Raw genomic sequence first — 44253 nt, 5'->3', positions numbered from 1 at the left:
TGCCAGCTGTTAGACAAGCCATTCTCGACCTCTTCACGCGATCGCCACCCCGCAGATGTCCTCACTGTCAGAAGCTGCCCGCACACGCCCTCAAACCTAAACTGCCAAAGTAGTGCTAGGGTCTGGACTCCACGATCAACGCCATGCGCACCAGATGTGACAGGCTGCTCGCCCCCATTTTGCTCATGACATTGGCCCGGTGGATTTCGACCGTACGCGGGCTGATTCCCAGATCGTACGCGATCGTCTTGTTGGGCAAACCGGAAACAAGTCCGTCCAGCACCTGGCGCTCCCGTTCTGATAAGGTGGACAGACGTGTGCGAATATCTAAAGACTGGGGATGCGCCGCGTTCGCTTGGTTCCTGTTGGCCAGTGCGGAGCGGATCGCTCCGATCAGCATCTCGTCGTCGAACGGCTTTTCGATGAAGTCGGCAGCGCCTTCCTTCATGGCCTGAACGGCGAGCGCCACGTCGGCGTGGCCTGTCATGACAATGACCGGAATCGTATGGCCGCGCGTTCTGAGTTGCCGCAGCAGTTCGATACCGTCTATCCCCGGCATGCGCACGTCGGTAACAATACACCCGTCGAGATGGCCAGTCGCCGTCGAGAGAAAAGCGGTGGCCGATTCGTGCAGGCGTACAGCGAAATCGGCTGTCGCCAGCAGAAAGCCGAGAGATTTGCGAACATCGACATCGTCGTCGACGACGTGCACTAGGTCATTGCCGGCCATTTGTGATCTCGTCTTTCTCAACTATGCGCAAGGTAAACCGAAAAGCGGTGCCGCCCATAGGCATTGCCTCGGCCCAGATGTGACCGCCATGCGATTCGACAATGGTGCGACAAATGGAGAGGCCGACTCCCATGCCCTGCTTCTTTGTGGTCACAAATGGCTGGAAAAGCTGTGCCGAAACCTCCGGGGCAAGACCCGGGCCCGTATCGATTACGCTCACCTCGGCCATGCCATCGTCCCGGGCGACCGTTCTGATTGTCAATTCGCGGCGCGGCGCGTCTTGCATCGCCTCGACGGCGTTGCGCATCAGATTGAGAAGAACCTGCTGAATCTGAATGCGGTCGGTCAAGACCAGTTCCGCGGCCGGATCGAGCGTGTAGCTGACCTGGACATTGATCTCCCTTGCACCGACCAGCGCGAGCGACGACGCTTCCTCGATCAGCGCCGGCAGTCGTTCGACCTGACGCTCGCTTTCGCCTCTGGCGACAAAATCGCGCAGATGACGAATGACATCTCCTGCCCGCAGGGCCTGCTCGGCCGCCTTTTCCACGGCATCCCGCAGCATCGGCGCGTTCTTTTCCTCGCTATTCTCGAGGAGTCGGCGGCTGCCTTTCAGATAATTCGTGATGGCTGACAGTGGTTGGTTGATTTCATGGGCAAGCGTCGAAGCCATCTCGCCAAGTGCGGTAAACCGCGCCATGTGCAGGAGTTCCTGTTGCTGTTCCTGTATTCGTGCTTCCGCGCGGTGCCGTTCGGTCAGGTCGCGGCAAAAGCCGGTAAAGAAACGACCGGTTCCCGGATTCATTTCTCCAACGGAAAGCTCCATCGGAAAGGTTGAGCCATCCTTGCGGATCCCGGTCACGATGCGTCCGAGCCCTATGATCCGCCGCTCCCCTGTCGCCAGATAACGATGAAGATAGGCGTCATGCTCGCCACGATACGGCGCCGGCATCAGCATTTTGACGTTCTGCCCGACGACTTCGCCTGACTGGTAACCGAACAGCGTTTCGGCGGCGGTGCTGAAGGATTGGATACTGCCTTGCTCGTCGATGACCACCATTGCATCGGGCACGGTCGCCAGGATCGAACGCAGATGGTCTTCGCGCAACAGAAGAGCCGCATTCGCGAAAGAGAGATCGCTGACATCCGCGCCTTCAATGAAGATGGCAGTTATTCGGCCGTCATCGGCCCTGATCGGCTGATAGACATAATCCAGGATACGCTCTTCAATTGGCCCATCGCGGTTGTTGCGAAGACCGATCTTCACGCCCTTGCCGCTGTATGGTTCGCCGGTCGAGTACACACTGTCCAAACGCTCGAGGAATTGGTGTCCCTCGAGTTCGGGAAAGGCCTCGCGGGCCGACTTCCCAATAACTTGCCGGTCGCCGACAAGTCGCTGGTAGGCGGCATTGGTCAGCACGAATACATGGTCGGGCTCGCGTATGAGCGCCATGAATCCCGGAGCCTGATCAAACATTTGCGACAACAGTGATTTCAGTGTCGTGCCGCCAGGCGACAAACTGAGTGCTTCGTCTTGGATCACCTGCGGTTCCTAGGCTCGAGACACATCAAAGAAAACCTAACTATCACTTCCCCGTTCAGAGGCAAAACGGAACGAGACCAATGGATTTGCCTGAATGCAATTGGACGGTTGTTTGACGCGCATCAAGGAAGCCAGCGCCCGTGAATGCAATTCATGGCGCATTCGAATCGCTTCAGTGAAAGGTGCGTCCAATGTCCTACAAGTCAATAATCGTGAACCTTGCCGTCGATGCGCCTCCTGCTGCCATAGTGAAGGTGGGTATCGAGCTCGCGCAACGTTTTGGAGCCCATCTCATCGGTCTGGCGGCGGCGGATGTTCCGCCTTTGGTCGCCACCGGCGACGGCATGGTCTACGAAGGCGAGGTCATGCAAATCCAGCGAACCGAAATCGAAAAGCGGCTTGCCGAATTGCGTGCCGAGTTCGAAGGCCTGGTTCCGGCTTCGATCACAAGCGAATGGGGACAAGCCGTCTGCAGTCCGACCCGGTTCCTCAGCGTTTTCGCCCGCGCAGCCGACCTTGTCGTGACCGGCGAGTCGGGAGACAACGTGTTTCGTGCCGTGGATCTTGGCAGCCTGGCGCTCGGCATCGGCCGGCCAGTCCTGGTCACGGGCACCAAACTAGAACACGTCCGCGCCAAAACGGTCCTGGTTGCCTGGAAGGATACCAGGGAGGCGCGGCGGGCGATGGCAGATGCCTTGCCCTTCTTGGCCAACGCCAATGAGGTTGTCGTCGCCACGATCGCAGCCAAAGGCGACGACAGCGTTCGCGACAGCCTCGCCCATGTGGCCGTCTATCTCGAGCGCCATGGCATTATGGCCCGGACGGAACTGATAACCGGTGAAGTCGATGGCGAGCAGTTGGTGACATTCGCACGCTCGATCCATGCCGACATGATCGTCTCGGGCGCCTATGGCCATAGCCGCCTGCGCGAATGGGCGTTTGGCGGCGTCACCCGCACGCTGATCGAAGAGAGCAGCATCAACCGCTTCCTGTCATACTGATGCCATCGAATATCGTGCCCTCTGGCGTGGACCAACAATCCGCCACCGCGGTCGCAGAACCCTATTGGTCGATCAGCAGCGAGGAGCTCGTGCGACGTCTGGCTACGTCCGCCACGTCGGGGCTGGCAGGGCCCGAGGCCGCCTCGCGGCTCGCCAGATACGGCGCAAATACTCCGGCGTCGAAGTCAAGCACGTCGGCGCTTGCCGTGTTCGTTCGCCAGTTCCGGAGCCCCCTTGTCCTGATCCTGATCTTCGCAGCCAGCGTTTCGGCCTTCGTCGGCGAAGGTCAGGAGGCCACAATCATCGTCGCGATCGTACTGGCGAGTTGCGTTCTCAGCTTCACCCAGGAATATGGGGCGTCGCGAGCGACAGAGGCACTCAAACAGCGTATCTCGCGCAAGGCTATCGTGCTGCGCGATGGCGTCGAATCCTCCGTTTCTGCTGAAGAAATCGTGCCGGGGGATCTCATCCGGTTGTCGGCCGGAAACCTCATACCTGCCGACGGCATCATCCTTGACGCGCGCGACTTCAACGTCAGCGAGGCCGTGCTGACCGGCGAAACCTTCCCCGTCTTGAAGATGGCGGGGCATTCAGCCCCTGATGCCTCCGTCGCCGAACGCAACAATGCGGTGTTTACCGGCACATCCGTGCGCAGCGGCACTGCAACCGTGCTTGCGGCAGCGACCGGCGCCCGCACAGAATTCGCTTCCATCGCCGCGGCACTGGAGCGGCAAATCCCGGAAACGGGTTTTGCCCGAGGGATCAGGTTGTTTGGCTATCTGATGACAGAGATCATGCTGGCGATTGTCATCATGGTGTTTTTTGCCAACCTGATGCTGCATCGTCCGCTGATTGAATCGCTGTTGTTTTCGCTGGCACTCGCGGTCGGCCTTACACCGGAACTGCTCCCGGCCATTATCAGTGTAACGCTTGCTCGAGGCGCGCGCGCCATGGCTGCCAATGGCGTTATCGTGCGGCGGCTCGATGCCATCGAGAATCTCGGCAGCATGGATCTTTTGTGCACCGACAAGACAGGAACGCTGACGGAAGGTGTGATCCGCCTCGACGGATGGTTCGATGTCGATGGCAATCGGTCAGAGGAGATCCTTCTTTGGGCCCGGCTCAACGCCAGCCTGCAGACCGGACTGAAGAACCCGCTGGATGAAGCGGTTGCCGGGACCCCGGGCGGGAACGCGTCATTGGGTGCTTTCACGAAGGTGGACGAAGTGCCCTACGATTTCATTCGCAAGCGCCTCTCCGTCGTTGTGCGGAGCGAGGACACCGGCGATCTCCTGATCACCAAGGGCGCGGTACAAAATGTTCTCGAAACCTGCAGCGTTGTCCTCACAGCGAAAGGCCTGGAACCTCTCGAAGACGCGCACCGTGCGGCGATCGACAAGAAGTTTCGGCTCTGGAGTTCGGACGGCTATCGGGTTCTGGGGCTAGCGACGCGTCGGTTTGAAAGCCGAAGTGCCTATGGCAGGAAGGACGAGGTCGATCTCGCCTTCGCCGGCTTCCTGCTTTTCCTCGACCCGCCCAAGGAAGGCGTAAAGAACACGCTTGCCGAACTCGCCCGTCGCGGCATCGCGGTGAAGGTCATTACGGGCGACAACCGCTACGTTGCTGCCCATCTTGCCCAAGCGGTCGGCTTGCGCATCGCTCGGATCATGACCGGGGAGGATCTGTCGAAGCTGACTAAGAGCGCGCTGTTTGCGGGCGTTCAGGACACCGATCTCTTCGTCGAGATCGACCCCAACCAGAAAGAACGCATCGTCCAGGCCCTGCGGAGCAGGGGCCATGTCGTTGGCTATCTTGGCGACGGCATCAATGATGCCCCCGCGCTTCATGAGGCCGATATCGGGGTGTCCGTCGACACCGCATGCGATGTCGCGCGCGAGGCCGCCGATATCATCCTCCTCAAGCAGGACCTCGCCGTGCTGGTGCGCGGCGTCGACGACGGCCGGAAAACCTTCGCCAACACCATGAAATACATCTCGATCACCACCAGCGCCAACTTCGGCAACATGATCAGCATGGCCGTCGCCTCGCTGTTCCTGCCTTTCCTGCCGCTTCTGGCAAAGCAGATCCTGCTCAACAATTTCCTTTCCGACGTTCCCTCACTCGCCATAGCCAGTGACAACGTCGATCAAGACCAACTGCGACGGCCTCGCCACTGGGACATCGGCTTCGTGCGGCGGTTCATGATCAGCTTTGGCCTTGTGAGCTCGCTGTTCGACTTCGCAACCTTCGCCTTCCTGCTTCTGTTCGCGCACGCCACGGCGGCCACGTTCCAGACCGCCTGGTTTGTCGAATCGTTGCTGACGGAGCTCGCCATAGTGCTCATAGTGCGCACGCATGGGGCTTTTTGGGCGAGCCGGCCAAGCCCCTTGCTTGCCTGGCTGACGCTGGCCGTCGGATTTGTCGCGGTCGCGATCCCCTATCTGCCGTTCGCGCCATGGTTCGGCTTTGTACCGCTGCCGCTACCGGTCCTGGCCGGACTTGCCGTCATCACTGCACTCTATCTGTTGGCGTCGGAGGCGACCAAGCGCTGGTTCTTTGATCGTGGCCGGCCCGGAGGATACAAGTCGATTTTTGCGAAGCTTCGCAAAAGCAGGAAAATCCTCGGCTCTGAATACTGAATTGCCTTGCGGGACCAAGCTCAGTGAAGGCGCCAATGAAATCGTCTGGAGAGGAGGTGATCTCGGCGATGGCGAATATGACGAATTCGTCTTTCGCGGCTACCTGCCCTCGGAGCTCAAGGTCGGCGGCATGCTCTATTTTCCGGTTATCCAGGGATGTCCGGAAGGCAAAGTTGAGCGACGGATCGAAATCCCCGCTGCTGGCCAGACAGACGATGATCTCGAACTGCCTGCGCCCACCCTCGAACTGGTGAAGGCGTCATATTGGAAAAAGGAAGAGAGTCAAAAAATGGACAACGTCCGGAGCAAAGAGGTGATCGAAGTGTGGCCAGGCCTGGTTTACGGCGCTGAGGCGGCCAGCGCCGCGAAGGCCGGCAATTCATTGTTGCCGATGCTGATCCTTGGCGTGGCTCTGATTGTCACAGGCGGGACCGTGGTGATGGCCTTCGTCTAGGAGAACATCCCGAGACCATCAGGATAGATAGCAAGAGGCAGCGCGCATGAATGGTATCCAACGAAGCAAGCCAACGGTCATTGTCGACGGCGTCGAGCTTTCCCCGCTTCTCGACGAGACGATGGTCCGAAAGGTCGTCCACGGTTTTTACGATGAAATCCGCCGCGACCCGCTTCTTGGCCCCGTTTTCAATGCAGCCATCAGAGCGGAGGCGTGGCCGTCGCATCTGGCGAAGATGTGTGATTTCTGGTCGGCCACACTACTGCGGACCTCTCGTTACGCGGGGCGGCCGTTGCCGCCGCATCTGGTTGTTCCCGGTCTTGGCGAGGAGCACTTCCGGCGCTGGCTTACGCTGTTTCGGGCGGTGGTGAGGCGCATCTGTCCGCCCGACGTCGCAGCAATTTTCATGGCACGGGCGCTCCGCATTGCCCACAGCTTTCGCCTGGCTGTCGCCTTCAACAGAGGCGAGAACACAGTCCAGATCGAACCGATCATCGAGGACAGCCTTTGATCGCGATTGTGGCTGCGACTCCTGTCCGGCTCTGACGACCTGCAGTCTTGCGTGGACCTTCAGCTCGGCTCAGATCACCAAGAAATTCGAGAGCCTCGGCGTCACCGCAATGGCGACGCCGACGCAGCGTGTGTTGACCGAGATCAATGTCATGTGGCTGCCGGAAGCGCAAAGATTGGCGACACGTGCGGGGAGAAGCCACATGACCTTTCTCGACTATCTGATTTCAGTTGATGCCAGGACGGCGCTGATGGATCGCATGATGCGGACTCTGGGCGTCGACCGGCAATTGACGGTCGTCGCGGATCACGCAGCTGTCACCAATCGGGCCGTTAATCGCTGCCGCTCCTGCGGCCATCAAGACGACTGCTCGGCCTGGCTTGACAATCATCACCACGCCGACGAGCCGCCAGCCTATTGCCGCAACAGCGACCTGATCGCGCGGCTGCAACACGTGTCTGGCAAAGGCTAGGTCGTCGCGCTCGCCTTTGGATCAGCGAGAGAACGCAGGTGATCCGAGTCATTGAAGACAGGCGGCTCATCCCGAATGTGTGGTAGTTCATTGGCGGGGCAGGGCTCTGCTCCTGTCGGAAGAACCATGATGTTCTGGGTTATAACCCCACTGCTCACACTGGCAGCCCGCTAACAGCACTTGTGCCGCTGGCCGGTGGCATTGAGCCCGTTGCAGTGGCAGGCGATCACGACCTCGAAGTTTATCGCGATCAGCTTTCTGAACTCGATCGCGACGTGGCGGGTATTCAAGGATTTATTGCGCTTGTCGGTCCACGCGGACCTTTGATTCAGCCCTACTCCGGCGCGGTGGTGGAATGGCTATGATACGAGGATGACGGACAGCGGATCGGCGCAAAACAGACTATCCTGGACAAACCTGACGCCTGCGACGTTTTCAGCGGCGACGATGGCTGCCTGACGCTCGCGTTCGTCGAAAATGGCGCCGTTGAGTTTCACCACGCCCTTCTCCACCGCCACGTTGATCAGCGCTTTGCTGGCCCATTTCTGCGTCGCAAGCTCGGCAATGATGTTCTGTCGTATCCGTAGATCATCGACCGCTGCATGCTCGGCGTCCGGAAGGGCGCCGAACAATGCCCGCAGAATGTCAGAGCGGGTAATGATGCCGACGACTTTTCCATTGTCCACGATTGGAATGCGTTTGACATGGTGGTGCATCATAAGATCCACGATCTCGGCGAGCCACGCGGCCGGAGATGCTGTGACGACGTTGTCGGACATCACCTCTGCGATCTGTCGACCATTGGCTCGGACATATTCGTCGGCGGCTTTTCCAGGGCTGACCAGCAGCTCCAGCCAGCGCGAGCGCTTCTGTTGAGTGCCTAGTTCTGCTCGCCGCAGGAAATCGCCTTCGCTGACAATCCCCGCCAACGTGCCGTCGCCACGAATGACAGGGAGGCCGCTGATCTCTTTGGACAGCATCAGCCCGGCCACCTCGGCGATGGACGCCGACGGATATGTGCAGATGACTGGCTTGCTCATTATGGCTTCGGCTTGCATGTACGCTCTCCGGAGATATTCCCATTCCCCGGCTTCTTAGATGCCTAATGAGCAGTTGAGCCTTGATCTGAATCATTTTGCCGTCGAGAAAAATGGCCCAAAGCTGGGGCTTCAGATTGCCGCGCGCGTGCTCGTCAACCGGCGACCGCGGCCTTGGCGACATTTACGCCAAGTTCGTAGACAAGCAGTCCACCATAATAGGCCGTCGCAGTGACCAGAATAGCGCCGCCAATTTCGACCAGAGGAATGGCGATCGCGAGCACGCGAGACTCTCGATTTCGCATCCAAAACGCGAGCCTCGCAAGCCCCCAGATCAGGAAGGTGAACCCAGTGACACCCCCCAGGCTTTCATGGATCTCTGCTATGTCACTGCTGAAGCCGGCCGCTTCGGCATGATCGAGGGCAAGTCCGCCATAGAACCAGGTTCCGATGGCGAAAACTCCGGCTGCCAGCGCGACAAAAGCGGAAATCGTCCCCGCGCCAGAACGCTTGGTCACCGCGTTGCGGTGAGCGAGCAACACAATGTCGATTATCACCAGTGTGTAGATGAGAACGATGGGAAAATGCACAAGCATGGGATGGATGTGCTGGGCTGGTATCATAGCGGGAGAATCTCCGGAGGTCAGACGAGAGCTGCGCGGCCTTGCAGGACGCCAGCTGAACGGTGGGCGGGGGGTCATCTGGGGCGCGGCGACAATGACAGATGTCGCGGACAGCCATCGGAAGGTTTAGTCGTCGTCTCCGAGAGCATCGCCTTCGTCCTCGCCGACGAGAGCGGTTCTTTCGCGGAGGTGGTTGCCATCGCATTCGACATCGCCAATACCTTTGATGGCTTTCGTGGCGGTCGTGTCCTGCATCGGTATGGCCTGGAGGTCGATCGGCCCGGGCGGCGTCCCAGAGGATTGCACGCCGCATGTCTCTTCGTCGGATGCAGCGGCCGCAGGCAGGGCAAAGCCCGCCAGGCCCGCGAACACCGCCAGCAGAAGCGTGGAATTGCGCATGGTTTCGATATCCTTCTCGACGCGGCCATGTTTGGACGCGACGATGCCGATAGACAGCCTTTGCTTGCTGCCGGCTGAGGACGATTGACAGCAGATTGTAAGCTTCGACATGCGACATGCACCGTTCATGAGAGCCATTCTGAAGCGCCTGGCGATAGCAGGGCTGGCCGGGCTTGTCCTGGCCCAGCCGCTCGCCGCTCGCGCCGACGAGGACGACGATGGCGATCATGACCGCGCGAGAGACCTGTACGAGCGTGGTGAAATAAAGGGCTTGGCCAGTATCCTGGATGTCGTTCGCGCGCGGGCTCCAGGCGATATCGTGGCAGTCGATCTGATCCGCAAGGCAAACAAATGGGTCTACCGATTTCAGGTCGTCGACGTCGATGGCCGGCGAAAGGCAGTCGACGTCGACGCCGGTGCCGGTGTGATTATGCGGGACGGAGAAGGTGACTGATGAAGATCCTGCTGGCCGAGGACGAGCCCCGCATAGCAGTCGATATCGAGACTGCCCTCAAGGCGTCCGGAATGGTGGTCGATATCGTGCGGGATGGTGAAGCTGCCTGGTTTGCCGGCGACGTGGAGAACTATGATGCCGCCATTCTGGATCTCGGCCTACCCAAACTCGATGGCCTGACGGTGTTGAAGCGCTGGCGGGCCAACGCGCGCCGGTTTCCGGTTCTCATCCTGACCGCAAGGGGCATGTGGACAGAACGCGTGGATGGTATCAATTCCGGTGCAGACGACTATCTCCCCAAGCCCTTCGAGATGGAAGAACTGCTCGCCAGGTTGCGGGCTATCCTGCGGCGTTCGGCGGGCCAGTCTGCACCCGTGTTGAAGTCTGGGCCGCTGGTCTTGGACACGCGCCAGATGCGCATTTCGCTACGCGGCATTCCCATTGCGCTTTCGCCGCTGGAATACCGGTTACTGGCGTTTTTAATGCACCACGCCGGCCGGGTGGTGGCGCCGACCGAACTTGCCGAGCATCTTTACGATTCAGGGAATGATCGCGATCCGAACACAATCGAGGTCATCGTTGCGCGGCTGCGACGAAAACTCGGCAGCGATGTCATCGAAACGCGGCGCGGGTTCGGCTATCTGATGCCCGATGATGCCGCCTGATGGGCAACTCGATCCGCCTCAGGCTGTGGCTGGCTGCCACGATTTCGGTTCTTGTCGCGCTTGCCATAGCCGGCGCCGGCCTGCGCTATTTGTTCGAACTTCACGTCGAGCGGCGCGTGGTGGGCGAATTGACGGTCGACCTCAACGAACTGATCGGTGCAACGAGCTTCACAAGCGATGGTCGCCTTGTCGTGAGCCCCGTGCTCACCGACCCGCGTTTCGCCAATCCGCTGTCCGGTTATTACTGGCAGGTCGAGAATGTCGCCACCGGCGGCCTCGAGCGCTCGCGGTCTTTGTGGGACGCCAAGCTGACGTTGCCTGCCCGGAGCGCAAGCGGTGAGCTGCGAACGGTCGAAGAGTTCCTCGGCCCTGGCGGAGAACTCAGTATTGCGGTCGAGCGTACAATAATCGACGCCTCGGGCCGGTCCTTTCGCGCAATCGTGGCGGAAGATCATCGCACCGTTGCCGTGTCTGTCAGTGAATATGTTCGCGATCTCGCTCCGGCCCTCCTGATGCTCGCGGCAGTTCTGATGGTTGCGTTCTTTATCCAGATCACCATCGGTCTTGCACCGCTGGAAACTTTGCGGGTCGCCGTAAGGAACGTGATCGCGCAAAGAACCGCGAGGCTCGATGTGGCGGCGCCAAGCGAGGTGCAGCCGCTCGCTGACGAGATCAATCGCCTGCTCGATGCCCAGGAAAAGGCGCTTGTGCGAGCCCGCTCGCGCGCCACCGATCTGGCGCATGGTCTCAAGACACCGCTGCAAGTGCTGTCGGCCGACATCCGGGCCTTGCGCAAGAAAGGCGAGACGGATCTGGCTGACGAGATCGAAAAGAGCGCCGGAGCGATCCGGCGCCATGTCGAGCGGGAGCTCGCGCGCGCGCGCCTTGCACCCGGCGTTTCCGGCAAGGCGTCCTGCCTGGTGTCCGACGTCGCGGCTGGCGTCATTGCCGTCGTCAAACGGACACCAAGCGCCAAACAGCTTTCGTTCAACCTGGATGTCACGGACGATCTTACGGCGCCAATCGACGAAGGCGACTTGTCAGAAATTCTCGGCAATCTGGTCGAGAATGCCGCGCGCTATGCAAAATCGTCAGTTCGTGTGGGTGCATCCACCGCCCGGGACGAGGTGACCGTCAGTGTTGCTGATGATGGCCCAGGTATACCGGATGCCGATCTGGGGTCCGCGCTGTCGCGCGGCGTCCAACTCGACAGCAAGGGCGGCAGCAGCGGTCTTGGCTTGGCCATCGTTTTCGACATCGTCGAAGCCTATGGCGGAAGCCTTGCCATGGCCAACGCCGATCCGGGTCTGGTCGTGACCATTTCCTTGCCACGACACAATTGAGTGTCCTTCAGGCAAAACCCGGGAAATAGTCGACCTTTATCTTCGAGCGGCGAACACCCATGGCCAACAGCTTCTGGCGCAGCGTCTTGACCATCGCCTGCGGGCCGGAAATGTAGAAAGTGCGCTCAAGGTAGTCGGGTATGGCCAGACGTATCAGGCGCTCGTCGATATATCCGGGATATTGCCCGCGCTCGCCACCGTGCGCCACAGCGTGGATCGTCTTGATACCAAGTTCCTGCCTGGCCGCGTCAAGCACGTCGCGATAAGCGATGTCCTGCTGGCCTTCGGTTCCGTAGAGCATGACGATCGGTCGCCGCTCCTGACGGTCGATGAGATATTGCAGCATTGAGCGGAACGGGGTGATGCCGATGCCTCCGGCCAGGAAAGCGATCTTGGTTTCACGCCGGGCGGGCAGCGTAAAGTTGCCGGCCAGTTGCGCGGCGTGAATCGTGCTGCCTGGCTTCATGGTCATCAACTCGCGCTTGAAGGCACTTGATTGCGGATAGAACTTGACGCCGAGACGAACCGTTTCCTCCGTCGGCGCCGAAGCGACCGTGAAATAGCGGCGGTTGCCGCGATTGTCGGCGCGATCGAGACCAAGCGTCCATTCGAGATACTGGCCGGCCTCGAAGGCGAGCTTGCTTGGCGACCGGAAAACGAAGTCAAAGCTGTCGACGGCCGATCGCTCGATGCGTTCCAAGGTCAGCACCAAGCGTCCCTTGGGGCCAGCCGCATAGGCAAACAGGTTGCCGGCAAGCAACGCCAGTTCCGGCGTGAAATAGAACGAACCGATATGGATATTGGGAGCAAACAGAAAGCCGACGATGGCGGCAAAGGCGATACGCGGCCAAAGCATCGTCGGTGCGGTCAGCGGCTCGGTCAGCATCACGAAGGCAAAGAACAGCAAAGGCGACGAACCCAGTGTCTCAGCAAGCGCGGTCCAGTATTGCGATGGGTCCGTGGTTGCCAGAATGGTCGCCAGCGCCACGACAACGAAGGTCGAGACGAGGTCAAGCCGGCGCAGTTTGCGGACAACAAGCATGCCGCCGACGAGCACGAGTGGAAGTAATGGCAGATTGCCACCAACCCACCAGCTGGCCGGCTGGTCGAGCAGCATCGCGGACAGCGCCACGCCCAGCGCAGCCGGGTTGAAAAGGTGCTTCCGGCCGATGGCGAGAATGAATTTGGATGAAATCGCCCAGACGGCTGCGAATGCCACCGCCGCAATCCCCTTTATGTCCGTAATCGCTACCGGATCGAGGATGAGCGCCAGGATGAGTGCGGTGATGTAGACGGACTCGTTGTTGGCCGGGACTGCGAAGACATGCGCAAAGACCTTGTTGGTGATCCAGCAGGCGGCTAGCGCAAGCGCTGTCGTAAAGGCAAGCGCAATCGGATCATGTGGCACCAGCTTGACGAAGCCGAGCACGAACGCTGCGCCGACCAGCGCCATCAGATAGTAGAGGACCAGCCTGTACATGGTCAGGTGGTCGAGAAATCGGTCGATGGTCTTGATCATGGCAGGCAAAAGGCTCCGAACCCGGTTGTCGGCGTGGCGCGGCCATCGGCGTCGACGAGATAGCCCTCCAGGCTAGGCGTCTGCTCGATGAAGAGAATGCCGTCCCGCCCCATGGCGAAGGCCGCGGTGGCGAAACGATCGGCTTCGAGCACATCGGCGCCGATCACGGTCAGGCTGACGATGTCCTGGATCGGACTGCCAACTCCATGCGGATTGTAGATATGCTGACCGCGGACATAGGTGCCGGAGGTTGCGACACCGCGACCGCGGGGATAGACGATCTTTACGATCTCGTCCGCATTGAAGGGATTGCGGATGCCGACGCTCCAGTCATGGCCCAATGCATTCTTGCCGCAGGACTGGATATCGCCGCCGGCCTCGATGAAGAAATCACTGACGCCGGCCCGTTGAACAATCCCGGCCGCATTGCGGATGGCCCAGCCCTTGACGATGCCGGAAGGGTCGAGCGAACCGTCGGGCTTGCAAATATCGAAGTATCCGTCCGTTTCATTCTTCGTCTGCTTGGCAATGGCCAGCACTTCCATCATCTCGCTGCTCCAGTCGACGACCGGAACGTCGCCGCGGTTGATGGCCGCGATCTCGCTGTCGGCCCGGTACGTGCTGAAGCGCCGGTCGATATGCTCGAAATAGCCGAAGACCGTATCGACCAGCTCACCGGCCGAAGTGCCACCGATGTCGACCGTGATCGGCATGCCCATCAAAATTCGCGTGTCGCGCATGGGCTTACGACGACGCTTTCTTCAGCGCGCCGCGCAGGGACTGGATGAAAGCCCTGCTGGTTAGCGTCGCACCCGAAATAATATCGACATTGGCGCTCTGGGCGCTGATCGCTTCGTCGCGCAGCATGGGCAGCGCCTGCCTGTTGATATTCACGGAGGTGCGGCGGTCGGATGGATATTTCAGCACTTTCAGCGCCGTGAGCTGTCCGTTCTGCACGACGGCCTGAATCTGGATGATGCCGTAATAGGCATCGGCCGTGGGGCCGGTGTAGACGCCATCGGCATAGCCCTTTGCGGCGAGCTTCATGTCTACCCGGACGACCCGTGCTGGTGCATCCCGATATGCCGGCCTCGGCTGCGGGACTGGTATGTAGACGGCGGGCGTAACGGCGAAGGAAGGCGTTGGCGATGCAGGATCGGCGACAGACGGTGCCACTGGCGTTGGCGACGGGTGTGGTGCCACCGGAACCACTGTCCGCTTGACTGGATCATTTGGCCGTTCGGCAGGCGCTCCTATGCCAGCTGTCGTTTCCCCGGAGATCGGCAACCTTGTTCCAAACCGGAGATCGAGGGGTGCCGGCGAAGTGCGAAGCACCGGCAAAGCCGCAGCGGATCGGGGCTCTTTTGGCTGCACGGAAGGCGCTTCGGCTGCGTCGGCCGGCAGCGCCTCGCCGAGCATATCGTTTGCCGGATGCCTTCCGGCCTGATCCCAGACATAGGCGCCGGAGGCAGCGACCACGAAAAGCGACAGCGCAAACTTCTTCATCGAAATTATGTTTCCACATTGAACCTTTGCAGTGGCGATCCATCCGGTTCGCCTCGGATGCACTATCGCACGACCAAGCTGACAACTGGCTGTCAGCCAAGATCGAGTCGCGGCAGGTGGAAAGCTCAACGGGATGGCGAGAAGATTTGTCCTAGATCAAGATTGTCGCATAAGCAGCGAGGTAGGAAGGGTCTCTTTTAGCGAGGTAGCTGCCGATGCGTGTTGACAACGAGCCGGCCGGATACACCGGACCCCAGATACTGCTGCATTGGACCATCGCGGCGCTGATCGTCGTCCAGCTTGTGATAGGTGAGGACATCAAGCCGGCTTACCGGGCGTTCTCGCGCGCTGCCGAGGCGGCAGCCGGCGCCGCGGCTGCCCATTTCCTGCTGTATCTCTTCATTTTCGGGATGCCTATCACTGGGGCGCTGGCCTGGTATTTCAGCTTTCGAGCGATGGGTGAGATTCACGAACTCGCCAAGCCCATGATCATCGTCGTCGTCGGCCTCCATGCGGTGGGAGCCTCGTGGCAGCATTTCATCGTGAAATCGGACGTGCTCGTCAGGATGCTGCGACCAGCTGGACGACGCCTGAGGTGATGTCATGAGCCGCCTTCACAGTGAAAACCATCTTGTATCCCGCGTCGGCTGGCTGCGCGCCGCCGTGCTCGGCGCCAATGACGGCATTGTCTCGACGGCCAGCCTCATCGTTGGCGTGGCGGCAGCCAATGCCGCGGCCTCCAACGTTCTGATTGCCGGCGTCGCCGGACTGGTCGCCGGTGCGATGTCGATGGCGGCAGGCGAGTATGTCTCGGTCAGTTCGCAGTCCGACACCGAACAAGCCGACCTTGCGCGTGAGAAAGGGGAACTGGCGACACAGCCAGATTTCGAGCTGCAGGAACTTGCGGAGATCTATGTCAGACGAGGCGTCGAGCCGAGCCTTGCCTTGCAGGTCGCCCACCAATTGATGGCGAAGGATGCGCTCGGCGCCCACGCTCGCGACGAACTCGGCATTTCCGAAGTCACCACGGCCAGACCGATCCAGGCCGCGCTGACCTCGGCGGCAGCATTTTCGGTTGGCGCGGCCATGCCTTTGGCGATGGTGCTTGTTTCGCCGGCCGCTTGGCTTGCCGCAACGGTGTCTGTTGCCTCACTCCTATTCCTGGCGGTTCTGGGCGCCATCGGGGCCAAAGCCGGCGGCGCCAATGTGCTGAAAGCAACGGTTCGCGTCACCTTTTGGGGCGCGGCGGCAATGGCGCTGACCGCAGGCATCGGTGCGATCGTTGGTACTGCCATCTGACGGTGCGGTAACCTTTATCCGCTCCGATGCCTGCAGTCCTTCTGCCTCAAGAAGTCTCAGCGCTTGGCCAATAGTTGCGAAATCGCAACGAAGCGGTCCTGAGCGCGATGTAGGACGAGGGCTTCGCAAATCGCGGAGGACTGCGTCGTGAAGGAACCCAGCTCCATCACTCCCGATATGGTGGTTGACGAAATCATGAGGAAATGGCCGGCAAGCGTGGCTGTGCTGCTGGGCTACAGGATGCTTTGTGTCGGCTGTCCGATCGGCACGTTTCACACCGTGGCCGAGGCGTGCCATGAGCACTGCGTGGACGAGGCGCGTTTCCTCGCCGATCTGGAAGCGACTATCCGGGGCGAACGGTAACGTCAGTGCTTGCCCGGGTTCTCTGCGAGAACCACAAGGCGATGCGCATCCTTGACCGTGACTTTCTGGCGGCCGCTGACGATTATTCCGATGTCTTCCCACCTGCTGAGCAGCCGGCTGACTGTGTGCAGCGTCGTGCCTGTCATCTCCGCGATGTCCTGCCTTGAAATCGGGAAGTCGATTTCGATGCCGCTTTCGGTCTTTCGGCCGGTCTGGTTTGCCAACCGCAGCAAGGCATGCGCGACCCTTTGCTCGACCTGCTCCGTGGACATCTCTACGACCCGCGCCTGGGTCTCCTGCAGTCGGGTGCCAACGGTTCTGTAGGTGGTTGCCCCAAATATCGGGAATCGTCGCGCCATCTCCGCCCACAGAGCGTTGGGCCACGCCAGTACCACGCAGTCGACGGCCGCGAGAGCGCTGGCGGGATAGGCCGTTCGGCCGAGCGCCGCGGCGACACCAAAGATTTCGCCTTCGCTGATGTACCTGGCAATAACCTGTTGTCCATCCGGCGTGGTGCGGACGACGCGGATATGACCAGAGATCAGCACAAAAAACGAATGGGCTTCCGTTTCCTGCTCGAAGATCGCGGATTCCTTGGCATAGCGTGACGACCGTGCGCTTCGCAGGATTTCGCTTTGTTCTTCCGCAGTCATCCCTTGGAAGAGCGGCAGCTGCGATATCAGCGATCGGTCGAGCGCAACCAAAATGTGTTTCCTCACGACCCCAAGACACCGCGCCAGCGCGCGGCAACCATTCTTATCGCGAGTTTGCGCCAGCGCAAATTGTTCGCAGGGGCATCAGGCTAAATGACATTGAACGGCGCAATGCCGCGAACATGAGACAAAGGACAAATCGATGAAACGCACCATCCTCGCCGCCGCAATCTCCCTTCTCGCGCTCGCCGGCGGCGCAAGCGCGGAAGAGCATGTGGTGCAAATGCTCAACAAGGGCGAAAAGGGCGCCATGGTTTTCCAGCCGGCCTTCGTCAAGGCCGTACCCGGCGACACCGTGAAGTTCGTGCCGACCGACAAGACGCACGATGCCGAGTCGATCAAGGACATGATTCCGGACGGCGCCGAGCCGTTCAAGGGGAAACCGAGCGAAGAAATCACCGTTACGCTGACCAAGGAGGGCGTCTATGGCGTCAAATGCGCGCCGCACTATGGCATGGGCATGGTCGCACTGATCGTCGTCGGCAAGCCGGTCAATCTCGATACCGCGAAAGCGGTCAAGCATCCTGGCAAGGCAAAGACGGTATTCGCGGATCTGTTCACCCAGATTCCGGCCAACTGACCGGCATGAGATAGCTTGCCCGCCACAACTGGGCGGGCACGAGCCGGACGGACCGAGGGCGGCGGTCCACCCGGCCTTTCATTTCAGGATACAAGCCATGGCTATTCCACGTCTGCGGCGCTACTCCGGCCCCGCCTTTCTATCCTATGGGTTCAGACCCTTTTTCTTCCTCGGCTCGCTTTATGCCGCGCTCTCCATTCTGCTCTGGCTGCCGATGTATGCGGGGGAACTTCAAACCCACAGCCTGTTCGTTCCGGTCGACTGGCATATACATGAGATGCTGTTCGGCTATCTGCCGGCGATCGTGACCGGGTTCCTTTTGACGGCGATCCCCAACTGGACCGGTCGGCTGCCCGTGCAGGGCCTGCCGCTGCTGGCGCTGGTTGTCCTGTGGCTTGCCGGCCGCGCCGCTGTCTTCTTCTCGGCAGACATTGGCTGGGAAGCAGCAGCTGTGATCGATGGCTCATTCTTGCTTGCAGCGGCTGCCGCGGCCGCACGCGAAATCGTCGTGGGACGCAACTGGCGAAACCTCAAGGTGCTGCTGCCGCTCGTCGTGCTGGCGTCCGCGAACGGCGCGTTCCACATCGAGGCTCATGTCCTGGGAATGTCGGACATCAGCCGAAGGCTCGGCATGGCAGCCGCGATCCTGCTCATATCCTTGATCGGCGGGCGAATTATTCCGAGCTTCACACGCAATTGGCTCGTGCGCGAAAATCCCGGCAGGCTGCCGGCGCCATTCGACCGATTTGACATCGCTTCGATAGCCATCTCTACCGTTGCGCTGGGAGCATGGACAATTGCCCCAGACAACAGCGCCTCAGGTCTTCTTATGGCCGTCGCCGCCATTGCTCAGGCGTCACGGCTGTCGCGCTGGGCTGGCGAACGCACATTGCGGGATCCGCTTGTACTGATCCTCCACCTTGCATACGCCTTCGTGCCCGTTGGTCTTGCCCTGGTTTCGGCATCGATCTTTTTGCCTGCAATCCCGGTCGCCGCCGGGCTGCATGCGTTCGGTGCCGGTGCGGTCGGGTCGATGACGATCGCAGTGATGACCCGCGCTACGCTTGGCCATACCGGCCGGCTACTGCGGGCTGGACGACAAACGATCATTATCTTCGCAGCGATTTTGATTGCGGCGTCGTTACGCATTGTTGCGGCTTTTGTCCCTTATGACGGGATCGTTGAAGTCGCGGGCGTTGCGTGGGCTATGGCATACGCCGGCTTTCTCCTGACCCATGGAGTGGCCTTGACGACGGCGAAGCGCCGGTAACGATGTTTGCAAGAGGATCGTGGCGCCAGTCGTGTGCCTCTTCGGTTCCGGGATAACGTCATAAAATCAGAAGCTTACAGCAGGTCGGGCGAATCCTATTCGCCGCGACATGCTGTAAGTCCGAGGCGGACCTGGCGACCCAGAGGGGGCGACCTCAATTTGCTCGGCAAGTCCAGCGCTTGTCGTTCTCAAGGCGGATTGTGTCGCCATACTCTGATGGCGCTTGCTCGTCAGAGTATACCCAAATGAGACAGCAGATCGCTCGCCCAGCCAGCGTGGTTTCGCACCAGCCTGAACCCCAGATTGTCGGGAGGCAAGCCAACGGCGCAACCTCCGCTTTTCCCGTCGCTGATGAAATTCGACATATAGGCTCTATGCAGGCCTTCCAGGACGTGGACCCCACAATTGTCGACCGAGCTCGCAACGCCGCTGCCGTCTTTGGCGAGCGTCGTGCGGACATAGCACGTCGAAGTCCACTCCCAGACGTTGCCGGAAAAGTCGGCAAGCCCGCGCGAATTCACTCCAAAGGAGCCGCGACTCCTGGGCAACGGGTCCGGTTTGCGATTGAGTTCGACCTCCGCCTGATAGCTGGTCAGCCAACGCCTGGCGGGGTTGTTGGCATCGTTTTCGACACCCTCGAATTCTCCCGCGAACCGCTCGGCTGCGGCAAGGGCCCACTCTTCGTCGGATGGCAGCCTCCATTGGCTGCCGGTCACCTCAGAATACCATCGGGCGTAGGCAACGGCGTCGAGGTAGCTCACGCCGGTAGCGGGTGCGTCACGCGGGACTGAGCGGGTCTCCTCCGCCGGCCGACAGCTGCCGGCCGACACACAATCCGCGTAGTCGGTCGCACTGACCTGATAGGCCATGATCTCGAGCGGACCGTCGAATTGCCGCGCGACCTTGGGATTGGCTTGCGGGCGTCCATCTCGCAGGAACTCTCCCGGCATCGGATATCTGATCGAACCGGGAGGCAGGCTGACCGTCATGGCAATGGCGTGGGACTGCCTATGACCACCGGCAGCCTGTATCGAAAGTCCTACCGGCACAGCCGCGGCCACGGCCACCATGGCGATCGGCATGAGCTTCAGGATGAAAGCCGACATGTCTTTTGTCCATGCCCGGACAGGGTCGCTGTCCGGGCAAACTGGAGTGGCGTTCAGTTGGTGGCGATGGGTTTGGGCGCTTCGACCTGTGTCATCAGGTCGTCATTCCACTCGCCCTCGACCTTGAAGTGAGCGGTCGCTCCGAGTTCGACGGCCTCGATCAGATTGTGATTGACGTAGGCGTAGACGCCAGGCTGCAGGAAAGTATAGAGCGCCGAGCCGGCGGAGCCGCCACGGATGAACCACGTCTCCAGATCCTTGGCCGGCGGGTTGGCGAATTTGCCCTGTTCCCAGACGTAGTCGCCATGACCGCCGATCAGGTGCGGCCGCGTATCGCGGTTGGCCTGCGAATGGACGATCAGCACCGTTTCGCCGACCTTGGACTTCATGGCGTTGTCGCCAGTCAGGGATCCGACCTTGCCATTGAACACCACATGGGTCGGAATGAGACCGCGCATGACCTTGACGATGTCGTCGTAGCCGTCGCCGGCGGATTCGTAGCTCTTGAAGTTGCCCTTCTCGTCGCGCGGAATGTAGAAGTCACTCTCGCCGATGTAGAAGACCTTGTCGTACTTGACCGGTTGGCCCTTGTCGTTCCTGAGCCCGTCGCGCGGCAGCACCATGATGGCACCGTTCATGCCGGAAACGACATGCCATGGGATCATCGCGCCGCCAGGGGCGCAGTGATAGACAAACGTTCCCGTCCGCGTCGCCTTGAAGCGCAGGGTCACCTGTTCGCCGGGATTGATCAAGGTCAGGCCGCCGCCTCCCAGCGCGCCGGTAGCAGCGTGGAAATCGATGTTGTGGGCAAGCGAGTTGGTATCGGGGTTGATGAGCGTCAGTTCGACATAGTCGTCCTGATGCACGACCATCAGCGGGCCGGGGATCGAGCCGTTGTAGGTCATCGCATTGAGCTTCGTGCCGTCGGCATCGATGACGAGAGGCTTCTCCTCGATCTTCATGGTGAACTCGACGATCTTCGGCCCGTGCTTGGCGACCTGATCGTGCGGATGAACAAAAGGCGGTGCCACGAGCGTGATCTTTTCGCGCGGCAGCCCGCGAATCTCTGCCTTTGTAACCGTGGCCGACAATGCGGGCATTGCCGCAACGGCGGCAGCGCCAATAGCTGCTCCAAAGAGGGCTTCGCGTCGTGTAATCATGTCAATCTCCTGTCTCTCGACCGTTGCGGACGAGCAGAAGGTACCTGACCTGACGCCAGCCTTCTTTGCGCTGGCGCAAACTGTGTTGTCAATCGCAGGAACAACAGCTCGGGATGCAGAGGTTTTGTAGGGGCACGATTGGAAATGCGAAGGTTTGGTGTCGCGTTTTTCTGCGACGATGCGCTGCCACCAGCGGCTTTCTGAATATCAGTGGTCGCTTTTGTCTTCCAGATCGATCAGGATTCGCTCAGCGGCTCCGTCGAGATCTTCGTACTGGCCACTCTTCAATGCCCAAAGGAAGCCCCCAAGGCCAAGCGCTCCAAGGAACAGAGCGACGGGTATGAGGTAGGTGAGAGTGGTCATGACGATCGGACCAGTTTGTCGAAGTTGGACACCCTGTTGCGGCGAACTTCCTTGGCTGGTGAAAACGGCTGCGACGATCGCAGGCGTAGCGCATTGCCAACGACAAGCAGCGATGAGGCGGACATGGCGATCGCCGCGATCAGGGGCGTAACGTGCCCGAGGATCGCTATCGGTACGGCGACCGCATTGTAGACGATCGCGACGACGATGTTCTGCCGGATCAGGCGTCCTGCCTGGCGCGAGACGTCCAACGCCAGCGGGACGGCCAGAAGGCTCTCGCGCAGGAAGACGAAGTCCGCAGCGTTGCGACCAATATCGGCGGCGGTCGCCGGTGCCATCGAGACATGCGCAGCGCGCAGTGCCGGCGTGTCATTGAGGCCGTCGCCAACCATCAGAACCCTCTGTCCGTCTTTCGCCAGCGTCTCGATGCGTTCGACCTTGCCGGACGGCAGCAGGCAGGCAACAAAGTCATCGACACCAAGCACCTTCGCAACCTCGGCGCAGGCTGCCGCGGTATCGCCCGACAGCATTTCGACTGACACCCCGGCACCGCGCAATTGATCGATGGCCGGTGTAGCATCGGCGCGCAGCACATCCTCGAAAGCGAAGGATGCGACAATCATCCCGTTTTTTGTCAGAACCGTTCCACCGTACCCGTGTTTGCCTTCGCCGCCGGTTCGAGCCTTCCAGCCGGCCCATCCGCGTCGACCCAGCCGCCAGATGGTTCCGGTGTCGGTGGCTTCGATCCCTAAACCTGGGTGTTCCGTCACTGCATCGAATCTGTGCTGGCTGCCGCCAACGGCAAAGCCAGCAATGGCTTTTGAAAATGGATGACGCGAATGCGCGGCCAGGTCGGCTGCGATGGCAAGCATGGCTGGATCGATCGAGGCCGCGTTGACGAGCCCGGGCTGGCCAAGCGTGAGCGTACCGGTCTTGTCGAATACCGCCGTGTCGATTGTCGCCAGGCGCTCCATGGCCGAGCCGTCCTTGACCATGATGCCGTTCTCGAACAGGCGCCGTGCGGCGACCACCTGAACGATCGGGACGGCCAGGCCAAGCGCGCAGGGGCACGTGATGATGAGAACAGCGATAGCGATCGTCATGGCCCGGTGCCAGTCGCCGGTCGCCGCCATCCAGCCCAGGAATGTCGCCAAAGCGGCGAGATGAACAACGGGCGCGTAGAGCGCCGAAACGCGGTCGGCGATGCGGCGATAGCGGGCGCGACCGCCTTCGGCGGCCTCCATCAGCCGCACCATCTCCGCCAGGAACGAATCCTTTGCGGCGGCAATCGCTTCGATGGTCAGCGGGCCGGTAAGATTGAGCACGCCGGCCTGCACGGTTTCGCCTGGTGCCACGTTTTTCGGCGTGCTTTCGCCTGAAGCCAGCGAGCAGTCGAGATCCGACGCTCCCTGGATGATCTTGCCGTCGACGGGGATTCTCTCGCCGGCTGCGATCAACAACCGCATGCCCGGTTCGATCTCGCCGACTGGCAAATAGTCGCGCGCGCCGTTGCCGCGAACCACCATGGCGCCACGCGCGGCCAGCTGCGACAGGCCTTTTACTGCCGTGCGGGCACGTTCCCGCATCACGTGATCGAGCGTGCGGCCGATCAAAAGGAAGAACAGCAGTGATACCGAGGCGTCGAAATAGGCGTGGTCGCCATGGTTGATCGTCTCATAGAGGCTCATGGCATAGGCGAGTGAAACACCGACCGCGATCGGAACGTCCATGTTCATGCGGCCGTGGCGCAGTGCATTCCAGGCCGACCGGAAGAAGATTCCGCCGGCGAAGGCGAGCGCCGGAATGGCGATCAGCGCCGAGACCCAGTGAAACAGGTCGCGGGTAGCCCCTTCGGCACCCGACCAGACCGACACCGAGAGCAACATGATGTTTCCCGCCGCAAATCCAGCGACCGCGACGGCGCGGATCAATTCCGAAAGCGTCTTGTCCTTCTCGTCGATCTCGGGGGCGAAGAGATGCGCCTGGTAGCCGAGCCGCCCAAGCGCGGCGACAAACGGTGGAACTTCATCTCCACGCCACCGGACCGAGACCCGTTTCGTCGACAGGTTGACGCGGGCGCTCTCGACGCGGTCGAGCTTCGCTAACGCCGTCTCGATCGTCTGGATGCAAGCTGCGCAATGAACGCTCGGCACCGAAAGATCGGTCTGGCGATGGCCATCGCCGAGCGATCGGCTCGCCAGCCTGATTTCCTGGCTGGATGGCAGGACGGATTGGCCGCTGCCCATGTCCAGCCCCATTTCAGCGCCCGGCGCACAACAGCTCATTTCAGCGCCCCATGGGAAATCATGACCCGGCGGACGTCGCGGTAGGGTTTGTCCAGACCGGCATCGGCATCGACTTCGATAATCCAGACGCCGTCTTTCGGCGTGTGCCGGGCGGCGAATTCCTCGCCTGAAGCGAGGGCGAGCGTGACTGACTTGTCCTCTTTCTCGTACGCGGGATGACGAAACAGCATCTTCACGCCGTGCAGAGGAACCGGCTTGCCGGCTGCGTCGGAGAGGCTGTAGCGGACTTCGCCCCATGCGATGGTAAGCTTGCCTGTCCAGCCGAGTGCCGCTTGGGCGCGACCCTCCTGCGCCTGCTTGTTGAATTGCTGGCTCGCAACGTAGGTGTTCTCGACGACGAGGCCGGTCCAACTGGTGTTGGCAAGCGTCGCCATGGTCAGGTTGACCGCGATCACCACTCCGAAGAAGGCGAGGATGATGGCCAGCATGTGCCGGCCGGTGAATTCGCGAGGTTTGTGAGCATTGGCGGTCATCTGGCGGCCTCTGGCGCGTTGAAGGCGGCGGTGTATTCATTGGACTCGAGGCTGGCCTTGTCCTCGACGCGGAACGTGAAGGTCTGCGCCGGGGCGCGGATTTGGTCCGCCGGCTGGCGAACAAAGACCTTCAGCATTTTCAGGCGGTCGGGCTCGACCGGAACGGCGAAAGAGCGGCCCGCCGGGATGTCGTCGCCGACGACAGTCATGTCGGCGCCTTCAAGCCCCCGCATGCTGACGACGATCGTTCTCGGCTCCGGGATCATGTTGAGCAGCTTGACCGTATAGCCATTGCGGATGGACCCGTCGGATAACGTGACGAACTGGGGATTGCGGTCATGCAATACGTTCAGTTCCAGCCGGTCACGCGTCAGCAACGAATAGAGCAGGCCAAGGCCGATCAACGACCAAAAACCCATGTAGACGTAGGTGCGCGGTCGAAAGATCTTGCGGACGTGAAAATGCGCTACCTGATCGGAGAAGGCGCCGCCAGCAGTCCTGACCAGCGGTGGACTGACCGGGCCGGAGCCGCCTGCGGTCGCCAGCATCATGTTGGCGTTGTAGTCGGACAGCGTAGCATAGGCGATCAGCCCGCGCTCCTTGCCGAGCTTGTCCATGACACCGTCGCAGGCGTCGATGCAAAGCGCGCAGGTGATGCATTCGAGCTGCTGGCCATCGCGAATGTCGATCCCCATCGGGCAGACCGCGACGCAGGCGTTGCAGTCGACGCAGTCGCCTACGGGCTGGCCTGCGGCCAGCATTTTCTTGGCGTGACGCGAACGCGGTTCGCCGCGCCAGTCGTTGTAGGTGACGGTGAGAGAATTTTCGTCGAGCATGGCCGCCTGGATGCGCGGCCATGGGCACATATAGGTGCAGACCTGCTCACGCATCAGGCCGCCGAACGTGTAGGTGGTTGCCGTCAGGACGGCGACGGTGATGTAGGCGACAGGCGCGGCAGTGCCGGTGAAAAGCTCGCCGAGCAGCGTCGGTGCATCGGCGAAATAGAAAATCCAGGCGCCGCCTGTCGCCGCGCCGATGACCAGCCAGATCACGTGCTTCGATACCCGCAGCATCAGCTTGCGCGCGGTCCAGGGTCCCGCATCGAGCTTCATGCGAGCGTTGCGGTCGCCCTCTATCGCGCGCTCGACGACCAGGAACAGATCGACCCAGACGGTCTGCGGGCATGTATAGCCGCACCAGGCACGTCCGACAGTCGACGTGATCAGGAAAAGACCGACGCCCGCCATGACCAGGAGGCCAGCCACGTAAAAGAATTCCTGTGGCCAGATCTCGATGAAAAAGAAGTAGAAACGCCGGTTGGCGACATCGAGCAGCACCGCCTGGTCGGGCGCAAACGGGCCGCGGTCCCAACGCAGCCATGGCGTCAGGTAGTAGATCCCAAGCGTGATCGCCATCACCAGCCATTTGAAGCGGCGGAATTTCCCCGCAGCGCGTTTGGGAAAGATCTTCTTTCGCGCGGCATAAAGGGGCTGACGGGTCTTGGCGGAATTGACCGCTTCGGCTTCCAGCCGTTCTACCTGCGTATTGTCCAGCACCAGGATCTCCACTTGCGCGCAGACTGTGATTTTGATTGCGCTTGGCAAGAATGCCGCCGGGGGGATCGCTCCGCGTTGATGCAAGTCAATCTCGTCATGGCAGAAAGAAATCGAGGCCCGGCAAAGCCGGGCCTCGTCACTCGAGCGGTGAGGGCCGGAGAATAGTCCTCGCTTCCTATTCTCCACCGCCGAGCGAATGCACGTAAACCGCCAGTTCCTTGACCTTGGTCTCGCCCAGGCGCGAGCCCCAGGCTGGCATGACGCCCTGCTTGGGTGCGCGAACCTGGTCGGCGATTGCCGTCTCGCCTGAGCCATAAAGCCAGATCGCGTCGGTCAGGTCGGGGGCGCCGAACTCCTTGTTGCCTTTCGCGTTGTCACCATGACAGGCAACGCAGTTGTCGGCGAAGACCTTGGCGCCAGGCTGGATCAGACTTGCATCGTGGACCTTACCGGACAGGCTGGCGACGTAGGCACTGACCTGTGCAATCTGGTCGGCAGTGATGATGTCGCCAAAGGCCGGCATTTCCGACAGACGCGTTTCCGCATCGGTCGCAAAGCGGATGCCGTGCATGATCGTCTGCTGGATCTGCTCTGCCTTGCCACCCCACAGCCAGTCGTCGTCATTGAGGTTGGGAAAGCCGGCGGACCCCTGAGCACCAGAGCCGTGGCACTGCGTGCAATTGACCTTGAACGCGGCGCCGCCAGCGGCGACCGCGAATTCGCGCAAGGCATCGTCCGCGGTGATCTCCGAGACTGTTTTCGATTCAACGGCCGCGACATATTTGCCCTTCGCCAGGTCCGCCGCCGCCAGCTCGTTCTTGACGTCCTTGCGGCTCGAATAGCCGAGCGCCCCGGTTGTCGCGGAGTGCAGCAGTGGCCATGCCGGATAGGCGACCGTGTAGCCGATCGCCCAGACGATGGTCACGTAGAAGGTTATGACCCACCAGCGCGGAAGCGGATTGTTCAGCTCCCTGATGCCGTCCCATTCGTGGCCCGTGGTTGAGACGCCAGAGATTTCATCGATGTGCTCGTCGCTCATGATCACTCGTCCTCAAGAGGAATCCGGGCAGCCTCGTCGGCCAGCTTGCGGCTGCCAGGGCGCAGCGCAAAGACAATTGCCCCGACAAAGAAAAGCGCCATGGCGACCAAACCCCAGCTGTCAGCAAATTCCCGCATTAGATTGTAATCCACGGATAAAACTCCTTAGCGGTAACCGGCGGCTTCGTCGTAGTTCTTGAAATCGACCAGCGTGCCGAGCATCTGCAGATAGGCCACGAGGGCATCCATTTCGGTGACCTGTCGCGGATTGCCGTCGAAGTCGCCGACCTTGGCTTTGGGATAACGCGCCTCCAGCCCGGATGTGTCGGCGTTGGGATCAGCCTGCGCCATCAGATCGGCGTTGGCGTGCGCGATCATGTCATCGTCGTAGGGGACGCCGACACGCCGGTTGGCAACGAGGTGCGTCGAGAAGTCTTTCACCTCGATCGGCGTGTCTTTCAGGAATGCGTAGCTGGGCATAATCGATTCCGGCACCACCGAACGCGGAGCCGAGAGATGCGCGACATGCCAGGCATTCGAGTAACGGTCACCGACCCGGGCGAGATCCGGTCCGGTGCGCTTCGATCCCCACTGGAAGGGATGATCGTACATGGATTCAGCAGCCAGGCTGTAGTGGCCGTAGCGCTCGACTTCGTCGCGGAACGGCCTGATCATCTGGCTGTGGCAGAGGTAGCAGCCCTCGCGCACGTAGATGTTGCGCCCGACAAGTTCGAGCGGCGAGTAAGGGCGCATGCCTTCCACCTTCTCGATCGTGTTGTCGAGATAGAAGAGCGGAGCGATCTCGACAATGCCGCCGACGGTCACCACCAGAAGAGAGCCAACGAGAAGAAGCGTGGCGTTCTTCTCGATGATCGCGTGTCTATCCATCAAGCCCATTTCTGGCTCCTTACTGTGCAGGCTGAAGGGCGGGTACAGAGCCCGGCATCGGTTGCTCCTCACGCTGGCGGCCGAGGATGGTCATCGCGATGTTCCACGCCATGATCAGGGCACCCGAGAGAAACATCGCGCCCCCCATGGCCCGCATGACATAGTAGGGGTGCATGGCTGCGACCGTTTCGGCGAAGGAGTAGACCAGGAAGCCCTGCTCGTCGTATTCGCGCCACATCAGGCCCTGCATGATGCCGGACACCCACATGACCGCGGCGTAGACGACGATCCCGAGTGTCGCCAGCCAGAAGTGCCAGGTGACGAGCCTCAGCGAGTAGAGCCGCTCGCGGTTCCAGAGCTTGGGCACCATGTAGTAGATCGCGCCGAACGAGATCATGCCGACCCAGCCGAGCGCACCCGAATGGACGTGCCCGATGGTCCAATCGGTATAGTGCGACAGCGAGTTGACCGTCTTGATCGACATCATCGGACCTTCGAAGGTCGACATGCCGTAGAAGGCGATGGCCATCACCATCATGCGGATGATCGGATCGGTGCGTAGCTTGTCCCAGGCGCCTGACAACGTCATCAGGCCGTTGATCATGCCGCCCCATGAGGGCATCCACAACATGATCGAGAACACCATGCCCAGCGTCTGCGCCCAGTCGGGCAGGGCGGTGTAGTGCAGGTGGTGCGGTCCGGCCCAGATGTAGAGGAAGATGAGCGCCCAGAAATGGATGATCGACAGTCGATAGGAATAGACCGGCCGGTTCGCCTGCTTGGGAACGAAATAATACATCATGCCGAGGAAGCCGGCAGTGAGGAAGAAGCCGACGGCGTTGTGTCCGTACCACCATTGCGTCAGGGCGTCCTGGACTCCAGAAAAAGCGGAGTAGCTCTTGGATCCGAGGAAGGAAGCGGGCATCGACAGGTTGTTGACCACATGCAGTATCGCGATGGTCACGATGAAGGAGAGGTAGAACCAGTTAGCGACATAGATGTGCGGTTCCTTGCGCTTCAGGATCGTGCCAAGGAACAGGATGAGATAGGCGACCCAGACGATGGTCAGCCAGATGTCGACATACCATTCAGGTTCGGCGTATTCGCGGCTCTCGGTAATGCCGAGCAGGTAGCCGGTCGCGGCCATGACGATGAAAAGCTGGTATCCCCAGAAGACGAACCAAGCGAGATCGCCGCCGAACAGGCGCGCCCGGCAGGTGCGCTGCACGACGTAAAATGACGTGCAAAGCAATGCGTTGCCGGCAAAGGCGAAGACGACGCCCGACGTATGCACTGGCCGCAAGCGGCCGAAATTGAACCAGGGCTGGATGTTGAGATCGGGGTAGGCAAGCTGCAGCGCGATGACCACGCCGACCAGCATGCCGACGACACCCCAGAACATAGTGGCGATGGCGCCGTAGCGGATCGGACCGTCCATGTATGCGGATGGGTCGATTGGGGCGGCGGCCTCGAAGCTCGTGTTGCGCAGCAGAATGGCGATGAAGCCGAGTAGAACGAAAAACAGCACCCACATATGTTGCCGGAATGGCTCGTCGACGCCGAAGCCGGCAGCCACCAAAGCCGCGAATGTAAAAAGGCTCAACGCGAAGATTTGTGTGCCGAACTTCATGACATATCCCCGACCTCGGATTTCCGATGCGCGGACGTCAATCCGCATGGACACCAATTCCGCAGTCGCTCCGTTGCCGCCTTGATCCATGTCAAAGTCATTTGCTTTTGGATTGGGCAGCCTTGGTCCTGCAAACGACCGGGAGGCTGCCGTTGAGTTCGCAGACACGAGGCGGATCGTTCCCGCTGCAAACAAGCGGCACCAATTCGATGCCGGGGATTCGATCCGGCACAAAAGCGGCCTCAGCTGCGGTAATTAGACGTGCGCATCTTGAAAAATTGCAGCTCTGCGACGCCTTGGAACGGATCGCGGACTGCCTGCCCAAGGTGGATCTTTTGGCATGCCTAAGTGCGGCAAACACAATCGTCCCGCTGTTGCGCGACAGTCATCGATACGAAGAGACGGTCATCTTTCCAGCCTATGAGACTGCTTTGGCCAGCAGCGGTGCGGACATTGATTCAGTCCGACGATTGCGCGCCGAACACGTCGAGGACGAATCCTTTGCCGGCGAGGTGACCGAGATTCTGCTGGGGATCGGCCACGGCAAGTCGATCGACAATGTGGAGGTCGTTGGCTTCATGCTGCGTGGCTTCTTCGAAGGCTTGCGCCGGCATATCGCCTTTGAGCGGGAGCACGTCTTGCCGATGATCGGGATCGTCGATCGATCCTAAGCGCCGGAGCGGCGCTGCAGCCGGTTCAAGCTATCGACGATAATATGCCGATTGTTCTCGATGCGGATCACGCCATCGGATCTTAGTCTGGTCAGCTGGCGGCTGACGGTTTCGATAGTCAGGCCGAGGAAATCGGCGATGTCGGCGCGGGTCAACGGCAGATCGAAACGTGTCGACTGGGCGGCCGGGTCAAGCGCGGGGTCGATGTTTCTGGCGATCATCAGAAGAAAGCTTGCCACCTTTTCCGACGCACTCTTGCGGCCCAGCGTCACCATCCAATCGCGTGCGTCATCGAGTTCATTCAGCGTCTGCTTAAACAGACGATGCTCCAGTCCTGGCGATTCCCTCATCATCCGTTCAATGGCGGCCTTTGGAAACGAGCACAAAGAGACTGCTGTTGCTGCTTCGGCGTTGATCGCGCTTTCGGCCTTGAAGGGCCGGCCCAGAAAATCGGGAGCAAATTGAAGCCCGACGATCTGCTGGCGCCCGTCCGAAAGGCTCTTCGTGAGCTTGACCACGCCGGAGAGCACGTTCGAGTAACTGTCGACCGTCTCGGCGTCGCCAATCAATTCCACGCCCGGTTCAACCGTTTGCTTCGACGAGGTCTTGGCGAGGCCCACCAGCTGTTCGGGATCGAGCGCGCCGCAAATGCCATGGTGTCGCGCTTCGCACGATTGGCAAAGCACGGGAATGCCGGCGCTGTGTACATCCTGGCGCACTGTCATGGTGATCTTCCGAGGAACGAAAGCTGCTGTAGGGGTATAGCATCGACCCTGGAAAAAACCTTGCGGCAGTTTGTCCGTAACCGATGAGCATTGACCGAGATCAAGGTGCTTGTCGCCCCTTGTGCCCAGTATCGTCGGACACAGCGCGGAGCACATCGCGAAATGCGGCCAGATTTAGTTGCCAGACTTGGTGAGAACGTGCCGCGTTACACCAGCTATCCGACGGCCCCGCATTTTCATCCAGCTGTTGACGCTGCCGTCTGTCGCAGCTGGCTGCAGGCGCTCGGTGATGACGAAGAGATCTCGCTCTATTTGCACATCCCTTACTGTGACAAGCTTTGCTGGTTCTGTGCGTGCCACACAAAGCAGACACGCCACTACGAGCCGGTGGCCAAATATCTGCGCTCACTGCATGCCGAGATCGCGACCGTTGCCGGTCTTGTCGCAGGCAAAGGTCACGTTCGTGCCGTCCATTTCGGTGGCGGTTCGCCAACCATGCTCAAGCCGCAGGATATAGTCGCACTGGCGGAAGTCTTGCGCGACAGGTTCACCTCTCTTGCCGGCGCCAAGATCAGTGTCGAAATCGAACCCAACGACATGGACGAAGCCCGCCTCGACGCACTTGCCGAAATCGGCATGACGAGAGCGAGCCTCGGCGTCCAGGATTTCGATCCGAAAGTGCAGAAGGCAATCAATCGCGAGCAGACCTTTTTGCAGACCAAAGCGGTCGTCGATGGCGTTCGTTCGCGCGGCGTCGAGTCCGTCAACCTGGATCTGCTCTACGGCCTGCCGCACCAGACCAGGCAGAGTGTCCTGTCCACGGTCGTGCAGGCGCTGTCGCTGGAGCCAGACCGGATCGCTCTTTTTGGTTACGCCCACGTGCCGTGGTTCAAGAAACACCAGACAATGATCGATGACGCCTGGTTGCCAGGCCCGGAGGAGAGGTTCGCCCAATCGCAACTGGCAGCGCGCGCCATCCTCGACCAGGGATACGAAGCAATCGGGCTCGACCATTTCGCAAAACCAGGCGATGCGCTGGCGCTGGCTGCGCGTTCAGGGACGTTGCATCGCAACTTCCAGGGCTACACCGAGGATCGCTGCGAAACTTTGATCGGCCTCGGTCCGTCGTCCATCAGCCAGTACCGGCAAGGCTATGCACAGAATATGCCGTCAACCACGGAGTATGAACGCATGGTCACCAATGGCGGACTGGCGTCAGTGCGCGGTGTCGCACTTTCCGACGACGACCGCGCTCGCGGCTGGATCATCGAACGGCTGATGTGCGATTTCGGCTTCTCGGCAATCGACTTGGTTGAACGCTTTGGCGAAGCCGGCCGAAGACTTCTTTGCAAAGCGAGTTCCACCGCCCTTCTTGATCCTGCGCGGATGCTGGAACTTGACGGCGATCACTTCGTCGTGCCTGTGGAAAGCCGCCCCTTTGTCAGAAGCGTCGCGGCGAAGTTCGACAGATATTTCGAAGCCGGCAAGGCGAGGCATTCCGTAGCGGTCTGAGCATCGGCTCCAGTCGGATGGGAAGGGTTACATCCCGATCCGAACAGCGCAAATGGTTGAGCGGGTCAGGAATCGCTTTTCCCGCCCATTGTCGAGCGAGAACATGCCGCCACGACCAGGCACAACGTCGATGATGAGATCGGTGTGCTTCCAGGCCTCGAATTGCGAGGCCCCGATGTAGAAGGGCGTGTCACCGATGTGACCAAGCAGCATATCATGGTCACTGATGATGAAGCCGGCCAACGGATAGCACATCGGCGAAGAGCCATCACAGCAGCCGCCGGACTGATGGAACAGCACTGGGCCGTGCTCGGCAACGATCTCCGCGATCAGTCCAAGCGCTGCCGGGGTCGCCGTGACCTTCGCATGCATGAATTTTCGATTTCCAGTTGGAGGCGCGGCACTGTGCGGAGCCGCGCCCGTAAGCCAAACCGATGATCAGAAGAAGCCGAGCTTCTTCGGGCTGTAGCTGACCAGCATGTTCTTGGTCTGCTGGTAATGGTCGAGCATCATCTTGTGCGTCTCGCGGCCGATGCCGGACTGCTTATAGCCGCCGAAGGCGGCATGAGCGGGATAAGCATGGTAGCAATTGGTCCAGACGCGGCCAGCCTGGATTGCCCGGCCGAAGCGGTAGGCCCGGTTGCCGTCGCGTGTCCAGATGCCGGCGCCAAGGCCGTAGAGCGTGTCGTTAGCAATCGAGAGCGCTTCGTCGTCGTCCTTGAAGGTCGTGACCGAGACCACGGGTCCGAAGATCTCCTCCTGGAAGATGCGCATCTTGTTGTGGCCCTTGAATACCGTGGGCTGGACATAGTAGCCACCCGCCAGATCTCCGGGCAGAAGATTGCGCGCGCCGCCGGTCAGCACCTCGGCGCCTTCCTGGCGGCCGATGTCGATGTAGGACAGGATCTTTTCCAACTGCTCGGATGAGGCCTGTGCCCCGATCATCGTTGCCGGATCGAGCGGGTCGCCCTGCACGATCGCCTCGACGCGTTTCAGGGCGCGTTCCATGAAGGTGTCGTAGATCGATTCATGGATGAGCGCGCGGCTTGGGCAGGTGCAAACCTCGCCCTGATTCAGTGCGAACATGACGAAGCCTTCGATTGCCTTGTCGAAGAAATCGTCGTCCTCGGCGACCACGTCCTTGAAGAAGATGTTTGGCGATTTGCCACCCAGTTCCAGCGTGACGGGAATGAGGTTCTGGCTGGCATATTGCATGATCAGCCGGCCCGTCGTGGTCTCGCCGGTAAAGGCAATCTTGGCAATGCGCGGCGAGGAAGCCAGCGGCTTGCCGGCCTCGAGGCCAAAGCCGTTGACGATGTTGAGCACGCCCGGCGGCAGCAGATCGCCGATGAGATCGGCCCACAGCATGATGGCGGCGGGCGTCTGCTCGGCAGGCTTCAGCACCACGCAGTTGCCGGCGGCAAGTGCGGGAGCAAGCTTCCAGCACGCCATCAGCAGCGGAAAGTTCCAGGGGATGATCTGGCCGACCACGCCGAGCGGCTCATGGAAATGGTAGGCGACGGTGTCGTCGTCGATCTGGGAGAGGCTGCCTTCCTGGCCACGCACCGCGCCGGCGAAATAGCGGAAGTGATCGATGGCCAGGGGCAGGTCGGCCGCGGTCGTTTCGCGGATCGGCTTGCCGTTGTCCCAGGTTTCGGCGCAAGCGAGGAGATCGAGGTTTTCCTCCATGCGGTCGGCGATGCGGTTGAGGATGAGCGAGCGCTCGGCCACGCTGGTGCGCGCCCAGGCGTCCTTGGCGGCATGCGCAGCTTCAAGGGCCGCGTCGATGTCCTGGGCATCCGAACGTGCCACCTCGCACAGCAGTTGACCGTTCACCGGCGAAAAGTTCTCGAAGTAGCGGCCGGACCGCGGCTCGGCCCATTTGCCGCCGATGAAATTGCCATAGCGCTTGTCGAAGGGCGCCTTGACCGAGCGTGAAAATTCAACCTTGTTCATGTGTCTTCCTCCCAAAGCTGACGTCGCGGGATGCGACGCTTCGGAAGAGACTTGCGATTTCCGCCTGTGGTTGTCACCGCGCCGGTCACGGCGGTCGGGTACGATGTGTCGCAGAATTGCGACAGTCATGAGAGCTCGGGCGTTCAGTGTGACCGGTGGACATCCAGGCGATTGAGTTTGCGGTGAAGCGTCGCGCGGCTGATCCCAAGCGCCTGAGCCGCGGCCGAGACATTTCCGTCAGCGCGAGCTAGCGCACGCTGCAGTGCTCCGCGCTCTGCCTCGGCGATATCTTTGGAGCTGCTCTCAGCCCAGCCGAGGAGATCGCCGGCGGGCATCGGTTTGTCGAGACACTGCTGCGTAATTCCAAGCGCCAAGCGGGCCGACCGGGTCGCGCCGACCACCAGATCGTCCGCATCAACGGCGATCAGCGCGCCGGAGCCTTTGTCGGCCACCGGCGCCAGCAGAATGCGCGCCTTTGGGAATACCATCTTGAAGTTTTCACTTTCGATCCGACGCACCGCGTCGACCACAGCCATCGAAATGAGATTGGAGAATGCTTCGGTCAGATCTGCCCGGCAGGACGACACGTCCAGCGCGGCGACAAGATTGCCCTCGTGGTCATGGATCGGAGCGGTGGTGCAACTGAGCAGTGTGTTTCTCGTATGGAAATGCTGGTCACGGTGGATTGTCAGTGCGCGCCGCTCGACCAGACAGGTGCCGATCCCGTTGGTGCCCTGGCTTTCCTCATTCCAGACGGAGCCGGTCCATAAACCCCAGGAGTGAAACGTCTCGTCGTCGACGGGAGCGCCCCGCCGTTCGACCGGGACGCCGTCACGATCGGCGAGCAGGACACAGCATCCGACGCCGCCAACCGCAATATAGAGACGGTCGAGGCTCGATTGGGCTGCCCTGACGAGCGGTTCGATGCTTTGCCGGGCCTGCGCCAATTCGGCTTCAGTCAGATAATGTGGAGGACTGCAGTCAGCTGGATCGAGCCGATGCAGATTGGAAGACCGTCGCCATGAGGCAACCAGCGCGGACTTCGCTGCAGCGTCCGAGGCGATCGCCGCCTGGATGCGGTCAGCATGACGGCCGTGTGGATTCTCTCCCATACCTATCCTCCCACCGGATCTCTTTCCTCCTGATCCGACCGGTCTGCGGTTCGATCAGCACATAGTCAATTCGTCGAAAGAAGTAGGAAGGCAGATCTCTCCTCCAGCCGATCACCGGCCAATCATGGCTGCCCCCGTCGAGATAGATACCAACAAAATACCTGCCTCTTTTTGATCGGGAGCAATTTTGAGCATCAACCGGTCAGAAATGCTCGCCGGCCTCGAACGGCCCGATGCGGGTGCCTGCTGCGATCAGATAGGGTGTCGACCAGCCAATAAGAGCGGCCGATGGCTGACACGGTATCCCCGGGCAATCTCGGCCTTGTCACCGCTTTTTCCTAGGTATTGGCGGCGCGCGGGGCTAACGTGGTCAAGGGGAGGTCGGCGATGACAAAGATTTCGATCCGCCGGGCGGACTTCATGATGGTCCTCGCCTACGCGTCGGATCTCGCCACCGGCCATTCGCGCGATTTCGCGCTGAAATCCTGCGTGCTTGCGATGCGGATCGCCGAGCTTGCCGGCCTTTCGGAGGAAGTCCGGCGCAATGCCTACCACCAGTCGATGCTGCGTTACGTCGGCTGCAATGCCGACACCGACCTTCTGTCGGCCACTTTCGGCGACGAAATCGCGCTACGCCAGGACCTTGTCGGTCTGGACATGGGCAACCGCGCCGAACTGGGCCGGGTCTTCGTTCAGGCCTTCAAGCGGCTCTATTATGATCTTGACCCCGACGCGCAGGCCAAGGCGATCGAGGCCGCGATGTCGCAAGCGCTCGCGGTGGCCCGCCCGGTGCTCACTGCGCATTGCGAGGTCGCGCAGCGGATCGGCGAGCGGCTCGGCCTGTCCGACGAGATACGGCGCAACCTTGGACAGATATACGAACGCTGGGACGGCAAGGGCCTGCCGCGTGGGCTGGGCGGCGAAGATGTCTTGCCCGCCGTGCGCCTGATTACATTGGCACAGGACGTCATTGCGCTCAGCGACGCCGTCGGCATCGACGCGATGGCCGAAACCATCGCCAGTCGTGGCGATGGCCCCTACGAAGCGGAGCTGGCCCGCCTCGTCTCCGCCAACGCGCTCGCGCTGATGGAGGGCATCGGGGCGACGGTTGATCGCGAGACGATTTTGGCACTGGAGCCCGATCCGCCGGTGACGCTGGACGAGGCGGCTTGCGACGAGGCTTTCCTTGCCATCGCCGACATGATCGACATGCGCATGCCGTTCACGCAGGGCCATTCGCGGATGGTGGCGGAACTGGCCGAGGGCGGAGCACGACGGCTCGGGCTGCCCGAGCCCGATGTCCGCGCTCTGCGCTGGTCTGGCTGCATCCATGACATCGGCGAACTGGTGGTGCCGGTGGCAACCTGGATGCGCAACGGTCCGCTGTCGGTCCGCGAGCGCGACGCTGCGCAACTGCACGCTTATTACGGCGAGCGCGCGCTGGCCTCGTTCGGCCGCGACGGCGATACCATGGCCAACGTGGTGCTGCGCCATCACGAACGCCTGGACGGCTCGGGCTATCACCGCAAAGTCGGCGGGTCCGACCTGTCCCCGGCGGCGAGGATCCTGGCCGCGGCCGAGGCGTTCCAAACTTCGCGGGAGGAGCGTCCCCACCGCAAGGCGCTGTCCAGCGAGGCTGCGGCGGCGCAGTTGCGTGCCGCCGTTCGCGATGGCTGTATCTGTCCCGACGCCGCCGAGGCTGTGTTGTCCTTCGCCGGACAGCCGTCGCGACGGCCGCCCCCGCGGTCGCTGGCCGGCATGACGCCGCGCGAGATCGAGGTGCTGCGCCTGATCGCCGCCGGCCTGACCGCGAAGGAAACGGCCCGCAGGCTCGACATCTCGCCGAAGACCGCGGACCATCATGTCCAGAGCGTCTATTCCAAGATCGGCGTGGCCACCCGTGCGGCCGCGGCGCTCTACGCGGTCGAGCACGGCCTGGTCAGGCCAGGCGAAACGCAGCCATAGGGAATTCACCCCATGTGCGCCGGCCGCGAGACGCGCATCGTGATCCTGTCGACGGACCAATGGTGGCCGCGACCGACAGGAGGAATTCAGATGCTTCTCGCAACGACCAAAGTGGCGGACCTCGACCGCTTCATCCACATCTTTTCGACCAAGGGCGCCGACAAGCGGCGGCTGCACGGGTCGAGCGGCGCCACTGTGTTCCGCGACCCCAGCGAGGCCGACCGCATCTGGGCGATCTTCGACTGGGACGCCGAGGGCTGGAAGAATTTCGTCTCCGACCCCGAGGTGCCCGGGATCATGCAGGAAGCCGGCCATGTCGGGAAGCCGCAGGCCGCACTTCTGCTCGGCCACTACGAGGCTTGAATCCGTTCTGTGCGCCGCCTGCCATCGGCGGCGGCGCGCCCAACGAACCCCAAGAGTTGGAGAGATCAGATGAACCAGAATCCCATCAAGATCGGCCTTATCGCCGAACTCACTGGCCCCTTGTCCTTCATGGGCATTGCCAATGCCAATCTCACGACCATGCTTGTCGACGATATCAACGCCGGCGGCGGCCTCCTCGGTCGGCCGGTCAAGTTGATCATCGAGGACGGCGAGACCACCGACAGCGCCGCCAAGGCAAGGGCCGCCAAACTCGTGGATGTCGACAAGGTCGACCTTGTCGTCGGCGGCATCTACAGCTCGACCCGACTGGCCATCAAGAGCGAGGCCGTCACACGCGGCAAGACGCTCTACATCTACACCGAGCAGTATGAGGGACAGGAGAACGACGGCCTGATATTCTGCACGGGTCCGGTACCCGCGCAGCAGGTTGAGCCGCTGATACCGTGGCTGATGGAGACCACAGGGGCGAAAAGCTTCTATCTGCCGTCGGCCGACTACATCTGGCCCCATATTCTGAACAAGGCGGCAAGCCGGGTCGTGCGCGCCAATGGCGGCGAGATCGTCGGCGAGGAGTATTTCCCGCTCGATACCGTAGATTTCCGACGGACGGTGCAGCAGATCATGGCCAGCGGCGCCGATGTCGTGTTCAACACCATCGTTCCGCCGGGGCTGACGCCGTTCCTCGATGAGCTGGACAAGGCCGGATTCGGCAAGCGCGGCGGCAGGATCGTCTGCACCTATTTTGATGAGAACTTCCTCAACCTCGTCCCGTCCGAGCAGATCGAGGGACTCTACAGCTGCCTCGATTACTACCAGGAACTCGACGATCCATATGGCCGCGCGCTTTTGAACCGCTACACAGCGCGTTTCCCAGGTAGCGCCATGTTGACCGCAGGCAGCGGCTGCACCGGGCATTACCGGGCGATCAAGATGTGGGAAGCAGCAGTGAACGAAGCCGCTACGCTCGACCAGGGCGCCGTGATCCGGGCGCTCGATCATGCCCGGATCAGCGAGGGACCAGGTGGACCGGCCGAAATGGTTCCCGGCCAGCACCATGTTCGCATGAACATGTACATCGCGCAGGCGGAGCGCGGTCGCTTCCGGGTCGTCCGGAAGCTCGGTCCGATCGATCCGAACGAGCGTGTGCTGGCCGGCGAACTCCAACTCACCATTGCGGACTGATTAGCGGCATTCCGGTGTGTGCAAGCGGCGGGGCGGCTAGATACGGCCCGCCGCCTATCCCGGCGATAGTGGCTGTACCGGCCAAGCGCCTGGAAATGGCAGTTTTGCTCCGCCGACGTTCCCTTGACGCACTGCTGAGCAGGTATCCCTATGCTATTAGTCCTGGCTCCACTTGCTCAAAACAGGGCAGTCCGCAAAGTCTGAGGTCAGTTGCCACTTCGTCCAATAGAATGTCGAGAACCTTTGCCACACCCGGCTCCCCCACCACGGCACCGAATAGGGCGGCCCTGCGACACCGGCGTTGTTGACCAGTATGTCGAGTGCGCCAAAGGTTGAGCGGGCCAGGTCGGCGGCCGCTTCAAAACTCTCCAGTTTGGAGATGTCGCCGGTGATCGGCCGAACGTTTGCACCGACCTCGCTGGCAACCCGGGAAGCAGCCGCCTCCTCACGGTCCATCAGCAGGACCAGCGCGCCCTCGGCGACGAACTTCCTGACGATACCTTCGCCAAATCCCGACCCGCCACCTGTGACGATGGCAACCTTGCCAGCAAGTCTCATATCCGTTCCTCCGTTGCTGGAACCATCGGGGAAGACACGCGCGCTGCACAAGTCCGATTATCTGAACGCTCTTTCAGCTTTCCTTGTTTGAGGTCGCTCGCGCCGGGAGTAATAGTCGCCACGGAATTCGTAAGGAGGAGACGATGACGCTGAGCTTCGACCCGAGGGCGAAGGCCACCACGCTTTATCATGGCGAGTTCCGGCCGATGTTCATCGGTGGCAAGTGGGTCGCGGCGCAGTCCGGCCAGGAGATGCAGGCGCTGAACCCGGCGACGGGCGAAGTGCTGGCAACGGTGCCGCGCGGCTCGGCCGCCGATGTCGACGCGGCGGTGGCGGCGGCGCGCGCGGCGTTCGAAGGCACCTGGTCGAAATTCTCGCCCTATGAGCGGCAATGCGTGCTGCTCAGGATCGCCGACCTGTTCGAGACACATTGGGAAGAGCTCAGCGTCTCCGACACGCTCGACATGGGGCTGCCGATCACGCGCACCCTGGCCAACCGGCGCCGCGTCATCGGCATGCTGCGCTTCTACGGCGGCATGGCGACCGTGCTGCATGGCGAGGCCATCGACAATTCCATTCCCGGCGAGATCCTCACCTTCACAAGGCGCGAACCGGTCGGCGTCGTCGGCGCGATCATTCCCTGGAACGCGCCGACCGCTGCCTCGATCTGGAAGATCGCGCCGGCGCTCGCCACGGGCTGCACAATCGTGCTGAAACCCTCGGAGGATGCATCGCTGACGCCGCTGCTGATCGCCCGGCTGATGCAGGAAGCCGGCGTACCCGACGGTGTCGTCAACATCGTCACCGGAACCGGCGCAGAAGCGGGCGCGCGGCTCGCCGAACACCCCGACGTCAACAAGGTCGTCTTCACCGGCTCGACGCTTACCGGTCAAGCGATCGCACGGGCTGGTGTCGCCAACCTCAAGCGCATCTCGCTGGAGCTCGGCGGCAAGTCACCAATCATTGTCTGCCGTGACGCCGATATCGACAAGGCCGTGCCGATCGCCGCCATGGCGGTGTTCGTGCATTCGGGCCAGATCTGCATTGCCGGCTCGCGCCTGTTCGTGGCGCGCGAAATCCATGACGAATTCGTGCGCCGGGTCGCCGACTTCGCCGGCAGGTTGCGCATCGGCCACGGCATCGAGGCGGAGACCGAAATCGGGCCGCTCATCAATGCCAGGCAGGCCGGCAAGGTGGAGGGCTACATCAAGGCCGGCAGCGACGAAGGCGCCGAACTGGTCGCGGGCGGCTCGCGGCTGACGGGCGCGCTCTATGATGGCGGCAACTTCATCGCGCCGACCGTCTTCGGCGCGGTGTCGGACACCATGACCATCGCACGCGAAGAGATTTTCGGGCCGGTCATTTCGGCGATGCCGTTCGACACGCTGGACGAGGCCGTCACGCGCGCCAATGCGACGCCCTATGGGCTGGCGGCCGGTATCTTCACCACCAATCTCGGCACCGCGCACAAGCTGGCGCGCCGCATCAAGGCCGGCTCGGTCTGGGTCAACATGTACCACGCCATCGACCCGGCCGTGCCATTCGGCGGCATGAAGATGTCCGGCTATGGCCGCGAGGGCGGCGTCGAGCATCTGCATGAGTATCTCGAGACGAAGTCGATCTGGATCCAGACCGACTAGTTTAGGGCAGGCTTCCAGGGGAATCAGGGATTGCGCATTTGTCGCGCATCTCCAGCCATTCAGTCAGCGCAATCCGAATGAGATCCAGGCGCCCCAGGTTCATCTCGGCCGAAATGGTCGCCAACGCGCTTTCGGTTGTCGCATCAAAAGACATGAAGCCGGCGTCGCGCAACATTGCCGCCGCGCGAAGATCGGCAATGCGTGGATCTTGTGCCGGGCTCGTGGTTTCGGGGCTCTCGTCGATTGACATGGTGATCACATAGCCGGTTCTTTTAGCGCGGATGCCGTCTAATAATCCCGAAGTGCGACAAGCATGTCGCCCTTTATGGTGGCTAATACCAAACGGCTTCCATCAGGATAGTATCTAGGAAGATTAGCCGCTTGATCGGCCAAGGATGCACCATCGAGTTCACACAGATCACCTCCCAGTATCCAGTCATATTCTCTTCTGCTGTCAACCACGGCCAGGTATTCTCCGTCATAGGGGTAGCCGATTAGCCCTATCTCTTCGTGCTTTTCCAATTTTCGCATCAACGCTCGCCTCAACTCAAAACCATGGATGCCGGTTCGCCATTTACTCAACAGGCAGTGCCGCGCTGGTCACACCGGGAGAGCGGCCCGGCGCCAACCCCGCCGGACGCCGGGCCGTAAGGAAGTGCCCGCGCGGACGCACTTCCTCGAACTGCATCGCGTGCTTCACGAGAAGCGGTCCGTCTGAAGGCGCAACGTCTCATTCGCGCAGGCCACGAGCGGAACTTGCCGCGCACTCGCAGCCTGTTGCCGGGTCTGCGAGAGCCACAATTCTCGATGCTCCCGCGATAGGCCCTTCATTGCGGAACGAGCAGCGGCAGTGATCTCATATGCGCCGCAGGAGGCACATTGGAATTCTACCCTTCGCGGCGTGATATCGGCTTCGAGTGCCGTGCCCGTACAGATCGGGCAGGTTGATGGGTAGTACCTTGGGCTTTTGTCAAACGAAAAGGCATTCATCGGTCAACCTTCCTTGTGTGCTACCATGGCGTGGAACCTGTGCGAGTGTTCATCACCGTGTACGCAACTAGGGAAACATGGTTCGGCGAGGAAACGAGCTGAACCGGTCGGATCCAAACTCGGTTCTCATTTTCTTGCCATCGTCATGTCGGCCCCAATCAGCCCCTTGTCTTGGGCGCAACGTTCCTCCTTGTGGCGACTTCCATTTGCTTTGCTTCTTTCTCGAGCCGATCCGGGGCGGCGGACCCCATCAAGGCGTAGGCTGTGCCTCCCGATTGCCAGTAAACAGTCGGCACGCGGCCGTCAGTGGCTGGGGTCGGAGGGACGGCATCTTCGCCATTCATCGGAGCCGCCACCAAGGTGATCCTACCAACGCTCGGCGTATCCGCCGTCAAAACCAGACTCTGCTTCCCGTTCCAGGGTTGCACCTGAACATCCGTCACCACCCATACCGAGGGAAGGGTCGGCATACTTATATTCGCGGCGCCCACCAGTCGTTCGATCTTGTCCTGCTTCGGCTCACTGCCCTTCCCGGGACCGGCGTTCAATTGCGCAACGCGCAAGGCATCACGCGCCGCCAGAATGAAACTCGCATCCGCCGTTTGACCGCCTTGGCGAAGCGACATGGTCAACGAGTTGGCCGACCACCCGAGCGCAATCAGTACGACGGCGGCGATTTGAAATCTCAGCGCGGCAAAGAATCTCCTCCGGCGAAACGCTCCCTCCAACCGCTTTGCTCCTTGCAGGCTCGCAGAAGGCGGAAACAACCGCTGGGGCTGGACGTCGCGCAGTGACCCCATGCGCTGCGCATGAGCAAACACTTCCGCCGCCAGTTCCGGTTCCAGGGCAAGACGTGCCTGCAGGTCGGATCTCTGCGACGGCGACAGTTCGCCATCGAGGAGGCGGTTGATTTCTTCCTCGGAAACGCGATCACTTGGCCACATCACGGCCTCCCACTACCTTAAACTGAGCCGGTGCGAAGCCGCTCATTTTTTCCATGTTGCGCTTCAAGGCGGCTCGTGCGCGGCTCAGGCGCGACATGACGGTTCCTGTTGGCACCCCCAGCAATTCGGCGGCCTCGGAATAGGTGAAGCCCAGCACGCCGACCAGATGGAGAACTTCCGCTTGCTCGGTTGGCAATCCGACCAGTGCCTTCCTTACGTTGGACAGTTCAGCACTATGCTCCTGTGATGGGAGCAACGCCGTGTCAGACGTTTCAGCGTAAGACTCAAGGCGCCGCTTGTCGGCGTTCGCATGGGCCGCGCCGGTCAGAAACGTATTGCGAACAATTCTGATCAGCCAAGGCAGCAGCGGACGAGAAGCATCATAGGTGCCGGCCAGTGAAAGTGCGCGAGCGAGCGCCTCCTGAACCAGGTCATCGGCGTCAGCATCATCCCGCGTGAGCACGCGCCCATAGCGCCAAAGATCCTCCAGGTAAGGTGTGACGTCGAACTTCGCTCTCATTTCGCCTTGTTCCGAGCCACCCTTGACGCCGTCCCCAGCCGATCGCTGCCTACGGCAAGAGTGATTCGTGCCCCAAATTCAGAGGCCCTGCGCCTCACAATCTTCATGGATAGAATTCGCCTCATGGATAGAATTCGAAGTCGTTCAAGTGTGCTTTGGACATGTGGATCGGCCCAGCGGTCAGGGAAATAACCGCTGGGCCTGATGGGAGCGCGCTCCTCCCGAACGCAAAGCGCTGAGCTGTCGAAAAACATCGTTACCCGCGCTGTCGCTCCCTTTGTCCGACCTTGGCCTGCCAGTTGCCGCCACGCCGAAAGCTCACCCTCATTGCCCTACTTACTGAGCCAGGGGCGAAACTATTCCAGCCCGATAGACATTTTTCGAAAGCCTGGCGCCCACAACCGTTGAGGCGTTGTATCCCAAAGGCAGGGCTTTGCGGTGGTCAATTCACGG

50 protein-coding genes and 1 pseudogene (1 of these 51 running past the window's edge) are annotated in these 44253 nt (G+C 61.1%); 20 read left to right on the top strand and 31 right to left on the bottom strand.

The window, feature by feature from the left end:
- Nucleotides 1–115: 115 nt before the first annotated feature.
- Nucleotides 116–730: a response regulator FixJ gene (fixJ, locus tag LB536_RS24420; RefSeq protein WP_224597107.1), complete on the bottom strand. Its 615-nt coding sequence runs from the start codon at nt 728–730 to the stop codon at nt 116–118.
- The gene (locus LB536_RS24415) at nt 717–2273 is read right to left on the bottom strand and encodes a PAS domain-containing sensor histidine kinase (protein WP_140760949.1); all 1557 of its coding nucleotides are present in this window, start codon (nt 2271–2273) and stop codon (nt 717–719) included. The genes fixJ and LB536_RS24415 overlap by 14 nt, the downstream gene beginning before the upstream one ends.
- A gap of 191 nt (nt 2274–2464) precedes the next feature.
- On the opposite strand from LB536_RS24415, the gene LB536_RS24410 reads away from it, so the two are divergent.
- Genes LB536_RS24410 through LB536_RS24395 form a run of 4 tightly spaced genes read left to right on the top strand, consistent with a single transcriptional unit; the run spans nt 2465 to nt 6878 of the window.
- Nucleotides 2465–3274 (top strand): universal stress protein, encoded by an 810-nt coding sequence (locus LB536_RS24410; RefSeq protein WP_224597104.1) that lies wholly within the window; start codon nt 2465–2467, stop codon nt 3272–3274.
- On the top strand, nt 3274–5913 hold the full coding sequence (gene mgtA, locus LB536_RS24405; RefSeq protein WP_224597101.1) for a magnesium-translocating P-type ATPase: 2640 nt from the start codon (nt 3274–3276) through the stop codon (nt 5911–5913). The genes LB536_RS24410 and mgtA overlap by 1 nt, the downstream gene beginning before the upstream one ends.
- Nucleotides 5867–6367: a DUF1775 domain-containing protein gene (locus tag LB536_RS24400; protein ID WP_224597100.1), complete on the top strand. Its 501-nt coding sequence runs from the start codon at nt 5867–5869 to the stop codon at nt 6365–6367. The genes mgtA and LB536_RS24400 overlap by 47 nt, the downstream gene beginning before the upstream one ends.
- A gap of 46 nt (nt 6368–6413) precedes the next feature.
- A complete protein-coding gene (locus tag LB536_RS24395) occupies nt 6414–6878 on the top strand; it encodes a group III truncated hemoglobin (RefSeq protein WP_224597098.1) in 465 nt (154 codons plus the stop codon).
- A gap of 69 nt (nt 6879–6947) precedes the next feature.
- Here LB536_RS24395 and LB536_RS31155 read toward each other — a convergent pair whose 3' ends face one another.
- Nucleotides 6948–7082: a hypothetical protein gene (locus tag LB536_RS31155; protein WP_263489313.1), complete on the bottom strand. Its 135-nt coding sequence runs from the start codon at nt 7080–7082 to the stop codon at nt 6948–6950.
- Here LB536_RS31155 and LB536_RS24390 point away from each other — a divergent pair.
- Nucleotides 7081–7350 carry a DUF6455 family protein gene (locus LB536_RS24390; RefSeq protein ID WP_140760940.1) on the top strand — a complete coding sequence of 90 codons (270 nt, stop codon included), beginning with the start codon at nt 7081–7083 and terminating at the stop codon, nt 7348–7350. The genes LB536_RS31155 and LB536_RS24390 overlap by 2 nt on opposite strands.
- A 215-nt stretch (nt 7351–7565) precedes the next feature.
- On the top strand, nt 7566–7715 hold the full coding sequence (locus LB536_RS31255) for a hypothetical protein (RefSeq protein WP_181178698.1): 150 nt from the start codon (nt 7566–7568) through the stop codon (nt 7713–7715).
- Here LB536_RS31255 and LB536_RS24380 read toward each other — a convergent pair.
- From LB536_RS24380 to LB536_RS24370, 3 genes are all read right to left on the bottom strand, one after another.
- Nucleotides 7710–8408: a CBS domain-containing protein gene (locus LB536_RS24380; protein ID WP_224597095.1), complete on the bottom strand. Its 699-nt coding sequence runs from the start codon at nt 8406–8408 to the stop codon at nt 7710–7712. The two genes, LB536_RS31255 and LB536_RS24380, sit on opposite strands and share 6 nt — an antisense overlap.
- Nucleotides 8409–8542: 134 nt before the next feature.
- On the bottom strand, nt 8543–9010 hold the full coding sequence (locus LB536_RS24375; RefSeq protein WP_224597092.1) for a DUF2231 domain-containing protein: 468 nt from the start codon (nt 9008–9010) through the stop codon (nt 8543–8545).
- 126 nt (nt 9011–9136) lie between these two features.
- Nucleotides 9137–9520: a hypothetical protein gene (locus LB536_RS24370; RefSeq protein ID WP_224597089.1), complete on the bottom strand. Its 384-nt coding sequence runs from the start codon at nt 9518–9520 to the stop codon at nt 9137–9139.
- Nucleotides 9521–9536: 16 nt separating this feature from the next.
- Between LB536_RS24370 and LB536_RS24365 the strand changes: the two genes are divergently transcribed.
- Genes LB536_RS24365 through LB536_RS24355 form a run of 3 tightly spaced genes read left to right on the top strand, consistent with a single transcriptional unit; the run spans nt 9537 to nt 11871 of the window.
- The gene (locus LB536_RS24365; RefSeq protein WP_140760932.1) at nt 9537–9863 is read left to right on the top strand and encodes a PepSY domain-containing protein; all 327 of its coding nucleotides are present in this window, start codon (nt 9537–9539) and stop codon (nt 9861–9863) included.
- Nucleotides 9863–10528 carry a response regulator transcription factor gene (locus LB536_RS24360; protein WP_140760930.1) on the top strand — a complete coding sequence of 222 codons (666 nt, stop codon included), beginning with the start codon at nt 9863–9865 and terminating at the stop codon, nt 10526–10528. The genes LB536_RS24365 and LB536_RS24360 overlap by 1 nt, the downstream gene beginning before the upstream one ends.
- Complete coding sequence (locus LB536_RS24355) at nt 10528–11871, top strand: sensor histidine kinase (RefSeq protein WP_224597086.1); 1344 nt, start codon at nt 10528–10530, stop codon at nt 11869–11871. Before LB536_RS24360 ends, LB536_RS24355 begins: the two co-directional genes overlap by 1 nt.
- Before the next feature lie 7 nt (nt 11872–11878).
- On the opposite strand, the gene LB536_RS24350 is transcribed toward LB536_RS24355, so the two are convergent.
- Genes LB536_RS24350 through LB536_RS24340 form a run of 3 tightly spaced genes read right to left on the bottom strand, consistent with a single transcriptional unit; the run spans nt 11879 to nt 14437 of the window.
- A complete protein-coding gene (locus tag LB536_RS24350; protein WP_224597084.1) occupies nt 11879–13390 on the bottom strand; it encodes an FAD-dependent oxidoreductase in 1512 nt (503 codons plus the stop codon).
- Complete coding sequence (locus LB536_RS24345) at nt 13387–14109, bottom strand: FAD:protein FMN transferase (protein WP_224597080.1); 723 nt, start codon at nt 14107–14109, stop codon at nt 13387–13389. Before LB536_RS24345 ends, LB536_RS24350 begins: the two co-directional genes overlap by 4 nt.
- A gap of 25 nt (nt 14110–14134) precedes the next feature.
- Complete coding sequence (locus tag LB536_RS24340; RefSeq protein WP_224597077.1) at nt 14135–14437, bottom strand: FMN-binding protein; 303 nt, start codon at nt 14435–14437, stop codon at nt 14135–14137.
- Between the two features lie 674 nt (nt 14438–15111).
- On the opposite strand from LB536_RS24340, the gene LB536_RS24335 reads away from it, so the two are divergent.
- From LB536_RS24335 to LB536_RS24325, 3 genes are all read left to right on the top strand, one after another.
- Nucleotides 15112–15495: a cytochrome b gene (locus tag LB536_RS24335; RefSeq protein ID WP_224597074.1), complete on the top strand. Its 384-nt coding sequence runs from the start codon at nt 15112–15114 to the stop codon at nt 15493–15495.
- A gap of 4 nt (nt 15496–15499) precedes the next feature.
- Nucleotides 15500–16195, top strand: a complete 696-nt coding sequence (locus LB536_RS24330) for a VIT family protein (protein WP_224597072.1) — start codon at nt 15500–15502, stop codon at nt 16193–16195.
- A 147-nt stretch (nt 16196–16342) separates the two neighbouring features.
- On the top strand, nt 16343–16558 hold the full coding sequence (locus tag LB536_RS24325) for a DUF1858 domain-containing protein (protein WP_224597071.1): 216 nt from the start codon (nt 16343–16345) through the stop codon (nt 16556–16558).
- Between the two features lie 2 nt (nt 16559–16560).
- Here the strand turns inward: LB536_RS24325 and LB536_RS24320 are convergent, their stop codons facing one another.
- Nucleotides 16561–17262 (bottom strand): Crp/Fnr family transcriptional regulator, encoded by a 702-nt coding sequence (locus tag LB536_RS24320; RefSeq protein WP_224597068.1) that lies wholly within the window; start codon nt 17260–17262, stop codon nt 16561–16563.
- Between the two features lie 151 nt (nt 17263–17413).
- Here LB536_RS24320 and LB536_RS24315 point away from each other — a divergent pair, with 151 nt between their 5' ends.
- Nucleotides 17414–17851, top strand: a complete 438-nt coding sequence (locus LB536_RS24315) for a pseudoazurin (RefSeq protein WP_224597066.1) — start codon at nt 17414–17416, stop codon at nt 17849–17851.
- Nucleotides 17852–17948: 97 nt separating this feature from the next.
- Nucleotides 17949–19121 carry an NnrS family protein gene (locus tag LB536_RS24310; RefSeq protein WP_224597064.1) on the top strand — a complete coding sequence of 391 codons (1173 nt, stop codon included), beginning with the start codon at nt 17949–17951 and terminating at the stop codon, nt 19119–19121.
- Between the two features lie 230 nt (nt 19122–19351).
- Here the strand turns inward: LB536_RS24310 and LB536_RS24305 are convergent, their stop codons facing one another.
- The 10 genes from LB536_RS24305 to ccoN all read right to left on the bottom strand — a co-directional run bounded on the left by LB536_RS24305 (nt 19352) and on the right by ccoN (nt 29641).
- Complete coding sequence (locus LB536_RS24305; protein WP_224597062.1) at nt 19352–20227, bottom strand: SUMF1/EgtB/PvdO family nonheme iron enzyme; 876 nt, start codon at nt 20225–20227, stop codon at nt 19352–19354.
- Nucleotides 20228–20280: 53 nt separating this feature from the next.
- On the bottom strand, nt 20281–21387 hold the full coding sequence (nirK, locus tag LB536_RS24300; protein ID WP_224597060.1) for a copper-containing nitrite reductase: 1107 nt from the start codon (nt 21385–21387) through the stop codon (nt 20281–20283).
- A gap of 207 nt (nt 21388–21594) precedes the next feature.
- The gene (ccoS, locus tag LB536_RS24295; protein ID WP_224597058.1) at nt 21595–21750 is read right to left on the bottom strand and encodes a cbb3-type cytochrome oxidase assembly protein CcoS; all 156 of its coding nucleotides are present in this window, start codon (nt 21748–21750) and stop codon (nt 21595–21597) included.
- Nucleotides 21747–24035, bottom strand: coding sequence for a cation-translocating P-type ATPase (locus tag LB536_RS24290; RefSeq protein WP_140760900.1), 2289 nt, complete (start codon nt 24033–24035; stop codon nt 21747–21749). Before LB536_RS24290 ends, ccoS begins: the two co-directional genes overlap by 4 nt.
- On the bottom strand, nt 24032–24529 hold the full coding sequence (locus LB536_RS24285; RefSeq protein WP_140760898.1) for a FixH family protein: 498 nt from the start codon (nt 24527–24529) through the stop codon (nt 24032–24034). Before LB536_RS24285 ends, LB536_RS24290 begins: the two co-directional genes overlap by 4 nt.
- Nucleotides 24526–26085, bottom strand: a complete 1560-nt coding sequence (ccoG, locus tag LB536_RS24280; protein ID WP_224597056.1) for a cytochrome c oxidase accessory protein CcoG — start codon at nt 26083–26085, stop codon at nt 24526–24528. Before ccoG ends, LB536_RS24285 begins: the two co-directional genes overlap by 4 nt.
- Nucleotides 26086–26260: 175 nt before the next feature.
- Nucleotides 26261–27124, bottom strand: a complete 864-nt coding sequence (gene ccoP, locus LB536_RS24275; protein ID WP_140811483.1) for a cytochrome-c oxidase, cbb3-type subunit III — start codon at nt 27122–27124, stop codon at nt 26261–26263.
- Between the two features lie 2 nt (nt 27125–27126).
- Nucleotides 27127–27276, bottom strand: coding sequence for a cbb3-type cytochrome c oxidase subunit 3 (locus LB536_RS24270; protein ID WP_140522798.1), 150 nt, complete (start codon nt 27274–27276; stop codon nt 27127–27129).
- A 12-nt stretch (nt 27277–27288) separates the two neighbouring features.
- Nucleotides 27289–28020 (bottom strand): cytochrome-c oxidase, cbb3-type subunit II, encoded by a 732-nt coding sequence (gene ccoO, locus LB536_RS24265; protein WP_224597054.1) that lies wholly within the window; start codon nt 28018–28020, stop codon nt 27289–27291.
- A gap of 10 nt (nt 28021–28030) precedes the next feature.
- On the bottom strand, nt 28031–29641 hold the full coding sequence (gene ccoN, locus LB536_RS24260; RefSeq protein ID WP_224597051.1) for a cytochrome-c oxidase, cbb3-type subunit I: 1611 nt from the start codon (nt 29639–29641) through the stop codon (nt 28031–28033).
- Nucleotides 29642–29850: 209 nt separating this feature from the next.
- On the opposite strand from ccoN, the gene LB536_RS24255 reads away from it, so the two are divergent.
- Nucleotides 29851–30312, top strand: a complete 462-nt coding sequence (locus LB536_RS24255) for a hemerythrin domain-containing protein (RefSeq protein WP_224597113.1) — start codon at nt 29851–29853, stop codon at nt 30310–30312.
- On the opposite strand, the gene LB536_RS24250 is transcribed toward LB536_RS24255, so the two are convergent.
- The gene (locus tag LB536_RS24250; protein ID WP_224597048.1) at nt 30309–31037 is read right to left on the bottom strand and encodes a Crp/Fnr family transcriptional regulator; all 729 of its coding nucleotides are present in this window, start codon (nt 31035–31037) and stop codon (nt 30309–30311) included. The genes LB536_RS24255 and LB536_RS24250 overlap by 4 nt on opposite strands.
- 162 nt (nt 31038–31199) lie before the next feature.
- Here LB536_RS24250 and hemN point away from each other — a divergent pair, with 162 nt between their 5' ends.
- Nucleotides 31200–32549, top strand: coding sequence for an oxygen-independent coproporphyrinogen III oxidase (gene hemN, locus LB536_RS24245; protein ID WP_224597110.1), 1350 nt, complete (start codon nt 31200–31202; stop codon nt 32547–32549).
- Between the two features lie 27 nt (nt 32550–32576).
- Here hemN and LB536_RS24240 read toward each other — a convergent pair whose 3' ends face one another.
- The 3 genes from LB536_RS24240 to LB536_RS24230 form a co-directional block, all read right to left on the bottom strand.
- Nucleotides 32577–32921 carry a DUF779 domain-containing protein gene (locus LB536_RS24240; protein ID WP_224597045.1) on the bottom strand — a complete coding sequence of 115 codons (345 nt, stop codon included), beginning with the start codon at nt 32919–32921 and terminating at the stop codon, nt 32577–32579.
- A gap of 66 nt (nt 32922–32987) precedes the next feature.
- The gene (gene adh / locus LB536_RS24235; RefSeq protein ID WP_224597043.1) at nt 32988–34505 is read right to left on the bottom strand and encodes an aldehyde dehydrogenase; all 1518 of its coding nucleotides are present in this window, start codon (nt 34503–34505) and stop codon (nt 32988–32990) included.
- Between the two features lie 143 nt (nt 34506–34648).
- Nucleotides 34649–35617, bottom strand: a complete 969-nt coding sequence (locus LB536_RS24230; protein WP_224597040.1) for a GAF domain-containing protein — start codon at nt 35615–35617, stop codon at nt 34649–34651.
- A 387-nt stretch (nt 35618–36004) separates the two neighbouring features.
- Here LB536_RS24230 and LB536_RS24225 point away from each other — a divergent pair, with 387 nt between their 5' ends.
- The 3 genes from LB536_RS24225 (at nt 36005) to LB536_RS24215 (ending at nt 39148) form a co-directional block, all read left to right on the top strand.
- On the top strand, nt 36005–37582 hold the full coding sequence (locus tag LB536_RS24225; protein ID WP_140760877.1) for an HD domain-containing phosphohydrolase: 1578 nt from the start codon (nt 36005–36007) through the stop codon (nt 37580–37582).
- Between the two features lie 90 nt (nt 37583–37672).
- Entirely contained in the window at nt 37673–37945 is a 273-nt protein-coding gene (locus LB536_RS24220) for a hypothetical protein (RefSeq protein ID WP_140760875.1), read from the top strand.
- 69 nt (nt 37946–38014) lie between these two features.
- Complete coding sequence (locus tag LB536_RS24215; protein ID WP_140760873.1) at nt 38015–39148, top strand: substrate-binding protein; 1134 nt, start codon at nt 38015–38017, stop codon at nt 39146–39148.
- Between the two features lie 148 nt (nt 39149–39296).
- On the opposite strand, the gene LB536_RS31370 is transcribed toward LB536_RS24215, so the two are convergent.
- Nucleotides 39297–39398, bottom strand: a complete 102-nt coding sequence (locus tag LB536_RS31370) for a hypothetical protein (protein WP_411966581.1) — start codon at nt 39396–39398, stop codon at nt 39297–39299.
- Between the two features lie 92 nt (nt 39399–39490).
- Nucleotides 39491–39706, bottom strand: a pseudogene (locus LB536_RS31365) (SDR family NAD(P)-dependent oxidoreductase); the annotation flags it as partial.
- 143 nt (nt 39707–39849) lie between these two features.
- Here LB536_RS31365 and LB536_RS24205 point away from each other — a divergent pair.
- The gene (locus tag LB536_RS24205; protein WP_224597034.1) at nt 39850–41346 is read left to right on the top strand and encodes an aldehyde dehydrogenase family protein; all 1497 of its coding nucleotides are present in this window, start codon (nt 39850–39852) and stop codon (nt 41344–41346) included.
- A gap of 1 nt (nt 41347) precedes the next feature.
- Here LB536_RS24205 and LB536_RS24200 read toward each other — a convergent pair whose 3' ends face one another.
- From LB536_RS24200 to LB536_RS24180, 5 genes are all read right to left on the bottom strand, one after another.
- Complete coding sequence (locus tag LB536_RS24200; RefSeq protein WP_140760869.1) at nt 41348–41596, bottom strand: hypothetical protein; 249 nt, start codon at nt 41594–41596, stop codon at nt 41348–41350.
- Between the two features lie 38 nt (nt 41597–41634).
- Complete coding sequence (locus LB536_RS24195) at nt 41635–41877, bottom strand: hypothetical protein (protein WP_140811473.1); 243 nt, start codon at nt 41875–41877, stop codon at nt 41635–41637.
- Nucleotides 41878–42494: 617 nt separating this feature from the next.
- Nucleotides 42495–43280 (bottom strand): hypothetical protein, encoded by a 786-nt coding sequence (locus tag LB536_RS24190; protein ID WP_140760867.1) that lies wholly within the window; start codon nt 43278–43280, stop codon nt 42495–42497.
- Nucleotides 43267–43800, bottom strand: coding sequence for a sigma-70 family RNA polymerase sigma factor (locus LB536_RS24185; RefSeq protein WP_224597031.1), 534 nt, complete (start codon nt 43798–43800; stop codon nt 43267–43269). Before LB536_RS24185 ends, LB536_RS24190 begins: the two co-directional genes overlap by 14 nt.
- A gap of 447 nt (nt 43801–44247) precedes the next feature.
- Nucleotides 44248–44253, bottom strand: the final stretch of a protein-coding gene (locus tag LB536_RS24180; protein WP_318013494.1) for an FAD-binding domain. Its footprint extends 1176 nt past the window's final position; only the last 6 of its 1182 coding nucleotides appear in the window; the start codon falls outside the window, past its right edge; it ends in the stop codon at nt 44248–44250.

The organism is Mesorhizobium sp. ES1-3 (genome assembly GCF_020164795.1).
GTDB lineage: Bacteria > Pseudomonadota > Alphaproteobacteria > Rhizobiales > Rhizobiaceae > Mesorhizobium.
This window is presented reverse-complemented; position numbering and strand designations above follow the sequence as displayed.

Excerpts from the sequence above, each read along its gene's own strand:
- fixJ (WP_224597107.1), bottom strand. The coding sequence starts at position 730 with ATGGCCGGCAATGACCTAGTGCACGTCGTCGACGACGATGTCGATGTT.
- LB536_RS24410 (WP_224597104.1), top strand. The coding sequence starts at position 2,465 with ATGTCCTACAAGTCAATAATCGTGAACCTTGCCGTCGATGCGCCTCCT.
- mgtA (WP_224597101.1), top strand. The coding sequence starts at position 3,274 with ATGCCATCGAATATCGTGCCCTCTGGCGTGGACCAACAATCCGCCACC.
- LB536_RS24395 (WP_224597098.1), top strand. The coding sequence starts at position 6,414 with ATGAATGGTATCCAACGAAGCAAGCCAACGGTCATTGTCGACGGCGTC.
- LB536_RS24390 (WP_140760940.1), top strand. The coding sequence starts at position 7,081 with ATGACCTTTCTCGACTATCTGATTTCAGTTGATGCCAGGACGGCGCTG.
- LB536_RS31155 (WP_263489313.1), bottom strand. The coding sequence starts at position 7,082 with ATGTGGCTTCTCCCCGCACGTGTCGCCAATCTTTGCGCTTCCGGCAGC.
- LB536_RS24380 (WP_224597095.1), bottom strand. The coding sequence starts at position 8,408 with ATGCAAGCCGAAGCCATAATGAGCAAGCCAGTCATCTGCACATATCCG.
- LB536_RS24375 (WP_224597092.1), bottom strand. The coding sequence starts at position 9,010 with ATGATACCAGCCCAGCACATCCATCCCATGCTTGTGCATTTTCCCATC.
- LB536_RS24370 (WP_224597089.1), bottom strand. The coding sequence starts at position 9,520 with ATGTCGAAGCTTACAATCTGCTGTCAATCGTCCTCAGCCGGCAGCAAG.
- LB536_RS24365 (WP_140760932.1), top strand. The coding sequence starts at position 9,537 with ATGAGAGCCATTCTGAAGCGCCTGGCGATAGCAGGGCTGGCCGGGCTT.
- LB536_RS24360 (WP_140760930.1), top strand. The coding sequence starts at position 9,863 with ATGAAGATCCTGCTGGCCGAGGACGAGCCCCGCATAGCAGTCGATATC.
- LB536_RS24355 (WP_224597086.1), top strand. The coding sequence starts at position 10,528 with ATGGGCAACTCGATCCGCCTCAGGCTGTGGCTGGCTGCCACGATTTCG.
- LB536_RS24350 (WP_224597084.1), bottom strand. The coding sequence starts at position 13,390 with ATGATCAAGACCATCGACCGATTTCTCGACCACCTGACCATGTACAGG.
- LB536_RS24345 (WP_224597080.1), bottom strand. The coding sequence starts at position 14,109 with ATGGGCATGCCGATCACGGTCGACATCGGTGGCACTTCGGCCGGTGAG.
- LB536_RS24340 (WP_224597077.1), bottom strand. The coding sequence starts at position 14,437 with ATGAAGCTCGCCGCAAAGGGCTATGCCGATGGCGTCTACACCGGCCCC.
- LB536_RS24335 (WP_224597074.1), top strand. The coding sequence starts at position 15,112 with ATGCGTGTTGACAACGAGCCGGCCGGATACACCGGACCCCAGATACTG.
- LB536_RS24330 (WP_224597072.1), top strand. The coding sequence starts at position 15,500 with ATGAGCCGCCTTCACAGTGAAAACCATCTTGTATCCCGCGTCGGCTGG.
- LB536_RS24315 (WP_224597066.1), top strand. The coding sequence starts at position 17,414 with ATGAAACGCACCATCCTCGCCGCCGCAATCTCCCTTCTCGCGCTCGCC.
- LB536_RS24310 (WP_224597064.1), top strand. The coding sequence starts at position 17,949 with ATGGCTATTCCACGTCTGCGGCGCTACTCCGGCCCCGCCTTTCTATCC.
- LB536_RS24305 (WP_224597062.1), bottom strand. The coding sequence starts at position 20,227 with ATGTCGGCTTTCATCCTGAAGCTCATGCCGATCGCCATGGTGGCCGTG.
- nirK (WP_224597060.1), bottom strand. The coding sequence starts at position 21,387 with ATGATTACACGACGCGAAGCCCTCTTTGGAGCAGCTATTGGCGCTGCC.
- ccoS (WP_224597058.1), bottom strand. The coding sequence starts at position 21,750 with ATGACCACTCTCACCTACCTCATACCCGTCGCTCTGTTCCTTGGAGCG.
- LB536_RS24290 (WP_140760900.1), bottom strand. The coding sequence starts at position 24,035 with ATGAGCTGTTGTGCGCCGGGCGCTGAAATGGGGCTGGACATGGGCAGC.
- LB536_RS24285 (WP_140760898.1), bottom strand. The coding sequence starts at position 24,529 with ATGACCGCCAATGCTCACAAACCTCGCGAATTCACCGGCCGGCACATG.
- ccoP (WP_140811483.1), bottom strand. The coding sequence starts at position 27,124 with ATGAGCGACGAGCACATCGATGAAATCTCTGGCGTCTCAACCACGGGC.
- ccoO (WP_224597054.1), bottom strand. The coding sequence starts at position 28,020 with ATGGGCTTGATGGATAGACACGCGATCATCGAGAAGAACGCCACGCTT.
- ccoN (WP_224597051.1), bottom strand. The coding sequence starts at position 29,641 with ATGAAGTTCGGCACACAAATCTTCGCGTTGAGCCTTTTTACATTCGCG.
- LB536_RS24255 (WP_224597113.1), top strand. The coding sequence starts at position 29,851 with ATGCCGGGGATTCGATCCGGCACAAAAGCGGCCTCAGCTGCGGTAATT.
- LB536_RS24250 (WP_224597048.1), bottom strand. The coding sequence starts at position 31,037 with ATGACAGTGCGCCAGGATGTACACAGCGCCGGCATTCCCGTGCTTTGC.
- hemN (WP_224597110.1), top strand. The coding sequence starts at position 31,200 with ATGCGGCCAGATTTAGTTGCCAGACTTGGTGAGAACGTGCCGCGTTAC.
- LB536_RS24240 (WP_224597045.1), bottom strand. The coding sequence starts at position 32,921 with ATGCATGCGAAGGTCACGGCGACCCCGGCAGCGCTTGGACTGATCGCG.
- adh (WP_224597043.1), bottom strand. The coding sequence starts at position 34,505 with ATGAACAAGGTTGAATTTTCACGCTCGGTCAAGGCGCCCTTCGACAAG.
- LB536_RS24230 (WP_224597040.1), bottom strand. The coding sequence starts at position 35,617 with ATGGGAGAGAATCCACACGGCCGTCATGCTGACCGCATCCAGGCGGCG.
- LB536_RS24225 (WP_140760877.1), top strand. The coding sequence starts at position 36,005 with ATGACAAAGATTTCGATCCGCCGGGCGGACTTCATGATGGTCCTCGCC.
- LB536_RS24220 (WP_140760875.1), top strand. The coding sequence starts at position 37,673 with ATGCTTCTCGCAACGACCAAAGTGGCGGACCTCGACCGCTTCATCCAC.
- LB536_RS24215 (WP_140760873.1), top strand. The coding sequence starts at position 38,015 with ATGAACCAGAATCCCATCAAGATCGGCCTTATCGCCGAACTCACTGGC.
- LB536_RS24205 (WP_224597034.1), top strand. The coding sequence starts at position 39,850 with ATGACGCTGAGCTTCGACCCGAGGGCGAAGGCCACCACGCTTTATCAT.
- LB536_RS24200 (WP_140760869.1), bottom strand. The coding sequence starts at position 41,596 with ATGTCAATCGACGAGAGCCCCGAAACCACGAGCCCGGCACAAGATCCA.
- LB536_RS24195 (WP_140811473.1), bottom strand. The coding sequence starts at position 41,877 with ATGCGAAAATTGGAAAAGCACGAAGAGATAGGGCTAATCGGCTACCCC.
- LB536_RS24190 (WP_140760867.1), bottom strand. The coding sequence starts at position 43,280 with ATGTGGCCAAGTGATCGCGTTTCCGAGGAAGAAATCAACCGCCTCCTC.
- LB536_RS24185 (WP_224597031.1), bottom strand. The coding sequence starts at position 43,800 with ATGAGAGCGAAGTTCGACGTCACACCTTACCTGGAGGATCTTTGGCGC.